This window comes from Pseudomonas sp. SR18, assembly GCF_023701505.1.
GTDB lineage: Bacteria > Pseudomonadota > Gammaproteobacteria > Pseudomonadales > Pseudomonadaceae > Aquipseudomonas > Aquipseudomonas cyclaminis.
Genome location: NZ_JAMQAU010000008.1, coordinates 170147 through 227817, shown reverse-complemented (window position 1 = coordinate 227817; position 57671 = coordinate 170147). Strand labels below are relative to the sequence as shown.

The window sequence follows — 57671 nt, the reverse complement described above, 5'->3', positions numbered from 1 at the left end:
CGTACCCTGAGCGAATGCTTGCTGTTGCAACTGCGCCAGTTGCCCGCCAAGACGCCATGGCTCGCTGAGGCCCAGCGCCTGGTTACCGACTACATCGACCTGCTGGGCAGCCGCGACTACAGCCAACTGATGCGTCGCATGAAGCTCAAGGAAGACGACCTCCGCCAGGTCATCGAGCTGGTGCAGAGCCTGAACCCGCGTCCGGGCTCGCAGATCGAGTCGAGCGAAGCCGAGTACGTGGTGCCCGATGTAATCGTGCGCAAAGACAACGAGCGCTGGCTGGTTGAGCTGAACCAGGAGTCTGTGCCGCGCTTGCGGGTCAACCCGCAATATGCCGGCTTTGTACGCCGGGCCGACACGAGTGCCGACAACACCTTCATGCGCAACCAGCTGCAGGAAGCCCGCTGGTTCATCAAGAGCCTGCAGAGCCGCAACGAAACCTTGATGAAAGTGGCCACCCAGATCGTCGAGCATCAGCGCGGCTTCCTGGAATACGGCGACGAAGCGATGAAGCCTCTGGTCCTGCACGACATCGCCGAGGCGGTAGGCATGCACGAATCGACAATTTCACGCGTGACCACGCAAAAATTCATGCATACCCCACGGGGTATTTATGAGTTGAAATATTTTTTCTCCAGCCATGTAAGCACCTCCGAAGGCGGCGAATGCTCGTCAACGGCGATCCGCGCGATCATCAAAAAACTGGTTGCTGCGGAAAATCAGAAAAAGCCGTTGAGTGACAGCAAGATCGCTGGTTTACTGGAGGCACAAGGCATTCAGGTCGCCCGTCGAACCGTCGCCAAGTACCGCGAATCCCTTGGGATCGCGCCTTCCAGCGAGCGCAAGCGTTTGATGTGACGGGCGGGCCACAGCGTTCCAGTGACGGGTATTCCTACCCGTCGCTTTATGCACTGGCAACGAAGGAGAAGCTGTATGCAAGTCAACATCAGTGGACACCATGTAGAAGTCACCCCTCCCCTGCGCGAGTATGTCGAGCTGAAGCTGAAACGCCTGGAGGGGCATTTTGACAAAATCACCAACGTGCAAGTCATCATGAAGGTCGACAAGCTTCAGCAGAAAGTTGAGGCGACCCTGCAGATTCCCGGTGGCGAAGTAGTCGCCAATGCCGAGCATGAGGACATGTATGCATCAATTGATGCCTTGACTGACAAGCTTGACCGCCAACTTAAAAAGCATAAGGAAAAGCAGCAGAGCCTTCTTAATGGCACTGGCCGCTAACACCCCCAACCCATGATCCGACTTGAAACCATCCTGACCCCCGGCCGTTCCCTCGTGAACGTGCCGGGCGGCAGCAAGAAGAAAGCCCTCGAACAAATTGCCAACCTGATCAGCAGCCAAGTGCCTGAGCTGGAGATGCAAGATGTCTTCGAGGCTCTGATTGCCCGTGAAAAACTCGGCTCGACCGGTTTTGGCAACGGCATCGCCATTCCTCACTGTCGCCTCAAAGGCTGCGAAACACCTGTCAGCGCCCTGCTGCACCTGGACGCCCCTATCGATTTCGACGCCATCGACGGTGCCCCGGTCGACCTGCTGTTTGTTCTGCTGGTCCCGCAGGCCGCCACCGATGCGCACCTGGAACTGCTTCGGCAGATCGCCAGCATGCTTGACCGCAAGGAAGTACGCGACAAACTGCGCAGTGCCAGCAGCAACGAGGCGCTGTACCAAGTTGTCCTGGATGAGCAAAACGGGCAGTAACCATGCGTTTGATCATCGTCAGCGGCCGCTCCGGCTCGGGTAAAAGCACCGCCCTCAACGTTCTTGAGGACAATGGCTTCTATTGCATCGACAACCTGCCTGCCGGCCTGCTGCCAGAGCTGGCGGAACGTGCTCTGATCCACACCGAACTGGCGCAACCCCTGGTTGCCGTTTCGATCGACGCCCGCAACCTGCCGAGCCACCTCTCGCGATTCCCGGAATTGCTGGAAGAAGTGCGCGCCAAGCACATCCATTGTGATGTGCTGTACCTCGATGCCGACGAAGAGACGTTATTAAAGCGCTTCTCCGAAACCCGCCGGCGCCACCCGCTCAGCAGCCCCCACCGCTCCCTGGCCGAAGCCATCGAGGACGAAACCAAGTTGTTGGGGCCGATCATTGACCTCGCCGACCTCAAGATCAACACCACCAGCCTTAACCTGTATCAACTGCGCGATGCCATCAAGCTGCGCCTGTTGAATCAGCCGGAGCCTGGCACGGCGTTTCTTGTCGAGTCCTTTGGGTTCAAACGCGGCATGCCAGTGGATGCGGACCTCGTGTTTGACGTGCGCTGCCTGCCCAACCCTTATTGGAAACCGGAATTGCGTGACCAGTCAGGGCTGGATCTACCCGTAGCCGAATACCTGGCCGCGCAGCCGGATGTGGAGGAGATGTTTCAGGACATCTCCAGTTACCTGCTCAAATGGCTGCCGCGCTTTGCTGCCAGCAACCGGGCCTATGTCACCATTGCCATTGGCTGCACCGGTGGTCACCACCGCTCCGTATACCTGACCGAGCGCCTGGGCCAGGTACTGCAACAAACCCTCAAGAACGTCCAGGTTCGCCACCGCGACCTCAGCTGAAAGGAACACCTTCGCGATGCCCGCTCTGGAAATTGAAATCATCAACAAGCTGGGCCTGCACGCCCGCGCCTCAGCCAAATTTGTCGGCGTTGCCGGGCAGTTTCCCTGCCAGATCAGGGCAGGGCGTACACCGGAAAGCATGGTCGATGGCAAAAGCATTATGGCAATGATGATGCTGGCGGCCGGTAAGGGCACCAAGATTCACTTGAAAACGGAAGGCGAACAGGAACAGGAAGCGATGGATGCCCTGGTGGCACTGATCAATAACTTCTTTGATGAGGGTGAGTAAACTCACCCTACAGGAGCGGGGTTAACGTTAACCTAGCGCCGTATCCATCACCATCATCAAACAAAACCCGATACACAATCCCAGACTGGCGAGTTTTTCATGGCCATTGCGCCGTGACTCAGGGATGACCTCATGGGTCACCACCAACAACATCGCCCCAGCGGCCAATGCCAAACCCAACGGCAACAGCACTTCAGCCAGGCTCACCAACCAGGCGCAGAGCCCGGCAAACACCGGCTCCACCAAGCCTGACGCAGCGCCAATCAGAAACGCCTTGGCCCGCGACATGCCTGCCCCGGCCAACACCAACGCAATCACAAGACCTTCGGGCACATCCTGCAAGGCAATGCCCATGGCCAAGCTATCGGCATCCGGCATGCCACCGCCCGCCGAGACGCCAACCGCCATGCCTTCGGGGATGTTGTGGGCAATGATGGCGAACACGAACAGCCAGATTCGCGGCGGGATCACCGGTTTATCCGGCGTGCCCACCAACATTTCCGGACTCGCGCCGGAGACCTTGCGGTCAACCAGATACAGTCCGAATGCCCCTGCCATGATGCCGAAACTAATCAACCCGCCCGCCCCCCAGGGCGTAAGCCCCAGGCTTTCGGCAGCGGCGATGCCTGGCACCACCAGCGAAAAGGCGGTGGCGGCCAACATCACGCCCGCCCCAAAGCCCAGCAAGGTATCGCTCACGGCCACCGGCATCCGCCGAATCACCAATACAGGAACCGCGCCCAGCGCGGTGCCGAGCGCGCAGATCGCACCGCCCTGCAAGGCGCGCAAGATACGCGGTTGCAGGTCCAGCCAGGCCAGCCCGTGGGCCACCAGCAATGCAGTACCTGCCAGTAGCAGCAGCGAGCCCAGCGCATAACGAAACATCCGCACGCTGCCGATCGCCAGTGTTTCAGTGCCCATAGTCGGCCTTAGATCTTGTTATGGAGGTCAATGTCAGGCCAAAGCAGCCTGATAGCGTGCGGCAACTTCTGGCCAGTTGATAACACTGTAGAAGGCATTGATGTATTCCGGGCGGCGGTTCTGGTAGCGCAGGTAGTAAGCGTGCTCCCACACGTCGAGGCCGAGGATCGGCGTGTTGCCGTTCATCAACGGGCTGTCCTGGTTACCGCTGCTTTCCACGACCAGGGTCTTTTGCGGGGTAACGCTCAGCCAGGCCCAACCGCTGCCGAAGCGGGTCAACGCAGCTTTGGTGAAAGCCTCCTTGAAGCTTTCAAAACCACCGACTTGCTCGTCAATTGCCTTGCCCAGCGCGCCTTCAGGCTTACCGCCCCCCTGAGGTGACATCACCGCCCAGAACAGCGAGTGGTTAGCGTGGCCGCCACCTTGATTGATCACCGCTGCGCGCAGTTTTTCCGGCAGTTGCTGCACGCTGGACACCAGTTTTTCTACCGGCCAGTCGGCAAACTCGGTGCCCTCGACCGCGGCGTTAAGATTGTTGATGTAGGTCTGGTGATGCTTGGTGTAGTGAATTTCCATGGTTTGCGCATCGATATGCGGTTCCAGGGCATCGTAGGCATAAGGCAAGGCAGGCAAGGTGTAAGTCATATCAATGTACTCCGTATTGAGGCGTGGTCGGTTGCGCCGCAGTACCGCCCAGCAAGCGATGGGTGCGCGGGTATTCGCCGTGATCGCTGATGAAATTCAACAGTTCGACGTAAGTCTTGCTGCTCTGGCGCAGGGCCGCTTCCCGCAGTTGCGGGCTCAAGCGCGCGTCCTGCATGGTCTGCAGCAAGCGCTGGTGAATGGCGCAGAGGTACTCGGCGCTTTCCTCAGGCTGATTCAGGCGCAAGTGCAGATCCGCCAGGTTGTGATGTGAAATGACGCAGGCCGCCACTGCTTCGTCGGCATCTGCCCAGCGTTCGAACAACACTTGAGCCAGGGCCAGGGCTTGCAAATAGGCCTCGCGAGCGTCGACCAGTTCGCCCTGCATAAAGCAGCGATTAGCCCGTTCGATCGTGCGTTTCCAGTGCTCCATATGAGCCTCCAAAGCAGAGTCGGTGATTACACGCCGCCGGCCGTAAGCTTTTCCGGATCCAACAGGATTTCCAGTTGGCTACGGGGCAAGTCGGTGTGTTCAAGGGCGACATCAATCACTGGACGGCCCTGCTGATAGGCCTTCTTGGCGATTTCAGCAGCCTTTTGGTAACCAATGATCGGGTTGAGTGCGGTGACCAGAATCGGGTTGCGCGACAGCGCTTCCTTGAGCTTGGCCTCATTGACCTTGAAGCTGGCGATGGCTTTGTCCGCCAGGAGGCGACTGGCGCTGGCCAGCAGTTCGAGGCTGCTGAGCAGGTTCTGGGCGATGATCGGCAGCATCACGTTCAGCTCGAAGTTGCCGGATTGGCCGGCAACAGTGATCACCGTGTCATTGCCGATGACTTGGGCAGCCACCATGGCAGTCGCTTCCGGGATGACCGGGTTGACCTTGCCGGGCATGATCGAAGAACCCGGTTGCAGGCCTTCCAGCTCGATTTCACCCAGGCCGGCGAGTGGGCCGGAGTTCATCCAGCGCAGGTCATTGGCGATTTTCATCAACGATACGGCGGTGGCTTTCAGTTGGCCGGAAACAGCCACGGCCGTGTCCTGGGAGCCAATCAGCGCAAACAGGTTTTTGCCCGGGGTGAATTTCACATCCGTCAGGCTGCTGAGCTGTTGACTGAAACGCGCCGCGAATTCCGGGTGCGCGTTGATCCCCGTGCCAACCGCAGTGCCGCCTTGCGCGAGGGCCTGCAGGCTTGGCAGCAGGTCTTGCAGATGACCGATATTGGCCTTGAGTTGCTGCGCCCAACCATTGAGTACCTGACTCATACGCACTGGCATGGCGTCCATCAAATGCGTGCGGCCGGTCTTGATGAACGGGTGGACTTCTTCAGCCTTATGCTCGATCACCTGCACCAGGTGCAACAGCGCCGGCAGTGTTTGCTCGTGCAATACCAGCGCCGCACTGACGTGGATGGTTGTAGGAATGATGTCGTTGCTGCTTTGGCCGCAGTTGACGTGATCGTTCGGGTTGACCGCCTCGCCGAGCAGACGGCTGGCGAGGGTCGCAATCACTTCGTTGGCGTTCATGTTGGAACTGGTGCCGGAACCGGTCTGGAAGATATCCACCGGGAAGTGCTGCATGAAGTCGCCTTCCAGCAGACCTTGGGCAGCATCGACGATGGCCTTGCCCTGCCCTTCGCTGATTTGCTTGAGGTCGATATTAACCTTGGCGGCAGCAACCTTTGCCAGGATCAGTGCGCGAATGAACTGCGCCGGCATGCGTTGGTGGCTGATCGGAAAGTTATTCACCGCGCGCTGGGTCTGTGCGCCATACAGGGCCTCGGCAGGTACTTGCAGTTCGCCCATGCTGTCGCGTTCGATACGGGTGTTAGGGTCTGCCATCACTTATTTCCTGTGTCGCGTTGAGGTCTGAAAGCGGGCCAGGCAAGGCGCAGTCCGCTGGTAATGGTTGTTCCCTTGCCAAGGACTGCAACGCAGCCTGGCCCGCTTTCAGACACAACCCGAAGGGCCGGGCCTGCAATCGCGCAGGCCCGGCGCGGCACAGGAAATAAGTGATGGCAGACCCTAATCATCGGAGGATCCTTGCACCAGGTCAGAAACAGAAAGGGAAGGCAGCAATTGGCAGGTCGCCAATTGCCAGGCAAAGGTCTGCCAGCGCTTGAGGCGACAGGCACAGTGGGAGAGTTTTTCCAGATCGCGCAGCGGGCGCCAAGCCTGGTCCAGGCAGGTGGATCGCCAGTGCCACGGCAAGGCGATATCACTGGCGGTGTCGATCAACAGGCGGAATGACGTTTCGGCAATCGTCCACGGATGGGTTGCGGTGCAACACGCCAGATATCGACCCTCATTGAGGGAATGTTCGATCAGGCGAGGTTCATTGGGATCGAGGCCGCAGCGAATCTGACGACTCATCCAGCGCCAGCTTTCCAGATACGGATCCTCATGCAGGACAGAACTCATGATCCACACTCATTCGGTAATGATATTTATTATTAAATGATATTGAGAATCAAAGCAACGCTGACACAGTAATCCGTTTTCGGGAAGGCATAAAAAAAGCGCGCTATCGACGAGATAGCACGCTTTTTTGTAACGCGTAGATTAGCTGCCGGCGACAGTCATCCGCTCGATCAATACCGAGCCTGTGCGGATATTACTGCGCAGTTCCAAGTCATTACCCACCGCAACAATCTGCTTGAACATATCGCGCATATTGCCAGCAATGGTCACTTCCTGGACGGCGAACTGGATCTCGCCGTTTTCCACCCAGAAGCCCGCCGCGCCACGGGAATAATCCCCGGTGACCATATTCAGGCCGTGGCCCATCAACTCGGTCACCAGCAGGCCACGTCCCATCCGCCGCAACAGCGCCGCCTGGTCTTCGTCGCCATGGGTCACGAACAGGTTATGCACGCCGCCCGAATTGGCGGTGCTTGGCAGGCCGAGCTTGCGGCCTGAGTAGGTGCCCAACACGTAGGAAACCAGCTCACCGTTTTCGACGAACGGCTTGGCATACGTGGCCAGGCCATCGCCATCGAACGCCGAGCTGCCCATGGCGCGCATCAAGTGTGGGCGCTCATCGATGGTCAGCCACTCGGGAAACAGCTTCTGGCCGATTGCACCTTCCAGGAACGACGACTTGCGGTACAGATTGCCGCCGGAGATCGCCCCCAGAAAACTGCCAAACAAACCGCCCGCCAACTCCGCCGAAAACAGCACCGGTACTTCGCAGGTAGGCACCGGGCGCGCACCCAGGCGGCTCGCGGCACGCTGTGCAGCGCGCTGGCCAATGCTGACCGGGTCGGCCAGCAATTCACCCTGGCGGCTCACGTCATACCAGTAATCACGCTGCATCTGGCCATTGGCCTCGGCAATCATCACGCAGCTGAGGCTGTGGCGAGTGGACGCATATCCGCCGATAAACCCGTGGCTGTTGCCGTATACGCGACAACCCTGGTGCGTGTTCAATGTGGTGCCATCGGCGTTCTTGATGCGGGCATCAGCGTCGAACGCGGCGGCTTCACAGGTCAGAGCCAGCTCAATAGCCTGCTCAGGCGTGATATCCCAGGCGTGGAACAGATCGAAGTCCTTCAAGTCCTTGGCCATCAGCGCTTTGTCTGCCAGACCTGAGCTCTCATCTTCAGAGGTGTGCTTGGCAATCGCCAACGCGGCTGCAACCGTCTCGCGGATTGCTTCCGGGCCACTGGCAGAGGTACTGGCCGAGCCTTTGCGCTGCCCCGAGTACAAGGTGATACCAAAGCCTTGGTCGCGGTTGAATTCGACGGTTTCCACTTCCCGCTGACGCACCGACGTCGACAACCCTTGCTCCAGCGACACCGCGACTTCACAGGCGCTGGCCCCCTGGCGCTTGGCCTCGGCAAGGATCTGCTCGACTTGTTCCTGAAGTGCCGGTAACGCTTGCGGACCGACGCTTTGGGCTGCACTCATGGTTTTCTCCACTCAAATTCTGCTTTCGGTTAAGGCCATCGAGCGACCGGGCCGGACAAGCGGCCCCCGACTGGTTATCATGGCGGCGTTTCTTTGCGGACTTCCACCATGGTTGATTCTTACGACGACTCCCTCGATGGGGAGAAAAGCAAAACCCAGGTCAAACGTGAGCTGCATGCTCTGGTTGACCTTGGCGAGCGCCTTACAACGCTCAAGAAAGACTTGATTGCAAAACTGCCACTGACCGACGAAATGCGCCGGGCGCTTGCAGACGCACCCAAGCACACCGCGAATATCGCGCGTAAACGGCACATCATGTTTATCGGCAAGCTCATGCGCGATCAGGACACTGACGCCATTCTGGCCTTGCTCGATCAAACCGATGCCTCCACTCGCCAGTACAACGAACGTTTCCATAACCTGGAACGTTGGCGTGACCGCCTGATCTCGGGCGATGACGCCGTGCTGGAGAAATTCGTGTTGGACTACCCGGATGCGGACCGCCAGCAACTGCGCTCCCTGATCCGTCAAGCCCAGCACGAGCAGGCGCATAACAAGGCGCCAGCCACCAGCCGTAAAATCTTCAAATACATCCGTGAGCTGGACGAGACTCAACGCGGACTGCGTTGATGCCCTTCCCCGGGTGGCGATCTTCGCCACCCGAAGCTCCATCCCTTACGACCCCGTGCCACCTACGGTGATCGCATCAATTTTCAGCGTTGGCTGGCCCACACCGACCGGCACCGACTGACCATCTTTCCCGCACATACCCACGCCGCTGTCCAGCGCCAGGTCGTTGCCGACCATCGATACCTTGCTCATGGCTTCCGGCCCGTTACCAATCAATGTCGCCCCTTTGACCGGCGCGGTAATCTTGCCGTCTTCGATCAGATACGCCTCGCTGGTGGAGAACACGAACTTGCCGCTGGTGATATCCACCTGGCCGCCGCCGAGGTTGGCGCAGTAGATACCGCGTTTTACCGAGGCGATGATTTCCGCCGGGTCGCTTTCGCCACCGAGCATGTAGGTGTTGGTCATGCGCGGCATCGGCAGGTGCGCGTAGGACTCACGGCGACCGTTACCGGTGCGCGCCACGCCCATCAGGCGGGCATTGAGCTTGTCCTGCATGTAGCCCTTGAGCACACCGTTTTCAATCAAGGTGGTGCATTCAGTAGGTGTGCCTTCGTCATCGACGCTCAACGAGCCACGACGACCGGCCAAGGTGCCGTCATCGACAATGGTGCAGAGCTTGGACGCAACCATCTCGCCCATGCGCCCGCTGTAGGCAGAACTGCCCTTGCGGTTGAAGTCACCTTCGAGGCCGTGGCCCACGGCTTCGTGGAGCAACACCCCGGACCAGCCCGAACCCAGTACCACCGGAAGCGTACCCGCCGGGGCCGGAATGGCTTCCAGGTTCACCAGCGCCTGGCGCAGTGCTTCGCGGGCATAGCCCATCGCACGGTCTTCGGTGAGGAAATAACGGTAGTCCGTTCGCCCGCCGCCGCCATGGCCGCCGCGTTCGCGGCGACCGTTCTGCTCGACGATCACGCTGACGTTGAAGCGCACCAACGGCCGCACATCCGCCGCCAGGCCGCCGTCAGTGGACGCGACAAGGATTCGCTCCCACACACCGGCCATGCTCACGGTGACCTGTTGGATACGTGGGTCCAGGGCACGGGTGGCTGCGTCGATACGCTTGAGCAGGTCAACCTTTTCGGCACGGCTGATCACTTCCAGAGGGTTGTCCGGCGCGTATAACTGGGCCACGTCCTGGGTGCTGAACGCCTGCACCGTGCCATTCTGGCCGGCGCGGGAGATCGAACGCGCCGCACGGGCGGCGAGGCCAAGCGCCTCCAGCGTGATCGCATTGCTGTAGGCAAAACCGGTCTTTTCACCGGATTGCGCCCGCACGCCGACACCCTGGTCGAGGTTGAAACTGCCTTCTTTGACGATGCCGTCTTCCAGGGCCCAGGATTCGGAAATCTGTCCCTGGAAATACAAGTCGGCGGCGTCGATGCCAGGCCCGGCGAGATCGCCCAGCACGGTTTGCAAGCTTTCGATGGTCACGCCACCGGGTGCCAGGAGGTGTTCACTGACTGAGGACAACAACTCGCTCATAGGTTTGGCCTTAAATTCATCGTTCTGAGGCAGGTCGCTGTGCGCCCTGCGAGAAAAAGCGCCGATGGTTGACCACCGGCATGCGCGCCCGTATCGACGCCTGTTCACTGCTATTGCGCTCAGCCAGCAACACCGCTTCGCCTTGATCCTGTTGTGTCAGCACACGCCCCCACGGGTCGACAATCGCGGCATGACCATGGGTTTCCCTTGGCCCCGGATGCACACCGCCTTGGGCGGCCGCCAGCACATAGCACTGGGTTTCAATGGCTCGCGCACGTATCAGCACATCCCAGTGCGCAGCACCGGTCACTGCGGTAAAGGCCGAGGGTGCGGTAATCAATTCAGCTCCCGCCGCACGCAGCTCGCTGTACAGCTCGGGAAAGCGCAGGTCGTAGCACACCGTCAGGCCCAAACGGCCGACCGGTGTGTCCGCCACCACCACATTGCTCCCGAAAGCATAGTCGTCGGACTCCCGATAGCGACCCCGGGCATCCGCCACATCCACATCAAATAAATGCAGCTTGTCGTAACGAGCGACGATTTCGCCGCGATCGTCGATCAGCAGTGAGCAGGCATTGGATTTGGCGTGGGGTTGACCGTCAGGCGGCAACGGCAATGTGCCAGCCACTATCCATAAGGTGAGGTCGCGGGCGGCCTGTTTCAACCATGGCAGGATCGGACCTTCGCCCAGAGCCTCGGCGCGACCGATGTCCGCGACGTCGCGGCGACCCATGGCGGCAAAGTTTTCCGGCAGCACCGCCAGCTTGGCCCCGCCCTCGGCGGCTTGTTCCAACAAGCGCCGAGCCTGGGCCAGATTGGCCAGCACGTCGCTCTGGCTGACCATTTGAATTACCGCGAAGGACATGGGCCGACACTCCGTATGGACATTCACCAAAAAAAAGAGAGCCCCATGCTACTCCGCAGGCTCTCAGTTTGGTTTTTCAAATGGCTTGTCGAAGGTGATTTTTGGATCCTTCCACGGCCCTTCCACCTTGTATTGGACGCTGGCAAAACGCGAGACACGGTCACCGATCAGCTTGTCGATCAGGAACAACGCCCCGCCAATAGCGGGCGCGCCGACGATCAGCGCTGCGATCGGCAGGTTGTTGGTCACCGGCAATGTCACCAACAGCTTGGCATCGACGCGATCAGCCACCAGGTCCAAAGTACCGTTGAGTTCCAGGTTGCTCGACGGCCCGGTCAGCGTGATCGGCTCACGAGTGACGAACACACCATCGCTCGCTGCCAGCAGGCCTTTGACCCGGTCGTAACTCAACCCCTTGCCGAGCAGATCGGAGAAATCCAACCGCAGGCGGCGCCCGATGGAGTTGAAGTTGAGCAGGCCGAACACGCGCAGCGCCCGGGCACCCCCTTCCACTTCAACAAACTGGCCTTTGCGAAACGCTGCATCCAGGCTACCGGAAAAGCGCTTCGGCCCGACCCAAGCCGGCGAACCCGGCCAACGTCCGTCCACATCCAGATGGAAGTCTTCGCTGGTGACCGTGGGCGCATATCCCCAGCCCTTGAGCACATCGGCGATGTTCTTGCCGTCCAGACGGCCTTTGTACCAACTGCTGCTGGTCCCCGCAGCGCCTTCCCATCCGCCGGCGCCCTTGAGCTGCATGCCCTTCAGGCCCAGGTCCAGATCGCTGAAAGCCAGGCCTTTGGTGGTTGGACGGATTTTCAGCGACCATGCACCCACCAGATCGGGCCCTTGGAACAGTTGCGCAATGGCGATATCCAGCGCCGGAATGTCTTTTGGATCAATGCTGGCCAACGGGTCCGGCGCGTTTTCATCAGCCTGCACCGTCGGGTCCACCGCGGGTAATTTTACGTATTGCAGGTTGACTGCAATCGGCGCGCCCTTGGCATCCGGCAAGCTGACGCTGCCCTTGGCCTGCTGGCTGTCGAACTGCATGCCCCAGGCGGCGGGTTTTCGGTCCAACTGCAGACTGACCTGATCGAACTGAGTGCCCAAACCGGTGAGTTTGCCTATCTTGAAGTCGGCACCGCTGAGCAGTTGCTTTGCACTGCCGCCCGGGTCGTTGCCGGCATACCGGTTGACCAGTTTTTTCCATGGGTCGATGTCCAGCTCCGAGAGCACCCCACGAATACGCAAGCCCTTGGCGGCGGGCAGCACGGCGTCGCCATCGCCGAGAAACAACTCGCCACGGCCATCATTGAATTTGTCCGGCGGCGCGGCAAAGGTGAAATTGGCAAGCTCGCCGTAATCAAACCAGTAGCGGCGCTCGGCGCCCTGCAAGGTCATGCGGAACACGCTGTCACGCCCCTGGCTGGCTGGCATGCCGAACGGCGCCGGCAGGTCCACTGCAACGCCCTTGAGGTTGGAGCTGACCATTAGTTGGCTGTCGGCACCGTCCAGGTTGAGTTGCAACTGGTACGGGATATCGCCGGACACCGGCAACGGCTGGCTGATTTTCAACCAATCCGTCAACCGCTTGACCGTCACCTGCCCCCTGGCGGCGACACGGGTGCTGATATTGCCCGGTTTGCCGTCGGCAAAAATCTGCGCAGTGATCGGCCGATCAAACGCCTGGGCCGTGATTTTCTCGCCACTCAGGCCCTTGGCACTGTCGAAGCGGAAGTTGCCCTTGAGCTGGGTCAGGTCAAGGGTCGGCTCAGCCAATTGCAGGCGCGCATTGTCGGTCTGGAAATCCACCACGATCTTGGGCTCGATGCCTCTGGCCAGCGGAACGTCCAAGTCCAATTTGCCTTGCAGGTCACCTTCGCCTTTCCAGCCCGCGAAGGTGGAAGCAGTGCCAATCGGCGCTTCCTGGAGAATCTTCAGCCCATCACCCAAGCCGCCGGCAAAACCACCCGTGAGCAGCAGATGGCTTTCCTTGCCGGACGGTGCGTGGGGAATATTGACGTAGATGTCATTGACCTTGGTATCCAGCAGCTGACCCTTGCTGGCCAGGATGCGCACGCCGGTCTCTTCGACAAACACCTCACCCTTGACCTTGCTCACATGGGGCCAGCCTGGCTGGAACGCCAATTCGGCGTCATGCACCTTGAAGAACAGGCTGATGTTGCGCGCAGCCGGCAACGCGTCGTGGTTCAGCGAACCCTGGTACTGGAAGAAACCTTGATCCACCGCGCCCTTGAGAATCGCCGTGCGCAACCACTCATCCAGGGCTGGGCTCAACACCGCTGGCAGGTACTTGGCAGTGAAACGCCCATCGCCGTCGACCATGCCGACCCGCAGGTCCATATAGTCTTCCTGGCTGTGGTCGAAATGCAGGCGGATCAGGAAGTCCGCAGCGATCTTGCCCTCTTCTCCCAGCACCTTGATGTACGGGGCGATCAGGGTGAATCCTTCTTTGTCCAGCTTCCAGGTCAGGCGCGCATTGGCCTGAAGGTACTGCCAGGGCTTGGCGAAGATTGGATCGAGATGCAGGGAAAAATCCTTGCTGTCCATGCGCAACTCGCCACCGCCAAGGTCCCCGCTGATGCTGCCGGACACGTTTCGCGCCGCCGGTGCGCCGAAATAGGCGTCGAAGCCGACCCGCTCAAGGTTGGCGGCAAAACTGACTTTTTGATCGGTGGTGTCTTCAGGGCGAAAATCCACCAGCACATTACGTAGCAGGCCGGTGGCCTTCAGATGTTCGAGGGTCTTGGCGAAACCTTCGGGCAGCGGCGCCAGGGCGTTGAGCAACGGCGTGATCGGGGTCAGGTCGAGGCGGTCCGCCTGCAGCTTCCAGACTTCCTGCGCCTTGTCGGTGGCCAGGGTCTGCTGCAATTGCAGGCGCGACTCCCAACGGGTTTCGCCCAGGCTCATCGCCAGCGAATCAAACAGCACCTTAAGGCCGGTATCACTGCGTTGCAGGTAAGCCGTGAGGGCAAGGTTTTCGATGTGCACCGGCTTGCGCTCGGCGTAGCGGCCCTTCAGCTGTGGCGAGTTGAGACGTACCACTGCACTTTGCACAGTGCCTTTGCTCCAGTTCAGCCAGAACTCACCGCCGGCCTTGAACTGCGAAAGTGTCCACTGCTGGGTCAGCCTGGCCGGGATCCACTTGGCCCAGTCGCTCTGCGGCAGGCTGAGGTAGGCCTGAATCTCAGCGTCCTTCCATTGACTGGCACGAATGCGGCTGCGCAGGCTGAGCGCCAGGGGCTGGCCGTCCGGCAAGGTCAGGCGTGCGTCCAGGCGTTGACGGGTGATGCCGGTGTGCAGGCTCAGGCCCACGTAGGTCAATGTGACCGGTGCCTGATCGAACGGTTGCAGGGTGACCTGGCTGTCGAGCAACGACACGCGCTTGACCATCTGCATGCGCTTGAGTAACTGCTGCGGATCCAGCGGCTGATCGTCCTGCACCGGCAGACCCTGAAGCGCCCAATGGCCGTCCTTGTCTTCCTTGGCGCTCAGTTGCAGGCCACTGACCTGCAGGTGCGAAAGACGCACCTCACGCGCCATCAGGCTGTCCCAGATAGCCGGCACCACCTCGACCTGATCCAGGCGCAAGGCACTGCTGCCCTCGCCGACCATCACATCATGGGCCAGCAGCACCGGTGCGAAACCGCTCCAGCGCCCTTCAAGGCTGCCGATGTGCAGTGGCATGCCCACCGCCGCCTGGGCCTTGGCTTCGACTTCGGCGCGGTATTCAGCCACCAGCGGGGTCAATTCACGACCCAGGCTCACATACACCGCAGCCAATACCAGCAGCAAGGCACAGAGGCCCAGGCCCCAACGGGTCAAAGCGGCAAAAAAGCGTATCAGACGCTCCATGTCAGGCGACCCTCAAGGCAGTAGGCGGACGGCAGATCAAGGTCTGCCCGTCTCGAAGAAAGAAAGCGAATGGGGATCAGAGCAGCACCACGTCGTATTGTTCCTGGGAATACATGGTTTCAACCTGGAAACGGATCGTGCGGCCGATAAACCCCTCCAGCTCGGCAACGTTACCGGACTCTTCGTCCAGCAGGCGATCAACCACTTTCTGGTTGGCGAGGACTCTATAACCTTCAGCCTGATAAGCCCGTGCCTCCCGTAAGATTTCCCGGAAAATCTCGTAGCAAACCGTTTCGGGGGTCTTTAACTTACCGCGACCCTGGCAACTGCTGCACGGCTCGCACAGCACCTGCTCCAGGCTTTCGCGGGTGCGCTTGCGGGTCATCTGCACCAGGCCCAGCTCGGTTATACCGATGATGTTGGTCTTGGCGTGATCGCGCTCCAGTTGTTTTTCCAGGGTGCGCAGCACCTGGCGCTGGTGATCTTCGTCTTCCATATCGATGAAGTCGATGATGATGATGCCGCCCAGGTTGCGCAGGCGCAGTTGGCGCGCAATCGCGGTGGCCGCTTCGAGGTTGGTCTTGAAGATTGTCTCTTCGAGGTTGCGATGACCAACGAAAGCGCCCGTGTTGACGTCGATGGTGGTCATGGCTTCCGCCGGGTCTACCACCAGATAGCCGCCGGACTTGAGCGGCACCTTGCGTTCCAGGGCTTTCTGGATTTCGTCTTCGACGCCATACAGGTCGAAGATCGGCCGCTCGCCGGGGTAGTGCTCCAGGCGGTCGGCAATTTCCGGCATCAACTCGGCCACAAATTGCGTGGTGCGCTGGAAGGTTTCCCGCGAGTCGATGCGGATTTTCTCGATCTTGGGGCTGACCAGATCGCGCAATGTGCGCAGGGCCAGGCCCAGGTCCTCATAGATGACACTTGGCGCGCCGATGGTCTTGATCTGCGCGCCGATCTGGTCCCACAGGCGCCGCAGGTAACGGATGTCCATCAGGATTTCATCAGCACCCGCGCCTTCAGCGGCAGTACGCAGGATGAAACCGCCGGCCTCCTTGATGCCTTCGGCGGCCACGCAGTCGCTGACCACCTTTTTCAGGCGTTCGCGCTCCGCTTCATCTTCGATTTTCAGGGAAATGCCGACGTGGGCGGTACGCGGCATATACACCAGGTAACGCGACGGAATCGACAACTGGGTGGTCAGGCGTGCGCCTTTGGAACCGATGGGGTCCTTGGTGACTTGCACCACCAGGCTCTGCCCTTCATGCACCAGGGCGCTGATGCTTTCTACCGTCGGCCCTTCACGCAGGGAAATTTCCGAAGCATGGATAAACGCAGCGCGGTCCAGGCCGATGTCGACGAATGCCGCCTGCATCCCCGGCAATACCCGCACGACTTTGCCTTTATAGATATTGCCCACGATCCCGCGCTTTTGGGTGCGCTCGACGTGCACTTCTTGCAGAACACCGTTCTCTACCACCGCCACGCGCGATTCCATCGGCGTGATATTGATCAGAATCTCTTCACTCATGGCTGGGTCTCGTTCAGGCGTTTTCACAATAGTGACCGGTCGCTTAAGGCTGGGCGCTGGTGCAAGGCGTTTAGCGCACGGTAAGGTTTTGCCAACAGGGTATGCCGAATCGGGCAAGCAGTTGCGCGGTTTCGCACACCGGCAGCCCTACAACGGCGGAATAGCTGCCATTGAGACCGGCGACAAACACCGAGCCAAGCCCTTGAATAGCATAGCCGCCCGCCTTGTCCCGGGGTTCGCCGCTGTGCCAGTAGGTTGTCGCTTCTTCGACAGAAATCGCGCGAAAACGTACACGACTGCTTACACATTGGGTTTCACAGCGCTGGCCGTCGGTAAGGGCAATAGCGGTGAGCACTTCATGCTCACGTTTCGCCAAGGCCATCAACATCGCCAGGGCATCGGCCTGGTCAACCGGCTTGCCGAGGATCTGACCGTCCACGATCACAGCCGTGTCAGCGCCCAACACACAAGCGCCCGGCGAATGCTCAAGCGCAGAAAATCCCGCCGCCGCCTTGCCGCGCGCAAGACGTTCGACATAGGCAACAGCCGATTCATTGGTAAGAGGAGTTTCATCGATAGCGGCGCTGACCACGGTGAAGGGCACACCGATCTGGGTCAGCAGTTCACGCCGTCTTGGGGAGCCCGAGGCCAGATAAAGCGAATTCATTGCAGTCTCTCCCTGTGGGGTTCGATAACCAGGCAGAGCCTCGCAATCCATTCAATTGATTTTATAGCGCCGACTCAACCCACGCAGACCGAAGCTGATCCAGGGCCACAAGAGCGCACTGACCAGGGCTGGCAATACCAGCGCCAGGGTTGGCTGACGGTTACCGGTCAAGGCACTGAGCCATAGTTGCACCAACTGCGCCAGGCCGAAGATTACCAGGATCACCAGGCACTGCTGCCACATCGGGAACATGCGCAAACGCTGCTGCAACGACAGCACCAGGAAGGTGATCAGGGTCAGGATCAACGCGTTCTGGCCCAGCAAGGTGCCATACAGCACATCTTCCGCCAACCCCAGGAACATGGCCGTGACCATACCCACTTTGTGCGGCAGGTTCAGCGACCAGAAGGCCAGCAGCAAGGCCAGCCAGAGCGGTCGCAGGATTTCCATGAATTGGGGCAGCGGGGAAACGCTGAGCAGCAGCCCGACAGCGAATGTCAGCCAGACGATCCAGCCATTGCTCGAATGAGTACCGGCCATTATTCCTCCCTCTGCCGCGTGGTGGCTGGGGCTGCGGCCGCAGGCCTCACAGCAGGCGTCGTGGTGGCGGGTGGTTTCGCCGCTGTCGGTTTCACCGGCGTTGCACTATGGGCCGCTGGTTTGGCCGGCGTGACCACCGGAGCAACTGTCGGAGCAACAGGAGTCGCTACTGCGGGCTTGGGTACGGTCGCAGGAATCACCGGCGCAGTGCCGTTCTTCTTGTCCTCCGCTTCCTGAGCCTGGGCGGCGTCGTTGGCACGCTCTTCCGGCGTGCGGTTGTCGCTGAACACCAGCAGTAGATAGCGGCTGCGGTTCAGGGCGGCAGTGGGCACGGCGCGCACAATGGCGAAAGGCTGGCCGGAATCGTGGATCACTTCCTTGACCGTCGCCACCGGGTAACCCGCCGGGAACCGCTGACCCAGGCCGGAGCTGACCAGCAGGTCACCTTCCTTGATGTCGGCCGTGTCGGCGACGTGACGCAATTCCAGGCGCTCAGGGTTGCCGGTGCCGCTGGCAATCGCACGCAAGCCGTTACGGTTGACCTGCACCGGAATGCTGTGGGTCGTGTCCGTCAGCAGCAGCACCCGCGAGGTGTAGGGCATCAGCTCGACTACCTGCCCCATCAGGCCACGGGCATCCAGTACCGGCTGACCGAGGACCACACCGTCGCGCTCACCCTTGTTGATGATGATGCGGTGGGTAAAGGGATTCGGGTCCATGCCGATCAACTCGGCCACTTCGACCTTTTCGTTGACCAGTGCCGAAGAGTTGAGCAGCTCGCGCAGCCGAACGTTCTGCTCGGTGAGGGCCGCGAGCTTTTGCATGCGCCCCTGCAACAGCAGGTTTTCGGTCTTGAGTTTTTCGTTTTCGGCGACGAGTTCGGTGCGGCTGCCGAATTGGCTGGCCACCCCCTGGTAAAGCCGTTGCGGCAGATCGGTGACCCAGTATGTCTGCATCAACACCAGCGACATCTGGCTACGCACCGGCTTGAGCAGTGAGAAGCGGGCATCGACCACCATCAGCGCGACCGAAAGCACGACCAGCACCAATAAGCGCACGCCCAATGAGGGGCCTTTGGCGAAAAGCGGTTTAATAAGCCGCTCCTCCCAGGCAAATGTTCTCTTTATTCATACGGCATCTAACCGGCCTGGATGCAGATTGAAGAAGATAAACGCCAACAGGCAGCACTGCAAAGTGCTGCCTGCGGGCGAAACATGGAGTAACCAACGATCTTATTCGCTGGAAAGCAGGTCCATGGTGTGTTTATCCATCATTTCCAGTGCACGACCACCGCCACGCGCAACGCAGGTCAGCGGGTCTTCGGCGACGATCACCGGCAGGCCGGTTTCCTGGGCCAGCAACTTGTCGAGGTCGCGCAGCAAGGCGCCACCACCGGTCAGTACCAGGCCACGCTCGGCGATATCGGAAGCCAGCTCCGGCGGCGATTGCTCCAGAGCGCTCTTCACAGCCTGAACGATGGTGGCCAGGGACTCTTGCAGAGCTTCCAGCACTTCATTGGAGTTCAGGGTGAAGGCACGTGGAACGCCTTCGGCCAGGTTGCGACCGCGAACATCGACTTCGCGCACTTCGCCGCCTGGGTAAGCGGTACCGATTTCCTGCTTGATGCGTTCGGCGGTGGATTCGCCGATCAGGCTGCCGTAGTTACGACGCACATACGTGATGATCGCTTCGTCGAAGCGGTCGCCGCCCACGCGCACGGATTCTGCGTACACCACACCGTTCAGGGAAATCAGGGCGATCTCGGTAGTACCACCACCGATATCCACCACCATCGAACCGCGGGCTTCTTCAACCGGCAGGCCGGCACCGATCGCAGCAGCCATTGGCTCTTCGATCAGGAACACTTCACGGGCACCGGCGCCAAGGGCCGATTCACGGATGGCACGACGCTCAACCTGGGTGGACTTGCATGGAACGCAGATCAGCACACGAGGGCTGGGCTGCAGGAAACTGTTTTCGTGAACCTTGTTGATGAAGTACTGCAGCATCTTCTCGCAGACACTGAAGTCGGCGATCACGCCGTCCTTCATCGGACGAATGGCGGCAATATTGCCTGGTGTACGGCCGAGCATGCGCTTGGCCTCGGTGCCGACGGCAACGACACTTTTCTGATTACCATGGGTCCGAATGGCCACAACCGATGGCTCATTCAGAACGATACCGCGCTCGCGCACGTAAATAAGGGTGTTGGCAGTGCCCAGGTCAATGGAAAGATCGCTGGAAAACATGCCACGCAGTTTCTTGAACATGGGGAAAGGACCCTAGGCAACGCGTGGGTAAAAAAGTGCGGCAAACTCTAACAACGACAGGGATTTTGGGCAAGGCGCCAATGTGCTAAATTGGCCGACTTTCTATGCACCAACCCCCACAATCGCGGCCATATGACCGTAGAAATGCGGTAGTGTTCCGACAATCTAACACACGGACAGCCTCCGTTCTGTTTTCCACTGGAGATTCCCATGGCGCTTGAACGCTCCGACGTGGAAAAAATCGCGCATCTGGCCTCGCTTGGCCTCAATGACGCCGATCTTCCACAGACCACCGCAGCCCTGAACAGCATTCTCGGGCTGGTTGACCAAATGCAGGCCGTGAACACCGACGGCATCGAGCCCCTGGCTCACCCGCTGGAAGCCAGCCAGCGCCTGCGCGCAGACGTCGTGACCGAGCGCAATAATCGCGAGGCCTACCAGTCCATCGCACCAGCGGTCGAAAACGGCCTGTACCTGGTTCCGAAAGTCATCGACTAAAGGGAAAGAGCCTTTCATGCATCACATGACTCTGGCCGAGATCGCCCGCGGTCTCGCCGACAAAACGTTTTCCTCCGAAGAGCTGACCAAGACCCTGCTGGCGCGTATTACTGCGCTGGATCCCAAGGTCAACAGCTTCATCAGCCTCACCGAAGAACTGGCCCTGAGCCAGGCCAAGGCCGCCGACGTACGTCGCGCCAACGGTGAAAACGGCGCACTGCTGGGCGCTCCAATCGCCCACAAAGACCTGTTCTGCACCCAGGGCATACGCACCAGTTGCGGCTCGAAGATGCTCGACAACTTTAAAGCGCCCTACGACGCCACCGTGGTGTCCAAGCTGGCTGCCGCCGGGGCCGTGACCCTGGGCAAGACCAACATGGACGAATTCGCCATGGGTTCGGCCAACGAGTCGAGCTACTACGGCGCGGTAAAAAACCCGTGGAACCTGGAACACGTGCCAGGCGGTTCGTCCGGCGGTTCGGCTGCTGCCGTCGCCGCGCGCTTCCTGCCGGCCGCCACGGCCACCGACACCGGCGGCTCCATTCGCCAACCGGCTGCCTTCACCAACCTCACCGGGTTGAAGCCGACCTACGGTCGCGTTTCCCGCTGGGGCATGATCGCGTACGCATCCAGCCTCGATCAGGGCGGCCCGCTGGCCCGCACCGCTGAAGACTGCGCAATATTGTTACAAGGCATGGCTGGCTTTGATCCACAGGACTCAACCAGCATCGATGAGCCCGTGCCGGACTACAGCGCCAGCCTGAACACCTCGCTCAAAGGCCTGCGCATCGGCGTTCCGAAGGAATACTTCAGCGCCGGTCTTGACCCGCGCATCGCCGAATTGGTGCACAACAGCATCAAGACGCTGGAAGGCCTGGGCGCCGTGATCAAGGAAATCAGCCTGCCGAACAACCAGCACGCGATTCCTGCCTACTACGTGATCGCGCCGGCAGAAGCGTCCTCCAACCTGTCGCGTTTCGACGGCGTGCGTTTCGGCTACCGCTGCGAAAATCCGAAAGACCTCACCGACCTCTACAAACGCTCCCGTGGCGAAGGCTTCGGTGCCGAAGTACAACGCCGGATCATGGTCGGTGCCTACGCCTTGTCGGCGGGTTACTACGACGCGTACTACCTCAAGGCGCAAAAGATCCGTCGCCTGATCAAGAACGACTTCATGGCGGCCTTTGAAGAAGTCGACGTGATCCTCGGTCCAACCACGCCGAACCCGGCCTGGAAGATCGGCGCCAAGACCGGCGACCCGATTGCCGAGTACCTGGAAGACCTCTACACCATCACCGCCAACCTCGCGGGCTTGCCGGGCTTGTCTATGCCGGCCGGTTTCGTCGATGGCCTGCCGGTGGGCGTGCAATTGCTCGCACCGTATTTCCAGGAAGGCCGCCTGCTCAATGTGGCGCACCAGTACCAGTTGAACACCGACTGGCACACTCGCACCCCTACCGGCTTCTGAGGAGAACACTATGCAATGGGAAGTTGTGATCGGGCTGGAGATTCATACCCAGCTCGCCACCCAATCGAAGATTTTCTCCGGTAGCGCCACCACGTTCGGCTCCGAGCCCAACACCCAGGCCAGCCTGGTCGACCTGGGCATGCCCGGCGTTTTGCCGGTGCTGAACCAGGAAGCGGTGCGCATGGCGGTGATGTTCGGCCTGGCGATTGACGCCGAGATCGGCCAGCACAACGTGTTTGCGCGCAAGAACTACTTCTACCCGGACCTGCCCAAGGGCTACCAGATCAGCCAGATGGAATTGCCGATCGTTGGCAAGGGCTACCTGGACATCCCGCTGGAAGACGGCACCATCAAACGTGTCGGCGTCACCCGCGCCCACCTGGAAGAAGACGCCGGCAAAAGCCTGCATGAAGAGTTCAACGGTGCCACCGGCATCGACCTGAACCGCGCCGGCACGCCGCTGCTGGAGATCGTGTCCGAGCCGGACATGCGCAGTGCCAAGGAAGCCGTGGCCTACGTCAAGACCATCCACGCACTGGTGCGCTACCTGGGCATCTGCGACGGCAACATGGCCGAAGGCTCGCTGCGTTGCGACTGCAACGTGTCGGTGCGGCCAAAAGGCCAGGCCGAGTACGGTACCCGCTGCGAGATCAAGAACGTCAACTCGTTCCGTTTCATCGAGAAGGCGATCAACACCGAAGTACGTCGCCAGATCGAACTGATCGAAGACGGCGGCAAGGTGATCCAGCAGACCCGCCTCTACGACCCGAACAAAGACGAAACCCGCGCCATGCGCAGCAAGGAGGAAGCCAACGACTACCGTTACTTCCCCGACCCGGACCTGTTGCCGGTGGTCATCGAGGACTCGTTCCTGGATGACATCCGCGCCACCCTGCCGGAATTGCCGCCGCAAAAACGCGAGCGCTTCCAAGAGCAGTTCGGCCTGTCGGTCTACGACGCCAGCGTATTGGCGTCCAGCCGCGAGCAAGCCGACTACTTCGAAAAAGTCGTGAGCATTGCCGGCGACGCCAAGCTGGCGGCCAACTGGGTCATGGTTGAACTGGGCAGCCTGCTGAACAAGCAGGGCCTGGAAATCGACGAAGCCCCAGTGACCGCCGAACAGCTGGGCGGCATGCTGCTGCGCATCAAGGACAACACCATCTCCGGCAAGATTGCCAAGACTGTGTTTGAAGCGATGGCCGCGGGCGAAGGCAATGCTGATGAGATCATCGAGAAACGCGGTCTCAAGCAGGTCACCGACAGCGGCGCCATCTCGGCGGTACTGGATGAGATGCTGGCGGCCAACGCCGAGCAGGTCGAACAATACCGCGCGGCAGACGAAGCCAAGCGCGGCAAGATGTTCGGCTTCTTTGTCGGCCAAGCCATGAAAGCCTCCAAAGGCAAGGCCAACCCCCAACAGGTGAACGAACTGCTGAAAAGCAAGCTCGAAGGCTGACAGCGGTGAAGGGGCCAAGCCAGATTTCATGCTCGGCTCGGACCTCCTGTGGGAGGGGGCTTGCCCCCTCCCACATTTGATAATGGGGATACCTTGAATGACCCGTTTACTTGGCCTTTTAGCCCTGTTCTCCCTGTTGACCGGTTGCGCCAGCGGCCTCATCAATCCCAACGGCTACGACGAAACCGGCACCGCTTCCTATTACGGCGCCCGGCACCATGGCAAGAAAACCGCCAGCGGTGAACCTTTCAACCAGAACGCCCTGACCGCCGCCCACCGGCAACTGCCGTTCGGCACCCGAGTCAAGGTCACCAATCTCGACAACGACAACTCCGTCGTGGTCCGCATCAATGATCGCGGCCCGCATACCCGTGGGCGCCTGATCGATCTTTCCCGCGAAGCCGCCGAGCAACTCGGCATGCTGCGCAGCGGTACTGCGCGGGTTCGCGTGCAGGCCATGAGCAACTAACCAGGAGGGCTCTGACCATTTTTGGATTATCCACCCTGTCGCCCTGGAGCCTGCTCGAACTGGTCAGCGGCCTTGTGCTGCTGATCGTCGGCGCCGAAATTTTGGTGCGCGCGGCGGTGCGCCTCGCGGCCAGTCTCAAGGTAAGGCCATTGATCATCGGCCTGACCATCGTGGCCTTCGGCAGCAGCGCGCCACAGATGACCGTCAGCCTGCAGGCGACCCTGGCCGGCAATACCGATATCGCCGTGGGCAGCGTCATCGGCAGCAGCATCTTCAACATCCTGGTGACCCTCGGCCTGGCGGCGCTGATCATCCCTTTGCGGGTCTCGCGCCAGTTGGTGCGCCTGGATATCCCGGTGATGATTCTCGCCGGCCTGCTGGTGTTTACCCTGGCGGCCAATGAAGAACTGACGCCGGTCGATGGCCTGCTGCTGCTGATCGCCCTGATCGCCTATCTTGGCGTGCTGCACTACCAGACGCGCCACTCGCGCCGCCCGCGCACGCTGGACACGGTGGCCCGAGCGCCCTGGCTGAGCAGCGTATTGCTGATGCTCGGCGGCTTTCTGATCCTGGTGCTGGCCGGCCACCTGTTGCTCGGCGCGGCGGTGGACGTGGCCAGCGACCTGGGTCTGTCGGAACGCATCATTGGCCTGACGCTGATCGGCGTCGGCACCTCGCTGCCGTGCCTGGCCACTTCGCTGATTGCCGCCCTGCGCGGCGAGCGGGAAATTGCCGTGGGCAACGTGATCGGCAGCAACCTGTTCAACTTGCTGGGTGTGCTGGGGCTGACGGCACTGCTGGCGCCATCGCCGCTGTCGGTGTCGCCCAACGCCCTGGATTTCGACCTGCCGGTGATGCTCGGCGTGGTGGCGCTGTGCCTGCCGGTGTTCTATACCGGTTACCGCGTGACCCGCGCCGAAGGCCTGGTGTTACTGGGGTTGTACCTGGCGTATGGGCTGCATGTGATGGCGTTCACCACCGGCATGCCCCTGGCCACCAAACTCGAACAATTGATGCTGCATTACATCCTGCCAGCGCTGGTGGTGTTCCTGGTGCTCACCTCGCTGCGCGCCTGGCGCCGCCAACACAAGAGGGAATCGCAATGACCGATCAGAAAAAACCCGGGGTTGAGATGCGTCGCCAGGTCATGGGTGATGTATTCGTCGACCGCGCATTGGGCAATGCCACCGAGTTCAGCCAGCCGCTGCAAGATTTCGTCAATGAACATGCCTGGGGCAGTGTGTGGAACCGCGAAGGGTTGCCGCTGAAGACGCGCAGCCTGATCACCCTGGCGGCGCTGACTGCGCTCAAGTGCCCACAAGAGCTGAAGGGGCACGTACGCGGCGCACTGAACAATGGCTGCACCGTGGAAGAGATTCGCGAAGCATTGCTGCACTGTGCGGTGTACGCAGGGGTGCCGGCGGCGATCGATGCGTTTCGTGCTGCCCAGGAAGTGATCGATACCTACCAGAAAGAAGCTTAGATCCAGCCACCCGCCTGCAACACAAAAATACCGATATTCGTGGTCACCGCCGCCATCAAGGTGGTGATCACAATAATCGCCGCCGCCAGCTCGTGATTACCTTCGGCCGCCCTGGCCATCACGAAACTGGCGGCGGCCGTCGGCGCGCCGAAGTACAGGAACAGAATCCCCAATTCCGGCCCGCGAAAGCCCAGCAGCCAGGCGCCCAGCGTGGCGACCACCGGCAACCAGACCATCTTCATCAGGCTCGCGCTCAGCGCCATGTTGCCGCTTTTGCGCAACGCTGCCAGGGACAAGGTGCCGCCAATGCAGATCAAGGCCAGCGGCAAGGTGGTGTCCGCCAGGTATTGCATGGATTTTTCCAGCCAGCCAGGCAGACCAATCTGAAAATACGCAAACGGCGCCGCCACGATCACGCTGATGATCAGCGGGTTGGCCACCACACTCTTGAAGATGCTCCAGGGGTCGGACTTGATCACCGGGCTGTACACCGCCAGCACAATGGTCGATAGGGTGTTGTAGAACAGGATCACCAGCGCCGCGAGGATTGCACCGAGAGAGATGCCGTAGTCGCCGTACATGCTGGCGGCCAAGGCCAGGCCGATCACCCCGTTATTGCCGCGAAACGCGCCTTGGGTATAGATGCCCCGGTCTTCGCGCTTGCAGCGAAAAATCGCCCAGCCCCAGGCCAACGCAAAGCTCGCCAGCGTGGCGACGGCGAAATAGATCAGCAGACCCGGCTTGAGCGCCGAGTGCAGGTCGGCATGCAGGATGCCCAGAAACAGCAGCGCCGGCATGGTGACGTTGAACACCAGGGACGAAGCCGTGTGGATAAAGTTGTCGTTGATCCAATTGATGCGCTTGAGCAGCACACCCAGAAACAGCATGGCGAATACCGGCGCGGTGATGGTGAGGGTGGTGAGGAAGATAGCCAGCATGCCGGGGAGAACCTTGGTGAGCGTCGTTAGGTGGCTAATGATAAGCCATACAAACGCGCAGTGCCCGATAGACCACTATCGGGGGCAAGCCCCTCCCACATTCGACCACATTTCAAAATTAGAACTCGGTCAAGGTGGGAGGGGGCTTGCCCCCGATGCAGGCGACTCGGTCTCAGGTAATCGGCGCCGGGTTGAACAACGTGATGTCATTGTGCAGCTTGTGATGCTCCGCCCAGGTCTGCTTCTTGCCGCTGGCCACGTCCAGGTAGAAGTGGAACAACTCCCAGCCCAACTCCTCGATGCTCGCCCGCCCGGTGGCAATGCGCCCAGCGTCGATATCGATGAGGTCCGGCCAACGCTGCGCCAATTCCGTACGGGTCGACACTTTCACCACTGGCGCCATCGCCAGCCCATAAGGCGTGCCACGGCCGGTGGTAAACACGTGCAGGTTCATCCCCGCCGCCAATTGCAGCGTACCGCAGACAAAATCACTGGCCGGCGTCGCGCAGAAGATCAGGCCCTTGCTCTTGAACCGCTCGCCAGGGCCCAGCACGCCGTTGATCGCGCTGCTGCCGGACTTGACGATCGAGCCCAAGGACTTCTCGACAATGTTCGACAACCCGCCCTTCTTGTTGCCCGGCGTGGTATTGGCGCTGCGATCTGCTTCGCCCTTGGCCAGGTAACGGTCGTACCAGTCCATTTCCCTGACCAGTTCCTCGGCCACTTCCTTCGTCTGCGCCCGAGATGTCAGCAAGTAGATGGCATCGCGTACTTCAGTGACTTCGGAAAACATCACCGTCGCCCCGGCTCGCAGCAACAAGTCCGAGGCGTAACCCAGCGCGGGGTTGGCGGTGATGCCGGAAAACGCATCACTGCCGCCGCACTGCATGCCCAGGATCAGTTCGGACGCCGGCACGGTTTCGCGGCGGCGCTGGTCGAGTTTCTTCAGGCGGATTTCGGCCAGTTCCATGATCTGCTCGATCATCTCGGTAAAGCCGTGGCTGGAATCCTGCAGCTTGTACAACCACGGCTCGCTCAGGTCGACCGAGCTGTCGTTGTCGTGCATCACCTGCCCGGCCTGCAATTTCTCGCAGCCCAGGCCGATCACCAAGGCTTCGCCCCCCAGGTTTGGGTTGCGCGCCAGGTTGCGCACGGTTCGGATCGGGATATAGGCATCCGTCGCGGTAATTGCCACGCCACAGCCGTAGCTGTGGGTCAGCGCCACCACGTCATCGACATTCGGGTACTTGGGCAGCAATTCGTCCTTGATGCGCTTGACCGCATGGTCCAGCACCCCGGTCACGCACTGCACCGTGGTGGTGATGCCAAGGATATTGCGCGTGCCCACGGTCCCGTCGGCGTTGCGATAACCCTCGAACGTAAACCCTTCCAGCGGCGCCTGGGTTTGCGGCACATCGGTGGACAACGGCAAGCTGTCCAGCGGCGGCGCGGTAGGCATACGCAGTTGATTTTCCTGGACCCAACTGCCGCGTGGAATCGGCGCCAAGGCATAACCGATGGTCTGGCCGTAGCGAATAATCTGACCGCCTTCGGGGATATCTTCCAGGGTCACTTTATGGCTCTGGGGGATGAACTCCAAGGTCACCAGGCCGTCCGGGAACTCGGTCCCGGCCGGTACGCCCTGGTCATTGACCACGATCACTACGTTGTCACGCTCGTGCAAACGAATCGAGCGCGGCGAGTCGGCATGTTCAATCAACTGCATCACGGTGCCTCTCAGGAATGCGCTTCGGTTAGGTTGGTCAACTCTGGCCCCTTGCTTGGCGGCTCTTTGAGTACTACACGCTTGATCGGGCCGACGATAACCAGGTAGCTGAACACCGCCACCAGCGCGTTGGCGCCGACGAACACCAGGGCCCATTTGAAGGAACCGGTGGTGCTGATGATGTAGCCGATCACGATGGGCGTGGTGATCGAAGCCAGGTTACCAAAGGTGTTGAACAAGCCGCCGCTGAGGCCGGCGATCTGTTTCGGCGAAGTGTCGGACACCACCGCCCAACCCAGTGCGCCAACGCCTTTGCCGAAGAAAGCCAGGGCCATAAAGCCCACCACCATCCATTCAACGTCGACGTAATTACACGCGATGATGCTGCTGGAGACCAGCAGGCCAGCGATGATCGGAGCCTTGCGGGCGAAGGTCAGGGAATGGCCCTTGCGCAGCAGGTAGTCGGAAATCACACCGCCGAGCACACCGCCGATAAACCCGCAGATCGCCGGTAACGAGGCAATGAAACCGGCCTTGAGGATGGTCATGCCACGGTCCTGTACCAGGTACACCGGGAACCAGGTCAGGAAGAAGTATGTGATGCCGTTGATGCAGTACTGGCCCAGGTACACGCCGAGCATCATGCGATTGGTCAGCAACTGGCGGATGTAATCCCACTTCGGCCCGTCAGTTTTCTTACCTTTGCCTTTGTCCTGGTCCATATCGACCATCGCACCATTGGCGGCGATGTGATTGAACTCGGCTTCGTTGATCATCGGGTGCTGGCGCGGGCTGTGGATAACTTTCAGCCAGATCAGCGAGAACACGATGCCGATCACGCCCATCACGATAAACACGTGCTGCCAGCCGAAGCGGTAGACGATCCAGCCCATCAATGGCGCGAACAACACCGTGGCGAAGTACTGCGCCGAGTTGAAGATCGCCGACGCCGTACCGCGTTCAGCGGTCGGGAACCAAGCCGCGACAATACGCGCGTTACCGGGGAAGGACGGCGCTTCGGCCAGGCCCACCATAAAGCGCAGCATGAACAGCGCAACAACCGCAGTGGAGACGCCAAACTCACCGACGTAGCCTTGCAGCACGGTGAACAGCGACCAGGTGAAGATGCTCAGGGCATAGACTTTTTTCGAGCCGAAACGGTCCAGCAGCCAGCCACCGGGGATTTGCCCGGCCACGTAGGCCCAACCGAATGCAGAGAAGATATAACCGAGGGTGACCGCGTCGATGCCGAGGTCTTTTTGCAGGCTGGAGCCCGCGATGGCGATGGTGGCCCGGTCGGCGTAGTTGATCGTGGTCACCAGGAACAGCATGAGCAGGATCAAATAGCGGACGTGGGTCGGCTTGGTCGCTTGCATGTAGAAGTACTCCCACTAATTATTTTTTTTGCGGGTAATAGTTATGTGTGTTCAGTGTGGGAGCCGGCAGGCGTCCGGCTCCCACGGGTAGTGCGTGTTACGAGCCGATGTAGCTGGTTTTCACCACGGTGTAGAACTCTTGTGCATAGCGACCTTGCTCCCGCGAGCCATAGGATGAGCCTTTACGGCCACCGAATGGAACGTGGTAATCCACGCCTGCCGTCGGCAGGTTGACCATCACCATCCCCGCCTGGGAGTGGCGTTTGAAGTGGTTGGCGTATTTCAACGACGTGGTGGCAATACCCGCCGACAGGCCGAACTCGGTGTCGTTGGCCATGGCCAGCGCCGCCTCGTAGTCCGCTACGCGCACCACGTTGGCCACCGGGCCGAAGATCTCTTCACGGCTGATGCGCATGGCGGCTTCGCTGTCGGCAAACAGTGTCGGCGCCAGGTAGTAGCCTTCAGTGTCGCAGGTCACCAGGCCGCCACCGCTGACCAGCCGCGCGCCTTCGCTTTGGCCGATGTCGATGTATTTCAGGTCCTGGTCCAACTGAGCCTGGGAAACCACCGGGCCGATGTCGGTACCGCTTTTCAGCGCGTGGCCGACCTTGATCGACTTCATGCGCTCGGCCATGGCCGCGACGAACTGGTCGTGAATCCCGGCAGTCACGATCAAACGGCTGGACGCGGTGCAACGCTGGCCAGTGGAGTAGAACGCGCTCTGTACCGACAGCTCGACGGCCTGCTTGAGGTCGGCGTCGTCGAGGATGATCTGCGGGTTCTTGCCGCCCATTTCCAACTGCACTTTGGCCTGGCGCGACACGCAGCTGACAGCGATCTGACGGCCCACACCCACGGAACCGGTGAAGCTGATGCCGTCGACTTTCGGGCTGTTGACCAGCACGTCGCCAACCACACGACCACTGCCCATCACCAGGTTAAACACGCCGGCCGGGAAACCGGCGCGGGAGATGATTTCGGCCAGCGCCCAGGCGCAGCCCGGAACCAGTTCCGCCGGTTTGATCACTACGCAGTTGCCGTAGGCCAGGGCCGGGGCGATCTTCCACGCAGGGATGGCGATCGGGAAGTTCCATGGGGTGATCAGGCCGACCACGCCGAGGGCTTCGCGGGTGACTTCAACATTGACGCCCGGACGCACCGACGGCACGTAGTCGCCGGACAAACGCAGGCATTCACCGGCGAAGAACTTGAAGATGTTACCGGCGCGGGTCACTTCACCGATGGCTTCCGGCAGGGTCTTGCCCTCTTCACGGGCCAGCAGGGTGCCGAGCTCTTCGCGGCGGGCGAGGATTTCGCTGCCGACTTTATCCAGCGCGTCGTGACGCGCCTGGATGCCGGACGTGGACCAGGCCGGGAATGCAGCACGGGCGGCGTCGATGGCGGCGTTGACTTGGGCGACGTCTGCCTTGGCATATTCACCAATGACGTCAGACAACTCCGAAGGATTGAGGTTGGTGCAGTAGTCGGCGCCGGTTACCCACTCGCCATTGATGTAGTTTTCAAAACGCTTTGCTTGGGACACGAATCTTCTCCTGACGCAAAAGGCCGCTGATTACTCAGCGGCCTTGTTAATGGGTTATTGCGGACCTTGCTTGTCGATCAGCGCGGCCAGGGCTTCGTATTCTTCCGGCAGCAGGTCGGTCAGCGGCGTACGCACCGGACCTGCGTCATAGCCGGCGATTTTTGCACCGGCCTTGACGATGCTCACGGCATAACCGGATTTGCGGTTACGGATGTCCAGGTAAGGCAGGAAGAAGTCGTCGATGATCTTGGCGACGGTGGCGTGATCATCCTTGGCAATGGCGTGGTAGAAGTCCATCGCGGTTTTCGGAATGAAGTTGAACACCGCCGAGGAGTACACCGGCACGCCCAGGGCCTTGTAGGCAGCGGCGTAAACCTCTGCAGTCGGCAGGCCGCCGAGGTAACTGAAACGGTCGCCCAGACGACGGCGGATCGACACCATCAACTCGATGTCACCCAGGCCATCCTTGTACCCGATCAGGTTCGGGCAGCGCTCGGCCAGGCGTTCCAGCAGCGGAGCGGTCAGGCGGCACACGTTACGGTTGTAGACCACCACGCCGATTTTTACCGATTTGCACACGGCTTCAACGTGGGCGGCAACGCCGTCCTGGCTGGCTTCGGTGAGGTAGTGCGGCAGCAGCAGCAGGCCTTTGGCGCCCAGGCGTTCGGCCTCTTGGGCGTATTCGATGGCCTGGCGCGTGGAACCGCCTACGCCGGCGAGGATCGGCACGCTGGTGGCGCAGGTATCAACAGCGGTCTTTACCACTTGGGAATATTCGCTGGCCGCCAGGGAGAAAAACTCACCCGTGCCACCTGCGGCGAACAACGCGGTGGCGCCATAAGGGGCCAGCCATTCAAGGCGCTTGATGTAGCCCGCTTGGTGGAAGTCACCCTGGGCGTTGAAATCGGTCACCGGGAAAGACAGCAGACCGTGGGAGAGGATGGACTTCAGCTCTTGTGGATTCATTATTCGAACACCCTGGGTAAAGACTTTCTGTCGAAAGATTGTTGTTGGTTTTGGTGATGTCGTACGTCATCGTACAACTATAAAAAGATTCGTCAACTGCAATTCATCGGCCTTCACCTGAAACCGTGTTGAGACAGCAGTTCTTGACGTAGGAAATTTATCCTCTATGCTCGCAATAGCTGTATATACATACAGTTATTAAGGAAGATTCCTACGACATAGCAAGGAGCTAACATGTCAGGTCTTGATCTCGCAGTACCCGAAAGAACCCAACCGGCCCTGCGTTTCGAAGGCGGCGAACACACCGCCATCGGCGACGACACGCTGTTGCGCTTTACCACCGACGCCCCACCCATTCCCGCCCGGCAAGTCGAACTGCATCTGCCCAACGGGCTGGCACTGAGCTACGGCCAAGTCATTGCCCTGGGCGGTGACTTCTATGGCATTCCCGGCAAGCCGATCAGTGATGGCGCCTCCCCTGCCGAGCGCGTGCAACGCTTTACCGCCGCCTTTAACTCGCTGGCGGTGCTGCCTGCCTCGCGGCAAGAAGCCGGCAAGATCCTTGCAGTGATGCAAAAGGAAATCAGCGCGGTCAACCAAGCCATCAAAGATGGCAAACAACCCCATGAAGCCTACGACGCGTTGGGTGACACGTTGTCCGAAGAATGGAACCGCATCACCGGGGGCGGCAGTGCGGTCTCGGCACTGGTACCGCTGGGGCGTTACCTGAAACTGGCGGCGGACAACGCCGACCACTTCGGCGAATGGGCACTTTCGGCCTACCTGGCAGGGCACACGGCAGCGTTGCAACAGGCGGTGATCGCTCATCACACCGGTACCGATCAGGCATTGGAACTGGCCTACGCAATGAACAGTTTTGCTGATCACTTCTTGACCGATCTGTTTTCCGCCGGTCATCTGCGGGTGCCGCGCAAGCAACTGGCAGCGGTGGTCACGCCGGGCGAGCTGGGTTCATTGATCAGTCGCTTCATGCACGATGAAGACAGCAAATTCGGACTCAAGGTGCGCAATGCCATGGGTGACGAGTGGCATGCCTATGGCGATAAACGCTACTTCGACGCCATCGATGCGGCCAATCGCGTGCAGGTCAAACGCGCCGTCCAGGCATCCGCCGATGAGATCTTCGAGACCTTCATCAGCGGTGTGGCGCCCTCCCCGGCCAACTTCAAGGCACCGTTGTACGTGCCGGACCTGAATGCAGCACAGAACCCGGCGAATAACTTCTCGCCGCTGTTCAAGCTGGAGGGAGACAAAGTACTGCGTCGCAAGGACGTGAATGACCTGAACGACAAGCACTGGACGGATGATTGGTGGGGGTGGAGTACGTATTTGTTGCTGAAGGATTACAAGCCGAATACTCCGATTTAACCGGCACCGCTTGTCGATACTGTGATTTCTGACAGTTACGCTAAATCTCAATAAAGAGGATAACGCCGCGTAGGAGCCAGGCTCTCTGGCTTCTATGCAGAGGAGTAAACAACTATGTCTTATGAAGCCCCCAGCATGGCTGGCTCCACCTCTTCGAACAATGCCGAAGTGAGGCTGGCGAGCAACCAACTACTCGAATTTTCCATTCCTGAACCCAATGACATTCCGGCCAGCGCAAGCGTATGCCTCATTGTCGGACCGGATCCTGAATTACCGGACTTCAAAAGCGATTTTCAGCCCGCAGGAACGTTCGACGAAGACCAGGAAGACTTCGTGAAAACCAGCAACCTCAAGTTTTCCCTGTCGTCCAACGACCTGAAGGGCTATTCCAACAAGACGGTAGAGATTCGCTACCTCATACGCAGCGAGTCGGGGGATTGGGACTCGGAGCCACTCACGGTAAAAATCTTGTCGTGACACCACCTATCCGCGCTGCGCCTCCGCCTCTTCATGGGCATGGCGCAGCCGCTCGCGGCTGTTGGTCAGATGCAACCGCATCGCCGCCCGCGCCGCATCCGAATCCTGACGGGCGATCGCCTCGTAGATCTCTTCGTGCTCGCGGCTCAGGCGCCCCATGTAATGTTGCTGGTCATCATGGGCCAGGCGCGCCGAATTCAGGCGGGTACGCGGAATGATGCTGGTGCCCAGGTGGGTCATGATGTCGGTGAAGTAGCGGTTACCGGTGGACAGCGCGATTTCCAGGTGGAACGCGAAGTCGGATGCGACCGCATCGCCGGCGTGCGCCGCACTTTCATTCAGGGCATCCAGCGCCGCGCGCATGGCGGCCAGTTGCTCATCGCTGCGGCGCAGGGCGGCCAGGCCAGCGGACTCCACTTCCAGACTGATGCGCAACTCCAGGATCGCCAGTACATCGCGCAATGTCACCACTGTCGCCGGGTCAATGCGGAAACCGCTTGGGCTTGGCGTGTCCAGCACAAACGTGCCGATGCCATGGCGGGTTTCCACTTGCCCTGCGGCCTGCAAACGGGAGATGGCTTCACGCACTACCGTGCGACTGACGCCATGGGCTTCCATGATCGCAGACTCGGTGGGCAGCTTGTCGCCCCGTTTGAGTTCGCCGTCACGGATCTGCTCGGACAGCACCGTGACCAATTCCTGGGCAAGGCTGCGGCGCTTGCGGGGAAGACGAGGGGCGGTGCTGGCGTTTTCCATGTGGGGTCATCTATCTCGGTTGAGTAAAGAGGCATCATAGCCCATGGTGGTTGTACGATCACTGTTCAGTCGCGACTTTCACTTATATCCTGCGCGCAAAAAAATGCCTCGATACAGATCGAGGCATTTTTCCAGCACACCCGAAGGCGAATGCCGCTTACTTCACCACTTTCAGGCTAGGCCGGCCGCTTGGACGCGGTGGCTCGGCATCCGGTGGTGGCAAATCATCACCGTCTTCGTTTTCGATCGATTCGTCGTCCTCGAAAGGCGACTCCAGATCAAACACCATGCCTTGGCCATTCTCACGGGCGTAGATCCCGAGAATGGCGCCAATTGGCACGTAGAGCGTATGCGGCACACCGCCAAAACGCCCTTCGAAACTGACCGCTTCATTGTCCATGTGCAGGTGGCGCACGGCACTCGGCGATACGTTCAGCACAATCTGTCCGTCACTGGCAAAACCCTGCGGTACCTGAACCGCAGCAAATTCGGAATTGACCAGCATGTGCGGGGTGCAATCGTTATCCACAATCCACTCGTAGAGCGCGCGGACCAGGTAAGGTCGACTGGAGTTCATCAACGGCTCCTTAAGCCTTAGCGCATATCGCGTTCGACACCAGACAGACTCGCCTGGAAAGCCTCACGCGCAAACTGGCGCTCCATGTAATCAAGCAGCGGCTTGGCGGGCCGCGGCAGTTCAATACCGAGAATCGGCAAACGCCAGAGTATCGGTAATAGGCAGCAATCCACCAAACTTTGTTCCTCACTCAGGAAAAAAGGTTTGTCGGCGAACAGCGGCGAAACACCGGTCAGGCTCTCGCGCAATTCCTTGCGCGCCACGACACGGGCCGCCTCTTTACTGCGCGAATCCAGAATCACATCCACCAGCCCACACCAGTCGCGCTGGATCCGATGGATCAGCAGGCGGCTGTTGGCACGCGCCACCGGATACACCGGCAGCAAAGGCGGATGAGGGTAACGCTCATCCAGGTATTCCATCACCACGGTCGACTCCCACAACGCCAGGTCACGATCGACCAGGGTGGGCAAGCTGCCGTAAGGGTTCACTTCGATCAGCTTTGGCGGATGACGGCCCGCCTCCACAGTGATGATCTCGGCGCTGACACCCTTCTCTGCGAGCACGATACGTACTCGGTGGGAATAGTGGTCGGCGGGGTCGGAGTAACAGGCCAACCGATTGGTCACGCCCATGGCGGTCCTCCTCGCTTGTTGAAATTATCGAAAGCTCAAAAACGAGCGCGCCCAGAAAGCATCTCTGTAACGGCGGTTCAACCCGTCGCTACGTGTTCAGAGATGCCGCTGGGCGCGCAAGATTAACAGCAATTGCTTACGGTTGGATCAATGCACATCCTTCCAGTATTCGCGTTTGAGCAGATAGGCGAATACAAAGAAGAAAGCCAGGTAGAGCAAGACGTAAGTACCGATACGCTGGTGCTGCAGTTTGACCGGGTTGGCCGAGTAGGCCAGGAAGGTCACGAGGTTCTTGACCTTCTCGTCGAACTGCTCGTCAGTCAGCGAACCGGGGGTTTCGATCTTCAGTTGATCGCACGCTTCATGAGTCAGAGGCGTGCCAGTCAGCGGATCGTATTGCTTCTTGCCGTCTTCAACGACCTGGATCTGCTTGCATCCTACCACTTGCTTGCCTTGAAGGCCGACCAGAACGTTAGGCATGCCGACGTTCGGGAATACGCGGTTGTTCACGCGGTAAGGGCGCGTCGGATCCTCGTAGAACGACTTGAGGTAGCCATATAGCCAATCGGTGCCGCGCACACGGGCCACCAGGGTCAGGTCAGGCGGTGCCGCACCGAACCAGGCCTTGGCATCCGCCGGTTGCATGCCGATGTTCATGTGGTCGCCAATCTTGGCACCGGTGAACACCAACTTATCCAGCATCAGTTCGTGGGAAATGCCCAAATCATCGGCAACCCGCTCGTAACGCTGGAACTTGGCGCTATGGCAGCCCATGCAGTAGTTGGCGAAGGTGCGCGCACCGTCCTGCATGGCGGCCTTGTCCGACACGTCGATATCGACTTTTTCCAGCTCCGCGCCGTGCTCGGCAGCGAAAGACAGTAGCGGCAGCGCCGCAAGCATCAATGCAACAAATAATTTTTTCATCAGCCAGTCACCCTTTCCGGAACCGGTTTGGTCTTCTCAAGCCGGGTGTAGAACGGCATCAGAATGAAGTAGGCGAAGTACAGGAAGGTGCAGACCTGCGACAGCAACGTACGCTCAGGGGTTGGCGCCAGTACGCCCAGCACGCCCAGGATCACGAACGAAATGCAGAACACCCACAGCCAGATCTTGCTCAGCCAGCCTTTGTAGCGCATGGATTTGACCGGGCTGCGGTCGAGCCAAGGCAACACGAACAGCACGGCGATGGCCGCGCCCATGGCGATTACGCCCATCAGCTTGTCGGGGATTGCCCGCAAGATTGCGTAGAACGGCGTGAAGTACCACACCGGGGCAATGTGCTCGGGGGTCTTGAAGGCGTTGGCCTGTTCGAAGTTAGGCTTCTCCAGGAAATAACCGCCCATCTCCGGGAAAAAGAACACGATCGAGCAGAACACGAACAAGAACACGACTACGCCGACGATGTCTTTTACGGTGTAGTAAGGGTGGAATGGAATGCCGTCCAGCGGGATGCCGTTCTCGTCCTTGTGCTTCTTGATGTCCACGCCGTCCGGGTTGTTGGAACCCACTTCGTGCAGCGCCAGGATGTGCAGCACCACCAGGCCCAGGATCACAATCGGCAGGGCCACCACGTGCAAGGCGAAGAAGCGGTTCAGGGTGATGCCAGAGATCAGGTAGTCACCGCGAATCCACTGGGTCAGGTCGTTGCCGATCACCGGGATCGCACCAAACAGCGAGATGATCACCTGGGCGCCCCAGTACGACATCTGGCCCCATGGCAGCAGGTAGCCCATGAAGGCTTCAGCCATCAGCGCCAGGTAGATCAACATGCCGAACACCCACACCAACTCGCGGGGCTTCTGGTATGAGCCGTAGAGCAGGCCACGGAACATGTGCAGGTAGACGACGATAAAGAACGCCGACGCACCGGTGGAGTGCAACAGGCGCAGGATGGAACCGTATTCGACGTCACGCATGATGTATTCGACGGAGGCGAACGCCTCTTCCGCCGAAGGCGTGTAGCTCATCGTCAGCCAGACGCCGGTGACAATCTGGTTGACCAGCACCAACAGCGCCAGGGAGCCAAAGAAGTAGAAGAAATTGAAGTTTTTTGGCGCGTAATATTTGCTGAGATGGTCTTCCCACATTTTAGTGGCGGGGAAGCGCGCATCCACCCAATCCATGAACTTGCTCATCACGCGTTCTCCTTATCGAGGCCAATGACTATGAGGTCGTCAGTTTCGTAGGTATGCGGCGGCACGGGCAGATTCAGTGGCGCAGGCTGGGACTTGTAGACGCGGCCGGCAAGGTCGTAATGGGAGCCGTGGCACGGGCAGAAATAACCGCCGACCCAGTCCTTGCCCAAGTCGACAGGCGCTACTTCCGGGCGGAAGGTGGGTGAGCAACCCAGGTGGGTACACAGACCAACCAGCAGCAGGATCTCTGGCTTGATCGAACGTGCTTCGTTCTTGGCGTAGGCGGGTTGGTCGGATTTCTCGGATTGGGGGTCAGACAACTGGCCTTCAATCTTCTTGAGATTCCCCAGGATTTCCTCGGTACGGCGAACAATGAAAACCGGCTGGCCGCGCCACTCAGCAATCATCTGCTGGCCTGGCTCGATCTTGCTGACATTCACCTTCACCGGTGCACCTGCGGCTTTCGCCTTGGCACTGGGAAACCATGACCCCACGAACGGGACCGCAGCCCCCACCGCTCCTGCAGCACCCACCACGGATGTGGCTGCTACCAAGAAGCGACGCCGGCCTGCATTCACGCCGTCATTGCTCATTCAGTCCTCTCCCATCAGCTTTTTGGCCTGTTAAATCAGGCGTCTACTAAGTGTTGAATCTTTACTTATAAAAATTTTGTCGGATGGTAATGAAAAGCCCCACGTATGACAAGGGAATTGCCCAGGACTCAGCCTCCAGGCCTTGTAGTATAGGGGGTCTACGGATGTGGCAAGTTGTCACGGCAAAAAATGTGGATAAATCGCAGGCAATAAAAAACGCCCAGCTCCGTGAGGAGGCTGGGCGTTTTTGTGGAACGTAAAGCGAATTAACGCTTCGAGTACTGCGGACGCTTACGCGCTTTACGCAGACCGACTTTCTTACGTTCAACTTCACGGGCATCGCGAGTAACGAAGCCAGCTTTGCGCAGAGCGCCACGCAGGGTTTCGTCGTACTGCATCAGAGCGCGAGTGATACCGTGGCGGATTGCGCCAGCTTGACCACTTACACCGCCACCGATAACGGTGACGTAGATGTCGAACTTCTCAACAGTCTCGGTCAGTTCCAGCGGCTGACGAACTACCATGCGGGCAGTTTCGCGACCGAAGAAATTTTCCAGAGTGCGGTTGTTGATCGAGATGTTGCCAGTGCCCGGACGCAGGAAAACGCGTGCGGTTGCGGTTTTGCGACGGCCAGTGCCGTAATTTTGAGTCGCCGACATAATGAACTATTCCGTTAAAACTTCAGTTCTTGGGGCTGCTGAGCAGCATGAGGGTGTACAGCGCCCGCATAGACTTTCAGCTTGCGAAACATATCGCGACCCAGAGGGCCCTTAGGCAGCATACCTTTGACCGCGATTTCGATCGGGGCTTCAGGCTTCTTGGAGATCAGGCCTTCGAAGTTCGAAGACTTGATACCGCCTGGGAAACCGGAGTGACGGTAGTACATTTTGTCTTGCGCTTTGTTGCCGGTAACACGTACCTGCTCAGCGTTGATGATAACGATGTAGTCACCGGTATCAACGTGAGGGGTGTACTCAGGCTTGTGCTTGCCACGCAGACGGCTGGCGACTTCAGTGGCCAGACGACCCAGGGTCTGACCAGCGGCGTCGACGACAAACCAGTCGCGCTGAACTGTTTCCGGTTTTGCAGTAAAAGTTGTCATTCTTTAATAGCCTCAGGGGCCGCCCTGTAAATTAGACGGCGGATCTTACTGAATAGTGCGTACTTTGACAAGTCAAAGGCAGCCGGATACAGACGCTATCGGGGGCTCGGGTCGGCGCGTCCGTTCAACGGCAAGATTCTTCGGCAGGCGGCGCATCACTTCCACTGCAGAAAGAGGTGGGCAATTATGCAGATTGCGAAAAAAAATTCAACCTGCTTTTATGATTGTTTTCCCCGAAGGAGTACCCGATGGATTATCGACAGCTGGGCCGTACGGATCTGAACGTGAGCGCGATAGCCTTGGGCACCATGACCTGGGGTGAGCAGAACAGCGAGGCAGAGGCCTTCGCGCAGATCGAACGGGCCAAGGCCGCGGGGATCAACTTCCTCGACACGGCGGAAATGTACCCGGTGCCGCCCAAGGCCGACACCTACGCCACCACCGAACGTTACATCGGTAATTACTTCAAAAGCCGTGGTGACCGCGCCGACTGGATCCTCGCCAGCAAGATCGCCGGCCCCGGCAACACCATCGACTACATCCGCGACGGCCACCTGCGCCACAACCGCAAGCACATTGTCGATGCCCTGGACGCGAGCCTCAAGCGCCTGCAGACCGACTGGATCGACCTCTATCAACTGCACTGGCCAGAGCGCAGCACCAACTTTTTCGGCCAATTGAGCTACAAGCACAAGGACGAAGACGACCTCACTCCACTGGAAGAAACCCTCGAAGCGCTGGACGAACAGGTGAAGGCCGGCAAGATCCGCCACATCGGCCTGTCCAACGAAACCCCGTGGGGCACCATGAAATTCCTCGCCCTGGCCGAAGCCCGTGGCTGGACCCGCGCAGTGTCGATCCAGAACCCCTACAACCTGCTCAATCGCAGCTTTGAAGTGGGCCTGGCGGAAGTCGCCATTCGTGAACAGTGCGGCCTGCTCGCCTACTCGCCCCTGGCGTTCGGCATGCTCAGCGGCAAATACGAAGGCGGCGCCCGCCCGGCCAAGGCACGCCTGACCGAGTACAGCCGTTTCAGCCGCTACTTCAACCCGCAGTCGGAAGCGGCATGCAGCCGTTATGTGGCATTGGCGCGGGAACATGGTTTGGACCCGGCGCAGATGGCGCTGGCGTTTGTGACGCAGCAGCCGTTTGTGACCAGCAATATCATTGGCGCAACGTCGCTGGAGCAACTGGACAGCAACATCGCCAGTGCTGATCTGAAGCTGTCGAAGGAAGTGCTGGAAGGGATCGAGGCGATTCAGAAGGACCATCCGAATCCAGCGCCTTGATTGATCTTTGGATCGCTATCGCAGGCAAGCCCGCTCCCACATTTTGACTTGTGAATACATTCAAATGTGGGAGGGGGCTTGCCCCCGACAAGGCCTTCAGCAACACCACACAATCAAAGCGCCCGCGCAATAATCTCCTTCATGATCTCGTTGGTCCCCGCATAAATCCGCTGCACTCGCGCATCCGCCCAGGCCCGCGCGATCGGGTATTCCCACATGAAGCCGTAACCGCCGTGCAACTGCACACACTCGTCAAGCACCTTGCATTGCAGGTCGGTGGCCCAGTACTTGGCCATCGCCGCCGTAGGCACATCCAGCTTGCCCTCCAGGTGCAGCGCCATGCACTTGTCGACGAACACGCGGCCGATCTGAATCTCTGTCGCCATCTCTGCCAACTTGAACCGGGTGTTCTGGAAATCGGCAATCGCCTTGCCGAACGCCTTGCGCTCGCGGGTGTAGGCCAGCGTCCACTGCAACGCCGCTTCGGCTGAGGTGATCGCGCCGATGGCCACGGTCAATCGCTCTTGGGGCAGTTCCTGCATCAAGTAGGCAAAGCCCATGCCCGCCTGACCCAACAGGTTTTCCTTGGGCACCCGCACGTCCTGGAAGAACAGCTCCGAGGTGTCCTGGGCCTTCATGCCCACCTTTTCCAGGCGCTTGCCCTTGGCGAAGCCCGGCGTATCGGCCTGCACCAGAAACAGGCTGGTGCCCTTCGCGCCAGCCTTGGGATCGGTCTTGGCCACGACGATCACCAGTTCGGCCAGATAGCCGTTGGTGATGAAGGTCTTGGAGCCGTTGATTACATACTCATCGCCGTCCAGCACGGCCGTGGTCTTGACCCCTTGCAGGTCGGACCCGGCGCCCGGCTCGGTCATCGCAATGGCGGTGACCATCTCGCCGGAGATCAATTTGGGCAAGTATTTGTGCTTCAGCGCCTCGCTGCCGTAATGCAGGATGTAGGGCGCGACGATGTCCGAATGCAGGGAGAAACCAATCCCGGTCAGGCCCAGCCGACTGATCTCCTCGATCACTACCGCGCTGTAGAGAAAGTCCGCCCCCAAGCCGCCATATTCTTCCGGCAGATGGGAACACAACATGCCCGCCTCCCCCGCCTTGCTCCACAGACTGCGGTCGACATACCCCTGTTTTTCCCATTGCCCATGGAACGGCGCGGCGTCTTTTTCAAGGAAAGTGCGCACGCTGTCGCGAAAGAGTTCGTGTTCGGGGCTGAACAAAGTTCTGGGAATCATGGGTCACCTGCGGGGATTGTCGGACAAAGACCAGCCAACAGAGCCTATGCCGCGAAGACGTCACAGGACACTGGACACATGCGACAAAAAATAAGACGATCCAGCCGTCTGGTGACCACTTTCCCCTATAAGAATAAATGAAATTATGTCTAACCAAATCTCCACGCCCCTGCGGCGCGTCAGCATTTTGGCCATTGATCGGGTATTCGCTTCAACCCTCATGCAAGCCAAGGATTTCTTCCACCTCGCAAGCCTGCGTTACGGCAAACAGCAAGGCCTGGGCCTGACGCCGGCGTTCGAAACGCGCCTGGTCAGCCCCGACGGGCAATCGGTGCGCAGCTTCAGCGATGTGATCATGCCGGTAGACGGCGGCCTCGAAGACGCCGACATCATCGTGCTGCCGGCCTTCTGGGATGACTTCGACGCCCTCTGCACCCGCTACCCCCAAGTACTGCCGTGGCTGCGCGAACAACACGCACGCGGCGCCGTGCTCTGCGGCGAAGCCACCGGGGTGTTCTGGCTGGCCGAAGCCGGGCTGCTCGATGGCAAGGAGGCGACTACCTACTGGCGGTTCTTCAATGCCTTCAGCGAACGCTTTCCCAAAGTGCAGCTCAATCAGGACAAGCACCTCACCGACGCCGACAACCTGTATTGCGCCGGCGGCACTACCTCAGCGTGCGACCTTTACATCTACCTGATCGAACGCTTCTGCGGCGCCAACATCGCCCAGGCGGTGGCCCGCGACATTCTCTATGAAGTGCAGCGCAACTATTCGCCGGGACGCATTGGTTTTGGCGGGCAGAAGCTGCACCAGGACGTGATCATCCTGCAGATCCAGCACTGGCTCGAAGAGCACTTTGCCGACAAGTTCCGCTTCGAAGACGTCGCCCGCGAACATGGCATGAGCATCCGCAACTTCATGCGGCGCTTCCAGACGGCGACGGGTGACAAACCGCTGCATTACCTGCAGCGCCTGCGTATCGAGACGGCCAAGGGCCTGCTCTCGGGCAGCCGCAAGAGCATCAAGACCATCAGTTATGAGGTGGGTTACGACGATGCGAGTTTCTTTGCGCGGTTGTTCAGGCAGCACACGGAGTTGTCGCCGAACCAGTATCGCCAGCAGTTCCAGCAGGCCGCGTAAGCAAATGTGGGAGGGGGCTTGCCCCCGATGGCAGTGTGTCAGCCAGTACATCTATCACTGACACACCGCTATCGGGGGCAAGCCCCCTCCCACATTGGATCTCCAGTGCTCTGGAAATCGCTTAGGGTTTGTGTCCGCGCGACAGGAACTCGTGGGACTGCATTTCCAGCAAGCGGCTCAACGTGCGCTGGAACTCAAAGTTCAAACGGCCACCGGTATACAGGTCCTTGAGCTCGACTTCCGCCGAGATGATCAGCTTGACGTTACGGTCGTAGAATTCGTCGACCATATTGATAAAACGTCGCGCGATGTCGTCGGTGGTGACGCTCATCTGCTCCACGCCGCTCAGGATCACCGCGTGAAAGATCTTGCCCAGTTCGATGTAGTCGTTCTGGCTGCGCGGGCCGTCGCACAGTTGGCGGAATTCAAACCACGCCACGTCATCGCAGGTACGCAGCGCGATGATTTCGCGGTTCTCGATCATCAACTTGTCGTTTTCCACCGCCTGGGTGCATTCCGGCGTCAGCGCGCGGAAGCTCTTGCGCAGGCTTTCGTGGGCGGCTTCGTTCAGCGGAAAGTGAAACAGCTCCGCTTGCTCCAGGTGACGCAGGCGGTAGTCGACGCCGCTGTCGACGTTGACGATTTCAGTGTTCTGCTTGATCAAGGCGATGGCCGGCAGGAAGCGCGCACGCTGCAAGCCGTCCTTGTACAGGCCGTCCGGCACGATGTTCGAGGTGGCGACCAGGGTCACGCCGTTCTTGAACAGCTCTTCCATCAGGGTGCCGAGGATCATGGCGTCGGTGATGTCGGAGACGAAGAATTCATCGAAGCAGATGACCCGCGCTTCATCGGAGAAACGCTTGGCGATGATGGTCAGCGGGTTTTTCTCACCCGGCAGGGTCTTCATCTCTTCGTGCACACGCTTCATGAAGCGGTGGAAGTGCGTGCGGACCTTTTCCTTGAACGGCAGCGCTTCGAAGAAGGTGTCGACCAGGTAGGTCTTGCCACGGCCCACGCCGCCCCAGAAGTACAAGCCTTTGACCGGCGTGCGGTCTTTCTTGCCAAACAGCTTGCCGAGCATCCCTGGCTTGCTTTGCGAGGCCGCGACCAGGTCGTCGTACAGGCGCTGCAAATGACGCACCGCCGTTTCCTGGGCCGCGTCATGGAAGAATTCAGGGCGTTTCAGATCAGCTTGATATCGTTCTAGGGGCGTCATAATTTCGTTAGCAAGGCAACAAAAACGGGCCGTCACTGTAACGACGGCCCCGGATAATGGCAATCAACCCTTGGTCGGGTTAATCCTCGATGGGGGTCAACGCAATGCGTAATGCCTGCACGGCCGCATCGCGGGTCGCGCTGTCGGCGAACTGAGCGCTGTCGGCCACGGCCGCACCGTCCAGCCAGACGCTGAAGCCCAGGGCCTCGGGGCGCACGTCCAGCATCACACCACTTTGCAATTGCTTGGTTACCGCGCCAGCGGCTTTGCCGTCGGCAAAGTTGCGCGACAGCAGCAGTTGCTCCCCATCGGCAGCCAACAGGCGGAAGCGGAAGCTGCCGTCGTCTTCGCGAAAGCTCACAAAGCGCGCAGCTTTTGCGGCTTTCTTCTTGGTGCTGACCGGCGCCGCAGCCTGCTCGACGAACGAACGCAAGCCCACCGCTTCACGCAACTCGGCGAGGAACGGCGCCGCTACGGCACGGGCCTTCTTGGCGCCGACCAGCAGCAGGTCTTCCATGTCCGACGGGCGCGACATCAGTTGATGGTAGCGCTCGCGGGCTTCGCCCAGTTGGCCGTCCAACAGTTGGAACAGACGGCTCTTGGCCTCGCCCCAGCCCAGGCCTTGCAGCAGTTCGCCGCGGAATTCTTCTTCCTGGGCCTTGGTCGCGAATGCCTGGTACAAGGTGAACAGGTGCGAGTTGTCCGGGTCCTTGGCTTCGCCCGGCGCGCGCGAGTCGGTGACGATCCGCGAGATGGCGTCTTTCATGTCCTTGGCGCTGGTGAACAACGGGATGGTGTTGTCGTAGCTCTTGGACATCTTGCGGCCGTCCAGGCCAGGCAAGGTGGCGACGCTTTCTTCGATCAACGCCTCGGGCATGGTGAAGAATTCTTTGCCATTGCCGAACAGGTGGTTGAAACGCTGGCCGATGTCGCGGGCCATTTCCACGTGCTGGATCTGGTCACGGCCGACCGGCACTTTGTGGGCGTTGAACATCAGGATGTCCGCCGCCATCAGCACCGGGTAGCTGTACAGGCCCATGGTGATGCCCGCATCCGGGTCCTCGCCGGTTTCCACGTTCTTGTCCACCGAGGCTTTGTAGGCGTGGGCGCGGTTGAGCAGGCCCTTGGCGGCTACGCAGGTCAGCAGCCAGGTCAGCTCGGGGATTTCCGGGATGTCGGACTGGCGATAGAAGGTCACCCGGTTTACATCCAGGCCGCCGGCCAGCCAGGTCGCGGCGATTTCCATACGCGAGCGCTGGATGCGCTGCGGGTCATCGCATTTGATCAGGGCGTGGTAGTCGGCCAGGAAGTAGAAGGAATCGGCATTGGCGTCCTGGCTGGCAAGGATCGCCGGGCGGATCGCACCGGCGTAGTTGCCCAGGTGCGGCGTGCCGGTGGTGGTGATGCCGGTGAGGATACGGGTACGCGTCGTCATGGGTAATCGCTTATCAGACTGCTATCAATTCGAGAGGCGCGGCAGCACCAGATCCTTGAGATCGGTGAGCTTGCCATGAAAAAAGTGTCCGCATTCTGCCACTTTCAGAAGCGTATGGGGGCGATTCAGGGCGGCGGACCAGTCGTAGACGGTCTGTGGGTCGACCACTTCGTCGGTTTCCGGCTGGATCACGGTCAACGGGCAGCCTTGGGGCAGCACATCGGTCTCGCGCAGGCGCATCACGGCAGCGGCGACCATGAACAGATGGGCGAGTTTTTCGCCCTTGGCTTCCAGGCGACCACCGAGGCTGGCGGCCACATAACCACCGAAGGAAAAACCGAGCAACGTCATCGGCAGGTCGGGGTGTTTTTCCCGCAGCCAGGTGGCGGCCGCTTCGGCATCGTCGACTTCGCCGGTGCTCATGTCGTGGGTACCGGCACTCGCGCCGACACCACGGTAATTGAAACGCAACGTAATCAAACCAGCATCGCGGGCGGTGCGTTGCAGGGTCGAAACGACTTTATTGAGCATGGTCCCGCCCTGCACCGGGTTAGGGTGGCAGATCAGCGCCAGGCCACGTGGCTCGGGGTGATCCAGGTACAGGGCTTCCAATTGGCCTACCGGGCCATCGATCAAAACGGGGGTTTCACGCATGAGCAAGGAATGAACTCCGTGACCTCTCAAAGGGTCGACTCGTCTAGCTAAAAGTCTGTGCATGGCATCATTGCGAGCTTAATCGCGGTATACAGCGCAGGTTTGAGCCGTTAACGTAAAGCAAAGCCGTTTATAGAGGAAGGACTCGTGGAACACTCGCTCTTAGTTTGGTTGTTGCCGACTCTTGCCCTGGTTGCCGGTGTCGCCATTGGTTTCCTGGTTGCTCGCTTGCTGCCGAATGCCGCGCCTAACCGCACGCAGCGTCAGTTGGATGACATTCAGGAACGTTTTGACAGTTATCAGAACGAGGTTGTTACCCACTTCAACAGCACCGCCAACCTGGTCAAGAAGCTCACTCAGAGCTATCAGGAAGTACAGGATCACCTCGCCGATGGCGCTAACCGCCTGGCCCTCGACGACATCACCCGTCAGCGTCTGCTGGCCGCGTTGCATTCCGATGCACCGCAAACTCCACGGGAACGCCTGACCCCTCCCCGGGAAAACCAGGAGCCACCACGGGACTACGCGCCAAAAACGCCGAACGCCCCAGGCATGTTGGATGAGCATTACGGCTTGAAGAAGTAAGTCTATTCAAGCAATACAAAAAGCCCGGCTGATCAATGATCAGCCGGGCTTTTTTGTGGGAACTCACTCTCCAGATCACATTGACCGAGTCAGGTCTCAAGCCAGGGGTTGTTCCTGAAGCAGCCCACCCTCGATCCGCACATGCCGCCCGTGGAAACGCTTGAGGCTGCTGCGATGCCCCACGCTGACGATGCTCAGCCCCCGCAACTGATCGATCAACGCCTGGTACAACGTCGCCTCATCCTCTTCATCCATGGCCGACGTGGCTTCGTCCATGTACAGCCACTGCGGCGCGAACAGCAACGCGCGGGCGAAGGCCAGGCGCTGCTGTTCGCCCGGTGAGAGCATGCGCTGCCAATGGTTGGCTTCGTCCAGGCGCGAGATGAGGTGCGGCAGGCGGCAGGTCTCCAGGACCTGTGCATAACGTTCTGCCGGATAGGCGCCATCCGCCTGTGGATAACTCAACACCGCCTTCAACGTGCCAATCGGCAGATACGGCTTTTGCGGCAGGAACAGATAACGCTCGGCCGGCAATCGAATATTGCCGTGGCCGTTGGGCCACAGGTTGCCCATCGCCCGCAGCAGGGTTGACTTACCGCTGCCGGAGCGACCACTGAGCATCAAGCGCTCGCCCTCGGCCACCGTCAGGTTGGCGCCTTGCAGTAAATGGCGACCGTCCGCCAGATCCAGGTTCAGATTGCTCACCTGCAAATCCCCGCCCTGCTGCTGCAACGCGATGCCCATGGCGCGGGTTTCGTTTTCTTCCATGGCCTGGCCGAAGCTCAGCAGGCGATCACAAGTGGCACGCCAACTGGCGAGCACGGTGTAGGCGTCGACAAACCAGCTCAGGCTGCCCTGCACACTGCCAAACGCCTGGGCCACCTGCATCAGCACGCCCAGTTCGATCTTGCCGGCAAAGTAACGCGGTGCCGCGACCACAAAGGGAAAGATAATCGCGATCTGGGAATAACCGCTGGTGAAAAAACTCAGGCGCTTCTTGACCTGCATGATGCTCCAGAAGTTGCTCCACACCCGCCCGAACCGCGCACTCAATTGCTGGTGTTCATTGGGTTCGCCATTGAACAGCGCGATGCTTTCGGCATTCTCCCGCACCCGCACAAGGCTGAAACGCAAGTCGGCTTCGAAGCGTTGCTGGCGGTTGCTCAGCCCGATCAACTTTCGACCGATCAAGTGCGTCAACCAACTGCCGACCACCGCATACACCAGCGCGGCCCAGAACATGTAGCCCGGAATCGTGATGCCCCACACCTCGATGCTGCCGGACACACCCCACAGAATCACCGAGAACGACACCAGGGTCACCAGGTTACTGATAAAACCCAACCCCAGAGTCAGCGTACCGTTGGTAAACGCGTTGAGGTCTTCGGAGATCCGCTGGTCAGGGTTATCGGTATAGCCGCCGTATTCCAGGTGGTAGTAGTTCTTGTGGCCCAGCCACCGGGCGAAATAGGTTTCCGTCAACCAGCGACGCCAGCGGATGGTGAGCATTTGCTGCAGATAAGAGGTGAACACACCGGTCACAATCGCCACCACGGCGATCACGCTGAAGTACATCAGCAGGTGGGTGAAGGCGTCGTAGTCTTTGTGTTCGAGGGCGTTGTAGAAGTCGCGGTTCCAGCTGTTGAACCACACAGAGACGGCCACGCTGAACAGCGACAGGCCCAACACGACCAACAACAGCAGCCAGGCCTGGCCCTTCTCTTCACTGCGCCAGTAAGGGGTGATCAGCCGCCACACCCTGGGTAGGAATTGCCCGCGCACAGCATCGTTGACCGCAGAGTACTCAGCGTTCTGATTCATGGTTCAGGCTCGGTAGGAAAGAGGAGACAGGTGTTTGAACCGATCATAGTTGATCGGTTCAGGGCTCCGTGCGGCCTGAAGCGGGTTGTTCAGCCTAGGTTCAGCGTCGTACCGGACGCTTCTGCAATTTGCGCTGCAGGGTGCGGCGGTGCATGCCCAACGCACGGGCAGTGGCGGAGATATTGCCTTCGTGTTCGGTCAGCACACGCTGGATGTGCTCCCACTGCAAACGGTCCACCGACATCGGGTTTTCCGGAACCAGGGTGTCGAGGTCGGCGTGTTCGGAGAGCAGCGCCGCCAGCACATCATCCGCGTCCGCCGGCTTGCACAGGTAGTTGCAGGCGCCGCGCTTGATGGCCTCAACGGCGGTGGCGATGCTGGAGTAACCGGTGAGGATCACCACGCGCATTTCCGGGTCGAGTTCCAGCAGCTTGGGCAGCAGCACCAGGCCGGAGTCGCCGTCCATTTTCAGGTCGAGCGCGGCGTAGTCCGGCAGGTCGGCCTGGGCGATGGTGAGGCCTTCTTCGGCGGAGCCTGCGGTGCTCACGCGGAATCCACGACGGCTCATGGCGCGCGCCATCACGCGGGTAAAGGTGGCGTCGTCATCTACCAGCAACAGGTGCGGCAGTTCTTCGCCTTCGACTTGGATCTCGTCACTCATCGATATCTCCTCGTGCGACACGGGGCAGGCGCAGCTCGGTGAGCGTGCCACCTTCCTCATGACTATAGAGTTTCACTGAGCCGCCCGCGCGGGTCACGCTGGCCTTGCTCAAAAACAGGCCGAGGCCGAAGCCTTTGCCCTTGGTGGTAAAAAAGGGTTTGCCGATTTGCTCGGCAATGGCCAGCGGCACGCCGGCGCCGTGGTCACGAATGCTGATGGTCACGTTTTCCGCGTCCCAGTCCAACTGCACGCCCAGGCCTTCCGGGCAGGCGTCGGCGGCGTTGTTGAGCAGGTTGAGCAGCGCCTGGGTCAGGTCCGGCGGCGGCGCCATGCGCGGCACGGTGCCCTGCCCCAGCAGGTGGAATCGGTAGCTGGCTTCAGGCCGCATCAGGTGCCAGCGGTTGAGCGCTTCGTCGAGCCACCGGGTCACGTCCTGCATGTCGACCGCCAGGCGGCGATTGGCTTCGGCGGCGCGCACCAACTGCTGCAAGGTCTGCTTGCACTGCTTGACCTGCTCGCGCAGCACGCCGAGGTCTTCTTGCAGCGCCGGATCGTGATGATCCTGGACCATTTCGTTGAGCAGCACGCTCATGGTCGCCAGCGGTGTGCCCAGCTCATGGGCGGCCCCCGCGGCCTGGGTGGCGACGGCCAGCAATTGCTGGTCGCGCAGGCCCTCTTCACGGCGTATGGCGCGCAGTTCTTCCTGGCGGCGCAGCTCTTCGGCCATGCGTGCGGCGAAAAAAGTAATGACGGCGGCCGACAGCGCAAAACTCAGCCACATCCCGTAGATCTGCAGGTTTTCCCGGGCGATGGGGAACGTTTGCAACGGGTAGAACCGCGCCAGCAGCAGGGTGTAGAGGGTCAGGGCGATACCCGAGAGCACTACCGAATAGCGCCACGGCAAGGTCACCGCCGCGATAGTCAACGGCACCAGGTAATAAGACACAAAGGGGTTGGTGGAACCGCCGGAGAAGTACAGCAACACACTGTGGATAAACAGGTCGCAGGCCAGTTGCAGCGCATATTCGAGTTCGGTCACCGGCCACGTGGTACGCAAGCGAATAGCCGTGAACACGCACAGCACGGTGGAGAAGCCCAGGGTCACGCCCAGTTGCAGCCACGGCAGCGGCAGCAGGTCGAACCAATAGGCAAGCCCGACCGAACCGGCCTGTGCGGCCAGTACCAGAGTACGGATGAACGTCAGGCGCCAGAGGTTCTGGCGGGTGGCGGAAGTCAGTTTTACGGCGGCGAGCATGAGCTCTCCCGATGAGCGCTGCAGGCGGATCGGCAGGAGTATAAACGAAGCCGACCTGCTGGCACGGCGCGTGTGGCTCTTTGCCGCAGGCCGGCAAACGACCGTTCGTCGGCGCCACGAACATTTGTAGGTGATGTGTAAACCCGAAGAACCCGATGCGTGCGTCTACAGTCATACCGATACGAACACCCCTAAGGAGCTTCCATGTCTCGTTTCACTCACAGTGCAGTCGTTTTCACCCTCAGCGCCGCGACCTTGGCCAGCCTTCCAGCCATGGCCGCCGACGCACTGAACTACAATCAGATTTCCTTGCGCGCCGAGGTCAGCCAGGAGGTGGCCCGCGACAAGATGATCGTCACCCTCTACACCGAATCCCAGAATGCCGACCCGGCCAAGCTCGCCGCCGAAATCACCACCACGATGAACAAGGCCCTGGGCCAGGCCCGTGAAGTGAAGGCCGTGACCCTGCGCCAGGGCAGTCGCAACAGCTACCCGATCTACGACAACAAGAACCAGAAAATCACCGGCTGGCGTGAACGCGCCGAACTGCGCCTGGAAAGCGCGGACTTCCCGGCCCTGTCCAAACTCACCGGCGAGTTGCTGAACACGCTGAAGATGGAAAATATGGACTTCGCCATCGCCGACACCACGCGCAAGACCAGCGAAGATGCCCTGCTCAAGGACGCGGTTGCCGCCTTTAAAGCCCGTGCACAACTGGCCACCGATGCGCTGGGCGGCAAGGGCTACAAGATCGTCAATCTGAATTTCAACACCAATGGTTATCCACAGCCCTACGCCCGTGGCGGGATGATGATGAAGGCCGCCATGATGGATTCCGCGCCGACGCCTGAAGTGGAAGCCGGCACCAGCCAGGTCAGCATGAGCGCCGACGGGGTGATCGAAGTCTTGCAATAACCTCCTTACCCCAAAAAAAGCGCAGTCCTTGCAGGATTGCGCTTTTTTTTCGGCAATTCGCTACCCAATCACGTTATATCCAGCAGCATATCCGTTGGAATCAACCACTCGGTTTTCGATACACAAATAGTGCCGCAGCCAACAGGGAGTGCTGACTCGGCATCTATTTAGATAACGAGAACTGAAACCATGCCCCTATCAGCCAGTAACGCCAACGTTGTCGCACAGCTCCATCTCCCCCGTTTATCGACCGAGCCGCCATCACGGGCCGCCCCCCCTATTGTCCAGGCGCCAATAGCCGAACCCAGCCTGACGGCCTCACCTCACGAAGCAGCCCTCCTTGAGGCTTACATCGGCGCAGTGCAAAGCAAAGTTTTGGGCAAAACACCAGAGCTTATAAAAGTCCCACCCTTGAGCGTTATGGGCCAGTGGCTGGGGGTGTATCGCGCGCAAGTGGAGCACCCAGTCGTTCAAGGCTGGATGCAGGAACAGAAGATCGACCAGAGCGCCTTGCTCACCGTCAACCCCCGCAAAGGCACCCTGACCACCACCGTAGAAGGCCAACTGAAAACGTTCTCCCTCACCGATAACTCAGGCTGGGGAAACGTCAGCGGCCCGTTGCTGGAGGCCGCCAAAGTGATTGCGCCGGGCACTGTTGAACGGTTGCAGATGCGATTTGGCGACGATTACATACAAGTCACCGCGGGGGTGGTCGCCAACTTCCAGGGCACGCCCCTGCCGTCGTCATTGCGCCAGGCCAGGGCGCAAATCAGACAGTTGGAAGAGCAAAAAGGCTTTAACCCCATCGCGCCGGATGATCGCGTGCGCCCGGCGCAGAGCCGCTCGGCACACGCCCTCGAAACGCTCAAACTCAACGCCCAGACGTATTACACCCAAGCGCCTCAAGCATTGGCCTACAAGCACCTGGCGACAGAGGTTGCCGGCGCCCTGCCAAACGTGCGCGCCCATGCAAAAATCTGGGCGGAGTCCGTCATCTTCAAATTAACCGGCGAACATGTGGATGCCGATACCCTGTACTTGAACCGTTTCAATGGCGCGCAAAGCGCTTCGACCGTCACAGGCTGGGAGCACCTGAACGAGGAGCCGACCTCCTCACTCCGCCTGCCGGACGCATTGTTGAAGAACTTTTCTGAAAACGATTGGACCCCAGGCAACCTCGACTCTGAGGCAGGCATCTACACCGACGGCCCCGGGAAGAGCCAAGCAGGGGGTTATGGCGCGCACAACCAATACCGTGTGGCGCCCTCCGACCTCATGCATGCCAGTTGGCAAACTGACTTCCAAACATTGATGACACAAAAAATCGACGAATTCTGGAACACCCGCAGTTCGGACTACCAGACATCAATCAAAGGCGAGTTCGCCTATCAGGCCCGAAAACAACTGAAGACGGCTCAAGCCCGGCCACCTGCCGAGCAGGCACTGCAAGCTCCCGAGCATCGCTTCAGCCGTGAAGACTACCGCTTGGTCATGGGCGCGATGTCCAACGTTCCACTCGACGAAAATGCACCACTCACTATCGAACAGCTCAGGGCCGAAGCCCCGGTAAAGGGTGTCGTGCAGGCGCACGCGTTCAATATCAAGGGTTTCTTGTCTAACGACATCGTGCGATTCAGTGCTGACGATGGCGGCAGGCAAGTCCTCTACATCCCAGGCGCCGAGCCGGCGTTTCTGCGATTTGACTCCCTTGAGAAGCTGGATCAATGGGTGATCGATCAAGCCAAGGCCCCCAAAAAGCGCGCGGCCCTGCTCGCTCATTTCCCATTGATCAGCCGCCAGGACCATGAGGCAGGCACCATTGAGCGCTTGGCAAAAGTGTTCATGCCCATCTTGGGGCTGGCCAATGTCGGCACCAAAACAGAAGGTCTGGACACAACGCTCGAAAAACTCGCCACTGGAAAGCTGAAAGACCCGACGTTCGATGGTGATGGATCGCATATCGAAGGCGATGTCTTCGCCAGCATGACCTCCGCGAGTAAAGCGCGAATGACCAGCGATGCCGACGTCATGATCAAGTCCAACAGCGAGGTGACGCGGGACATATGGCTTAACGACATTACCGTCGCAGCTGGCTTGCTGGCCAAGCTGGCCCCCATCGCTGCGCCCGTTGCGGCCGCCGCAGTCGTGGCGGGAGTGACCGAACTGGCGCTGGGTGCAGAAAAACAAGCCTCCGGCGATACGCTGGCTGAACGCAACGACGGTGCGTCCAAGGCGTTTGATGGGTTGTTGAACACCTTGTTCTCGGTCGGTGCCAGTGGCCCAGTCGAGGATCCGTTCGTTCCGCCAGAAGAAAAACCGTACACGCCCATCCCAGGCACGCGCCCTCGGGTTGAAGCGCCGCAAACCGTATCTATTCCCAACCGCTTGCAGCCAAGCCAGGCGGGCAGCATCCGCCAATACGCGGTGCCGGACGGCGAACGGCTGATTGAAAATGCTGTGCGTAACGCCAAGGGAATCTACCAGGCGAAAGATGCAGCAACCGGTGCTGATCGTTGGTTTGTCCCCTACACAGACACCTCCGGGATTCGCCAGATATATGAGATAAAAAGCGACTTCAAACTGAGCAATGATTATGTGCAGATCATTGATCCAGATACCGGCAAGCCGGTAATGACGGTGCACGCCACTGGAGATGGCGAGTGGGCCCGAGCCTCAGCCGATGGCGGGGCGCGCTGGCCCTGGAATCGCCCTCCATCTCCGACACCCAGCAACCATTCAGCGGGTTCATCCAGCTTTTCAGAGCGTTTTGTCGAAAGCGATGGATCGAAAATCGAGGGTGCAGAAAAGTTCGACGACTACCTGAACCTCAAGGAAAACACCGACTATCAATTCACTGACAGCGTTTATGAGGATGGCTCAAACATCAAGCGCAAGCTCATTGCTTCGTGGCAAGTCGATGATGGTGCGTTTAGCGTCACTGAGGGCGAACGCGCCCAGCCCACAACATTCTCAGACAGCCAGTACTCTTCCAGCTTTGCACCCGACCTGAATCGTGAACGCTACAGCGTGATCACAAAACAACCGAATGGCGAACTGCGTACTGACCTCGATTACCGAAGGGACACGTTTGAGGACACCGTAGGACAACGGATCGCAACACTGGAAAAAACGATTCCGAACCCGGAACTTCGAGCCCGCGTCTCCGAGGTAGCCCACCAGGGAAGTTCGTTTCCCGCTCTTGTCGAATTGATGCCTCCAGCCCTTAAAGAGGGATTCTCCGTGGCCGCAAGGGAGAAAGACTTCATCATCACTTATGACCCGGACGGCGGCGCTCATAGCGTCAAGGCTATTACCCGATGGCAACTCAGACAGGTCACCGATGATGGGCTGATCAACGCTAATGACCTGAATATTGTCAGCACCAGAACCTTCACGATACGTGAGAACAATGATCTGACCGGTGACGTGTTCACGATCGACCCCAAGGCACCCACCAAGATAGAGGTCTCGACACCTTCACTGATGTGAGCCCCTGAACCCGTAGATAAAGCGATTTAACCTATCTAGCGCGCCATAAACGGCGGTAACCTCGGGTTATCGCCGTTTGCATTCAGGCAGTCTTCTGCCTCGCCACTTCAGGGGTCTCCATGGAAAGAATCGCCTTCAAACCGCTCCTCCTTGCCGCCGGCCTGCTGGCCTTTATGCCGATGGCCCACGCGGCCAGCACCCTGGTTTACTGCTCCGAAGCCAGCCCCGCCGGCTTCGATCCCAGCCAGTACACCAGCGGCACTGATTTTGATGCGTCCGCCGAAACCGTGTTCAACCGCCTGACCCAGTTCAAGCGCGGCGGCACCGAAGTCGAGCCCGGCCTGGCGACGAGTTGGGAAGTTTCCAAAGAGGGCCTGACGTATACCTTCCACCTGCGCGAAGGCGTCAAGTTCCACACCACCGACTTCTTCACGCCAACCCGCGACTTCAATGCCGACGACGTGCTGTTCACCTTCAACCGCCTGCTGGATGCCGAGAGCCCGTTTCGCAAGGCCTACCCTTCCGAGTCGCCGTACTTCACAGACATGGGCCTGAACACCACGATCAAAAGCGTCGATAAACTCGACGAACACACCGTGCGGTTCAACCTGAACAACGTCGATGCGTCCTTCGTGCAAAACCTGGCCATGAGCTTCGCCTCGGTGCAGTCCGCCGAGTATGCCGCGCAGTTACTCAAGCAAGGCAGCGCCTCGGACATCAACCAGAAACCGGTGGGCACCGGGCCGTTTGTGTTCAAGCGCTACCAGAAAGACTCGCAGATTCGCTACGTGGCCAATAAACAGTATTGGAAACCCGAGGACGTGAAGCTCGACAACCTCGTGTTCGCCATCACCCCGGATGCCGCGTCGCGCCTGCAAAAGCTCAAGGCTGGCGAATGCCAGGTCAGCGGCTACCCGCGCCCCGCTGACATCGACGTGATGAAGCAAGACCCGAACCTGCGCGTGTTGCAACAAGCCGGTTTCAACCTGGGCTTTCTGGCCTACAACGTGACCCACCCGCCACTGGACCAGCTCAAGGTGCGCCAGGCCCTGGACATGGCCATCGACAAGCCGGCGATCATCAAAGCCGTGTATCAAAGCGCCGGACAATTGGCGCAGAACGCACTGCCACCGGCGCAGTGGTCTTATGACCCGACGATCAAGGATGCACCCTACGATCCCACCAAGGCGCGGGCGCTACTAAAAGAAGCAGGGGTTGCACCCGGTACCACCATCAACCTGTGGGCCATGACCGTACAACGTGCGTCCAACCCGAATGCGCGCATGTCGGCACAGATGATCCAGCAGGATTGGGAAAAAGTCGGCATCAAGGCCAATATCGTCAGTTATGAGTGGGGCGAGTACATCAAGCGCGCCAAAAACGGCGAGCACGACGCCATGATTTACGGCTGGACCGGCGACAACGGCGACCCGGATAACTGGCTCGGCGTGCTCTACAGTTGTGCTGCGGTCAAGGGCAGCAACTATGCGAAATGGTGTAACCCGGCCTACGACAAGCTGGTGCAACAGGCCAAGGTCAGCAGCGACCGCGAGCAGCGCATCAAGTGGTATCAACAGGCGCAAAAAATACTTAAGGAACAAGTACCTATAACGCCTATTGCGAACTCGACGGTTTTCCAACCCCTGCGCAAGGAAGTCAAAGACTTCAAGATCAGCCCGTTCGGCTTGACGCCCTTCTACGGCGTGAGTCTAGATAAGTAACAGCTGCGCCCCAACCGAGTGCGCCAGACGCCTCGGCTGGGCTTTTTTGGTGCGCCATCCGCACCGAAAAAACCCTCTAAATAGATACAAATATGTCGAAAGTTTCATAATTGCGACATTCCTGTACGTTCGTACCACTCTTTCCGGCCTGCAGTGGTTCAGCATCTTGCAATGGGTATGGCGCCTGCATAAGTATCCGCAGGCCGACTCACGAGGTCGCCCTCACCACCAAAAATGACAACAAATCATGAGGCCAACATGCTTAAACACGCAGTCCTTCCGTTATTAGTGAGCGCTGGCCTTATGGCCGCGGCCCCTTTCGCCCAAGCGGCGACTAACCTGGTGTTCTGCTCCGAAGGGAGCCCGGCCGGTTTCGATCCAGGCCAGTACACCACCGGAACAGACTTCGATGCTTCGGCCGAAACCATGTTCAACCGTCTGA

The 57671-nt window shown here is 59.7% G+C and carries 55 protein-coding genes (2 of these 55 running past the window's edge); 21 read left to right on the top strand and 34 right to left on the bottom strand.

All coding sequences use genetic code 11. The features are described from left to right. From NDJ82_RS14555 to NDJ82_RS14535, 5 genes are all read left to right on the top strand, one after another. Positions 1-858, top strand: partial view of an RNA polymerase factor sigma-54 gene (locus tag NDJ82_RS14555; RefSeq protein WP_099587122.1) — the 3' portion only. It extends 636 nt beyond the left edge of the window; 858 of the gene's 1494 nt are visible here — the last part of the coding sequence; its start codon lies off the left edge, out of view; its stop codon occupies positions 856-858. A 75-nt stretch (positions 859-933) separates the two neighbouring features. Next, positions 934-1239 carry a ribosome hibernation-promoting factor, HPF/YfiA family gene (gene hpf / locus NDJ82_RS14550; protein WP_099587121.1) on the top strand — a complete coding sequence of 102 codons (306 nt, stop codon included), beginning with the start codon at positions 934-936 and terminating at the stop codon, positions 1237-1239. 12 nt (positions 1240-1251) lie between these two features. Continuing rightward, positions 1252-1716, top strand: a complete 465-nt coding sequence (ptsN, locus tag NDJ82_RS14545; protein WP_027604813.1) for a PTS IIA-like nitrogen regulatory protein PtsN — start codon at positions 1252-1254, stop codon at positions 1714-1716. 2 nt (positions 1717-1718) lie between these two features. Continuing rightward, on the top strand, positions 1719-2576 hold the full coding sequence (gene rapZ / locus NDJ82_RS14540; RefSeq protein ID WP_099587119.1) for an RNase adapter RapZ: 858 nt from the start codon (positions 1719-1721) through the stop codon (positions 2574-2576). A gap of 16 nt (positions 2577-2592) precedes the next feature. Beyond that, the gene (locus tag NDJ82_RS14535; protein WP_003216108.1) at positions 2593-2865 is read left to right on the top strand and encodes an HPr family phosphocarrier protein; all 273 of its coding nucleotides are present in this window, start codon (positions 2593-2595) and stop codon (positions 2863-2865) included. A gap of 27 nt (positions 2866-2892) precedes the next feature. Here the strand turns inward: NDJ82_RS14535 and NDJ82_RS14530 are convergent, their stop codons facing one another. The 6 genes from NDJ82_RS14530 to pmbA form a co-directional block, all read right to left on the bottom strand. Continuing rightward, the gene (locus NDJ82_RS14530; RefSeq protein WP_250925750.1) at positions 2893-3786 is read right to left on the bottom strand and encodes a ZIP family metal transporter; all 894 of its coding nucleotides are present in this window, start codon (positions 3784-3786) and stop codon (positions 2893-2895) included. A gap of 33 nt (positions 3787-3819) precedes the next feature. Continuing rightward, entirely contained in the window at positions 3820-4431 is a 612-nt protein-coding gene (locus NDJ82_RS14525) for a superoxide dismutase (RefSeq protein ID WP_112193483.1), read from the bottom strand. A gap of 1 nt (position 4432) precedes the next feature. Continuing rightward, a complete protein-coding gene (locus tag NDJ82_RS14520) occupies positions 4433-4861 on the bottom strand; it encodes a DUF2753 family protein (RefSeq protein ID WP_099587116.1) in 429 nt (142 codons plus the stop codon). 26 nt (positions 4862-4887) lie between these two features. Next, a complete protein-coding gene (locus NDJ82_RS14515) occupies positions 4888-6270 on the bottom strand; it encodes a class II fumarate hydratase (protein ID WP_250925749.1) in 1383 nt (460 codons plus the stop codon). A 183-nt stretch (positions 6271-6453) separates the two neighbouring features. Further along, positions 6454-6849 (bottom strand): FagA protein, encoded by a 396-nt coding sequence (locus NDJ82_RS14510; RefSeq protein ID WP_250925748.1) that lies wholly within the window; start codon positions 6847-6849, stop codon positions 6454-6456. A 141-nt stretch (positions 6850-6990) separates the two neighbouring features. Beyond that, positions 6991-8337: a metalloprotease PmbA gene (gene pmbA, locus NDJ82_RS14505; protein WP_099587113.1), complete on the bottom strand. Its 1347-nt coding sequence runs from the start codon at positions 8335-8337 to the stop codon at positions 6991-6993. 108 nt (positions 8338-8445) lie between these two features. On the opposite strand from pmbA, the gene yjgA reads away from it, so the two are divergent. After that, complete coding sequence (yjgA, locus tag NDJ82_RS14500; RefSeq protein ID WP_017138246.1) at positions 8446-8967, top strand: ribosome biogenesis factor YjgA; 522 nt, start codon at positions 8446-8448, stop codon at positions 8965-8967. Positions 8968-9012: 45 nt separating this feature from the next. Here yjgA and tldD read toward each other — a convergent pair whose 3' ends face one another. The 8 genes from tldD to mreB form a co-directional block, all read right to left on the bottom strand. Further along, positions 9013-10455: a metalloprotease TldD gene (gene tldD / locus NDJ82_RS14495; protein ID WP_099587112.1), complete on the bottom strand. Its 1443-nt coding sequence runs from the start codon at positions 10453-10455 to the stop codon at positions 9013-9015. A gap of 16 nt (positions 10456-10471) precedes the next feature. Further along, positions 10472-11320 (bottom strand): carbon-nitrogen hydrolase family protein, encoded by an 849-nt coding sequence (locus tag NDJ82_RS14490; protein WP_250925747.1) that lies wholly within the window; start codon positions 11318-11320, stop codon positions 10472-10474. Between the two features lie 63 nt (positions 11321-11383). Beyond that, positions 11384-15199 carry a YhdP family protein gene (locus NDJ82_RS14485; RefSeq protein ID WP_250925746.1) on the bottom strand — a complete coding sequence of 1272 codons (3816 nt, stop codon included), beginning with the start codon at positions 15197-15199 and terminating at the stop codon, positions 11384-11386. A gap of 76 nt (positions 15200-15275) precedes the next feature. Then, a complete protein-coding gene (rng, locus tag NDJ82_RS14480) occupies positions 15276-16733 on the bottom strand; it encodes a ribonuclease G (protein ID WP_099587109.1) in 1458 nt (485 codons plus the stop codon). Positions 16734-16803: 70 nt separating this feature from the next. Continuing rightward, the gene (locus NDJ82_RS14475) at positions 16804-17400 is read right to left on the bottom strand and encodes a Maf family protein (protein WP_158878404.1); all 597 of its coding nucleotides are present in this window, start codon (positions 17398-17400) and stop codon (positions 16804-16806) included. A 51-nt stretch (positions 17401-17451) separates the two neighbouring features. Then, a complete protein-coding gene (gene mreD, locus NDJ82_RS14470) occupies positions 17452-17940 on the bottom strand; it encodes a rod shape-determining protein MreD (RefSeq protein WP_099587107.1) in 489 nt (162 codons plus the stop codon). Next, entirely contained in the window at positions 17940-19034 is a 1095-nt protein-coding gene (mreC, locus tag NDJ82_RS14465) for a rod shape-determining protein MreC (protein WP_352230440.1), read from the bottom strand. Before mreC ends, mreD begins: the two co-directional genes overlap by 1 nt. Before the next feature lie 138 nt (positions 19035-19172). Continuing rightward, complete coding sequence (mreB, locus tag NDJ82_RS14460; RefSeq protein WP_002555108.1) at positions 19173-20210, bottom strand: rod shape-determining protein MreB; 1038 nt, start codon at positions 20208-20210, stop codon at positions 19173-19175. 210 nt (positions 20211-20420) lie between these two features. On the opposite strand from mreB, the gene gatC reads away from it, so the two are divergent. The 6 genes from gatC (at position 20421) to NDJ82_RS14430 (ending at position 25584) form a co-directional block, all read left to right on the top strand. Beyond that, positions 20421-20708 carry an Asp-tRNA(Asn)/Glu-tRNA(Gln) amidotransferase subunit GatC gene (gatC, locus tag NDJ82_RS14455; RefSeq protein ID WP_003188556.1) on the top strand — a complete coding sequence of 96 codons (288 nt, stop codon included), beginning with the start codon at positions 20421-20423 and terminating at the stop codon, positions 20706-20708. Between the two features lie 16 nt (positions 20709-20724). Next, entirely contained in the window at positions 20725-22176 is a 1452-nt protein-coding gene (gatA, locus tag NDJ82_RS14450) for an Asp-tRNA(Asn)/Glu-tRNA(Gln) amidotransferase subunit GatA (RefSeq protein WP_191948257.1), read from the top strand. 10 nt (positions 22177-22186) lie between these two features. Continuing rightward, a complete protein-coding gene (gatB, locus tag NDJ82_RS14445; RefSeq protein ID WP_099587104.1) occupies positions 22187-23632 on the top strand; it encodes an Asp-tRNA(Asn)/Glu-tRNA(Gln) amidotransferase subunit GatB in 1446 nt (481 codons plus the stop codon). A gap of 97 nt (positions 23633-23729) precedes the next feature. Then, positions 23730-24101, top strand: a complete 372-nt coding sequence (locus NDJ82_RS14440; protein ID WP_099587103.1) for a septal ring lytic transglycosylase RlpA family protein — start codon at positions 23730-23732, stop codon at positions 24099-24101. A gap of 59 nt (positions 24102-24160) precedes the next feature. Beyond that, positions 24161-25207: a calcium/sodium antiporter gene (locus tag NDJ82_RS14435; RefSeq protein WP_250925760.1), complete on the top strand. Its 1047-nt coding sequence runs from the start codon at positions 24161-24163 to the stop codon at positions 25205-25207. Then, positions 25204-25584 carry a carboxymuconolactone decarboxylase family protein gene (locus NDJ82_RS14430; protein WP_099587101.1) on the top strand — a complete coding sequence of 127 codons (381 nt, stop codon included), beginning with the start codon at positions 25204-25206 and terminating at the stop codon, positions 25582-25584. Before NDJ82_RS14435 ends, NDJ82_RS14430 begins: the two co-directional genes overlap by 4 nt. Here NDJ82_RS14430 and NDJ82_RS14425 read toward each other — a convergent pair. The 5 genes from NDJ82_RS14425 to kdgD form a co-directional block, all read right to left on the bottom strand. Next, the gene (locus NDJ82_RS14425; RefSeq protein WP_099587100.1) at positions 25581-26522 is read right to left on the bottom strand and encodes an AEC family transporter; all 942 of its coding nucleotides are present in this window, start codon (positions 26520-26522) and stop codon (positions 25581-25583) included. The two genes, NDJ82_RS14430 and NDJ82_RS14425, sit on opposite strands and share 4 nt — an antisense overlap. A 172-nt stretch (positions 26523-26694) precedes the next feature. After that, positions 26695-28248 carry a galactarate dehydratase gene (gene garD, locus NDJ82_RS14420; RefSeq protein ID WP_250925759.1) on the bottom strand — a complete coding sequence of 518 codons (1554 nt, stop codon included), beginning with the start codon at positions 28246-28248 and terminating at the stop codon, positions 26695-26697. 11 nt (positions 28249-28259) lie between these two features. After that, the gene (locus tag NDJ82_RS14415; protein WP_099587098.1) at positions 28260-29624 is read right to left on the bottom strand and encodes an MFS transporter; all 1365 of its coding nucleotides are present in this window, start codon (positions 29622-29624) and stop codon (positions 28260-28262) included. 97 nt (positions 29625-29721) lie between these two features. Further along, entirely contained in the window at positions 29722-31167 is a 1446-nt protein-coding gene (locus NDJ82_RS14410) for an aldehyde dehydrogenase family protein (protein ID WP_112193465.1), read from the bottom strand. A gap of 54 nt (positions 31168-31221) precedes the next feature. Next, entirely contained in the window at positions 31222-32133 is a 912-nt protein-coding gene (kdgD, locus tag NDJ82_RS14405; RefSeq protein ID WP_032886251.1) for a 5-dehydro-4-deoxyglucarate dehydratase, read from the bottom strand. A 234-nt stretch (positions 32134-32367) separates the two neighbouring features. On the opposite strand from kdgD, the gene NDJ82_RS14400 reads away from it, so the two are divergent. Continuing rightward, entirely contained in the window at positions 32368-33522 is a 1155-nt protein-coding gene (locus tag NDJ82_RS14400; RefSeq protein ID WP_250925744.1) for a phospholipase, read from the top strand. A gap of 114 nt (positions 33523-33636) precedes the next feature. Then, a complete protein-coding gene (locus NDJ82_RS14395) occupies positions 33637-33999 on the top strand; it encodes a hypothetical protein (protein WP_250925743.1) in 363 nt (120 codons plus the stop codon). 6 nt (positions 34000-34005) lie between these two features. Here the strand turns inward: NDJ82_RS14395 and NDJ82_RS14390 are convergent, their stop codons facing one another. The 8 genes from NDJ82_RS14390 to rplM all read right to left on the bottom strand — a co-directional run bounded on the left by NDJ82_RS14390 (position 34006) and on the right by rplM (position 39797). Next, positions 34006-34755 (bottom strand): FadR/GntR family transcriptional regulator, encoded by a 750-nt coding sequence (locus NDJ82_RS14390; protein WP_099587094.1) that lies wholly within the window; start codon positions 34753-34755, stop codon positions 34006-34008. Between the two features lie 157 nt (positions 34756-34912). Next, positions 34913-35332 (bottom strand): ClpXP protease specificity-enhancing factor, encoded by a 420-nt coding sequence (locus NDJ82_RS14385; RefSeq protein WP_099587093.1) that lies wholly within the window; start codon positions 35330-35332, stop codon positions 34913-34915. Positions 35333-35349: 17 nt separating this feature from the next. Next, positions 35350-35967 (bottom strand): glutathione S-transferase N-terminal domain-containing protein, encoded by a 618-nt coding sequence (locus tag NDJ82_RS14380; protein WP_099587092.1) that lies wholly within the window; start codon positions 35965-35967, stop codon positions 35350-35352. 147 nt (positions 35968-36114) lie between these two features. Further along, a complete protein-coding gene (locus tag NDJ82_RS14375) occupies positions 36115-36891 on the bottom strand; it encodes a cytochrome c1 (protein ID WP_191959526.1) in 777 nt (258 codons plus the stop codon). Beyond that, positions 36891-38102 carry a cytochrome b gene (locus NDJ82_RS14370; protein WP_003188526.1) on the bottom strand — a complete coding sequence of 404 codons (1212 nt, stop codon included), beginning with the start codon at positions 38100-38102 and terminating at the stop codon, positions 36891-36893. Before NDJ82_RS14370 ends, NDJ82_RS14375 begins: the two co-directional genes overlap by 1 nt. Beyond that, positions 38102-38695: a ubiquinol-cytochrome c reductase iron-sulfur subunit gene (petA, locus tag NDJ82_RS14365; RefSeq protein WP_099587089.1), complete on the bottom strand. Its 594-nt coding sequence runs from the start codon at positions 38693-38695 to the stop codon at positions 38102-38104. Before petA ends, NDJ82_RS14370 begins: the two co-directional genes overlap by 1 nt. A 266-nt stretch (positions 38696-38961) precedes the next feature. Next, the gene (rpsI, locus tag NDJ82_RS14360) at positions 38962-39354 is read right to left on the bottom strand and encodes a 30S ribosomal protein S9 (protein ID WP_003216038.1); all 393 of its coding nucleotides are present in this window, start codon (positions 39352-39354) and stop codon (positions 38962-38964) included. Positions 39355-39368: 14 nt separating this feature from the next. Then, entirely contained in the window at positions 39369-39797 is a 429-nt protein-coding gene (gene rplM, locus NDJ82_RS14355; RefSeq protein ID WP_003171742.1) for a 50S ribosomal protein L13, read from the bottom strand. A 248-nt stretch (positions 39798-40045) separates the two neighbouring features. Between rplM and NDJ82_RS14350 the strand changes: the two genes are divergently transcribed. Further along, positions 40046-41086 (top strand): NADP(H)-dependent aldo-keto reductase, encoded by a 1041-nt coding sequence (locus tag NDJ82_RS14350; protein WP_064450694.1) that lies wholly within the window; start codon positions 40046-40048, stop codon positions 41084-41086. Positions 41087-41199: 113 nt separating this feature from the next. Here the strand turns inward: NDJ82_RS14350 and NDJ82_RS14345 are convergent, their stop codons facing one another. Further along, positions 41200-42336, bottom strand: a complete 1137-nt coding sequence (locus NDJ82_RS14345; RefSeq protein ID WP_112193457.1) for an acyl-CoA dehydrogenase family protein — start codon at positions 42334-42336, stop codon at positions 41200-41202. A 220-nt stretch (positions 42337-42556) separates the two neighbouring features. Here NDJ82_RS14345 and NDJ82_RS14340 point away from each other — a divergent pair, with 220 nt between their 5' ends. Further along, positions 42557-43477: a GlxA family transcriptional regulator gene (locus NDJ82_RS14340; RefSeq protein WP_177411598.1), complete on the top strand. Its 921-nt coding sequence runs from the start codon at positions 42557-42559 to the stop codon at positions 43475-43477. A gap of 121 nt (positions 43478-43598) precedes the next feature. Here NDJ82_RS14340 and zapE read toward each other — a convergent pair whose 3' ends face one another. From zapE to NDJ82_RS14325, 3 genes are all read right to left on the bottom strand, one after another. Then, positions 43599-44693, bottom strand: coding sequence for a cell division protein ZapE (gene zapE, locus NDJ82_RS14335; protein WP_099587085.1), 1095 nt, complete (start codon positions 44691-44693; stop codon positions 43599-43601). 79 nt (positions 44694-44772) lie between these two features. Next, entirely contained in the window at positions 44773-46128 is a 1356-nt protein-coding gene (locus tag NDJ82_RS14330; RefSeq protein ID WP_099587084.1) for a tryptophan--tRNA ligase, read from the bottom strand. Between the two features lie 24 nt (positions 46129-46152). Beyond that, positions 46153-46782: an alpha/beta hydrolase gene (locus NDJ82_RS14325; RefSeq protein WP_112193453.1), complete on the bottom strand. Its 630-nt coding sequence runs from the start codon at positions 46780-46782 to the stop codon at positions 46153-46155. Positions 46783-46929: 147 nt separating this feature from the next. Between NDJ82_RS14325 and NDJ82_RS14320 the strand changes: the two genes are divergently transcribed. Then, entirely contained in the window at positions 46930-47367 is a 438-nt protein-coding gene (locus NDJ82_RS14320) for a Z-ring associated ZapG family protein (RefSeq protein ID WP_032886236.1), read from the top strand. A gap of 96 nt (positions 47368-47463) precedes the next feature. Here NDJ82_RS14320 and NDJ82_RS14315 read toward each other — a convergent pair whose 3' ends face one another. The 3 genes from NDJ82_RS14315 to NDJ82_RS14305 form a co-directional block, all read right to left on the bottom strand. Beyond that, entirely contained in the window at positions 47464-49188 is a 1725-nt protein-coding gene (locus NDJ82_RS14315) for an ABC transporter ATP-binding protein/permease (protein WP_250925742.1), read from the bottom strand. A gap of 100 nt (positions 49189-49288) precedes the next feature. Further along, complete coding sequence (locus NDJ82_RS14310) at positions 49289-49849, bottom strand: response regulator transcription factor (protein ID WP_003171731.1); 561 nt, start codon at positions 49847-49849, stop codon at positions 49289-49291. After that, positions 49842-51104, bottom strand: a complete 1263-nt coding sequence (locus tag NDJ82_RS14305) for an ATP-binding protein (protein ID WP_099587081.1) — start codon at positions 51102-51104, stop codon at positions 49842-49844. The genes NDJ82_RS14310 and NDJ82_RS14305 overlap by 8 nt, the downstream gene beginning before the upstream one ends. Positions 51105-51308: 204 nt before the next feature. Here NDJ82_RS14305 and NDJ82_RS14300 point away from each other — a divergent pair, with 204 nt between their 5' ends. From NDJ82_RS14300 to NDJ82_RS14285, 4 genes are all read left to right on the top strand, one after another. After that, complete coding sequence (locus NDJ82_RS14300; protein WP_099587080.1) at positions 51309-52019, top strand: SIMPL domain-containing protein; 711 nt, start codon at positions 51309-51311, stop codon at positions 52017-52019. Between the two features lie 189 nt (positions 52020-52208). Next, on the top strand, positions 52209-55508 hold the full coding sequence (locus tag NDJ82_RS14295; RefSeq protein WP_250925741.1) for a dermonecrotic toxin domain-containing protein: 3300 nt from the start codon (positions 52209-52211) through the stop codon (positions 55506-55508). Positions 55509-55627: 119 nt separating this feature from the next. After that, entirely contained in the window at positions 55628-57229 is a 1602-nt protein-coding gene (locus tag NDJ82_RS14290) for an ABC transporter substrate-binding protein (protein WP_191959532.1), read from the top strand. 258 nt (positions 57230-57487) lie between these two features. Then, positions 57488-57671, top strand: partial view of an ABC transporter substrate-binding protein gene (locus tag NDJ82_RS14285; protein ID WP_099587077.1) — the 5' end (the start) only. It continues 1445 nt past the right edge of the window; 184 of the gene's 1629 nt are visible here — the first part of the coding sequence; it begins with the start codon at positions 57488-57490; the stop codon falls past the right edge of the window.

Bases quoted from the DNA above. Each gene is read 5' to 3' on its own strand.
- hpf (WP_099587121.1), top strand. From the start codon at position 934: ATGCAAGTCAACATCAGTGGACACCATGTAGAAGTCACCCCTCCCCTG.
- ptsN (WP_027604813.1), top strand. From the start codon at position 1,252: ATGATCCGACTTGAAACCATCCTGACCCCCGGCCGTTCCCTCGTGAAC.
- rapZ (WP_099587119.1), top strand. From the start codon at position 1,719: ATGCGTTTGATCATCGTCAGCGGCCGCTCCGGCTCGGGTAAAAGCACC.
- NDJ82_RS14535 (WP_003216108.1), top strand. From the start codon at position 2,593: ATGCCCGCTCTGGAAATTGAAATCATCAACAAGCTGGGCCTGCACGCC.
- NDJ82_RS14530 (WP_250925750.1), bottom strand. From the start codon at position 3,786: ATGGGCACTGAAACACTGGCGATCGGCAGCGTGCGGATGTTTCGTTAT.
- NDJ82_RS14525 (WP_112193483.1), bottom strand. From the start codon at position 4,431: ATGACTTACACCTTGCCTGCCTTGCCTTATGCCTACGATGCCCTGGAA.
- NDJ82_RS14520 (WP_099587116.1), bottom strand. From the start codon at position 4,861: ATGGAGCACTGGAAACGCACGATCGAACGGGCTAATCGCTGCTTTATG.
- NDJ82_RS14515 (WP_250925749.1), bottom strand. From the start codon at position 6,270: ATGGCAGACCCTAACACCCGTATCGAACGCGACAGCATGGGCGAACTG.
- NDJ82_RS14510 (WP_250925748.1), bottom strand. From the start codon at position 6,849: ATGAGTTCTGTCCTGCATGAGGATCCGTATCTGGAAAGCTGGCGCTGG.
- pmbA (WP_099587113.1), bottom strand. From the start codon at position 8,337: ATGAGTGCAGCCCAAAGCGTCGGTCCGCAAGCGTTACCGGCACTTCAG.
- yjgA (WP_017138246.1), top strand. From the start codon at position 8,446: ATGGTTGATTCTTACGACGACTCCCTCGATGGGGAGAAAAGCAAAACC.
- tldD (WP_099587112.1), bottom strand. From the start codon at position 10,455: ATGAGCGAGTTGTTGTCCTCAGTCAGTGAACACCTCCTGGCACCCGGT.
- NDJ82_RS14490 (WP_250925747.1), bottom strand. From the start codon at position 11,320: ATGTCCTTCGCGGTAATTCAAATGGTCAGCCAGAGCGACGTGCTGGCC.
- NDJ82_RS14485 (WP_250925746.1), bottom strand. From the start codon at position 15,199: ATGGAGCGTCTGATACGCTTTTTTGCCGCTTTGACCCGTTGGGGCCTG.
- rng (WP_099587109.1), bottom strand. From the start codon at position 16,733: ATGAGTGAAGAGATTCTGATCAATATCACGCCGATGGAATCGCGCGTG.
- NDJ82_RS14475 (WP_158878404.1), bottom strand. From the start codon at position 17,400: ATGAATTCGCTTTATCTGGCCTCGGGCTCCCCAAGACGGCGTGAACTG.
- mreD (WP_099587107.1), bottom strand. From the start codon at position 17,940: ATGGCCGGTACTCATTCGAGCAATGGCTGGATCGTCTGGCTGACATTC.
- mreB (WP_002555108.1), bottom strand. From the start codon at position 20,210: ATGTTCAAGAAACTGCGTGGCATGTTTTCCAGCGATCTTTCCATTGAC.
- gatC (WP_003188556.1), top strand. From the start codon at position 20,421: ATGGCGCTTGAACGCTCCGACGTGGAAAAAATCGCGCATCTGGCCTCG.
- gatA (WP_191948257.1), top strand. From the start codon at position 20,725: ATGCATCACATGACTCTGGCCGAGATCGCCCGCGGTCTCGCCGACAAA.
- gatB (WP_099587104.1), top strand. From the start codon at position 22,187: ATGCAATGGGAAGTTGTGATCGGGCTGGAGATTCATACCCAGCTCGCC.
- NDJ82_RS14440 (WP_099587103.1), top strand. From the start codon at position 23,730: ATGACCCGTTTACTTGGCCTTTTAGCCCTGTTCTCCCTGTTGACCGGT.
- NDJ82_RS14430 (WP_099587101.1), top strand. From the start codon at position 25,204: ATGACCGATCAGAAAAAACCCGGGGTTGAGATGCGTCGCCAGGTCATG.
- NDJ82_RS14425 (WP_099587100.1), bottom strand. From the start codon at position 26,522: ATGCTGGCTATCTTCCTCACCACCCTCACCATCACCGCGCCGGTATTC.
- garD (WP_250925759.1), bottom strand. From the start codon at position 28,248: ATGCAGTTGATTGAACATGCCGACTCGCCGCGCTCGATTCGTTTGCAC.
- NDJ82_RS14415 (WP_099587098.1), bottom strand. From the start codon at position 29,624: ATGCAAGCGACCAAGCCGACCCACGTCCGCTATTTGATCCTGCTCATG.
- kdgD (WP_032886251.1), bottom strand. From the start codon at position 32,133: ATGAATCCACAAGAGCTGAAGTCCATCCTCTCCCACGGTCTGCTGTCT.
- NDJ82_RS14400 (WP_250925744.1), top strand. From the start codon at position 32,368: ATGTCAGGTCTTGATCTCGCAGTACCCGAAAGAACCCAACCGGCCCTG.
- NDJ82_RS14395 (WP_250925743.1), top strand. From the start codon at position 33,637: ATGTCTTATGAAGCCCCCAGCATGGCTGGCTCCACCTCTTCGAACAAT.
- NDJ82_RS14390 (WP_099587094.1), bottom strand. From the start codon at position 34,755: ATGGAAAACGCCAGCACCGCCCCTCGTCTTCCCCGCAAGCGCCGCAGC.
- NDJ82_RS14385 (WP_099587093.1), bottom strand. From the start codon at position 35,332: ATGAACTCCAGTCGACCTTACCTGGTCCGCGCGCTCTACGAGTGGATT.
- NDJ82_RS14380 (WP_099587092.1), bottom strand. From the start codon at position 35,967: ATGGGCGTGACCAATCGGTTGGCCTGTTACTCCGACCCCGCCGACCAC.
- NDJ82_RS14375 (WP_191959526.1), bottom strand. From the start codon at position 36,891: ATGAAAAAATTATTTGTTGCATTGATGCTTGCGGCGCTGCCGCTACTG.
- NDJ82_RS14370 (WP_003188526.1), bottom strand. From the start codon at position 38,102: ATGAGCAAGTTCATGGATTGGGTGGATGCGCGCTTCCCCGCCACTAAA.
- petA (WP_099587089.1), bottom strand. From the start codon at position 38,695: ATGAGCAATGACGGCGTGAATGCAGGCCGGCGTCGCTTCTTGGTAGCA.
- rpsI (WP_003216038.1), bottom strand. From the start codon at position 39,354: ATGTCGGCGACTCAAAATTACGGCACTGGCCGTCGCAAAACCGCAACC.
- rplM (WP_003171742.1), bottom strand. From the start codon at position 39,797: ATGACAACTTTTACTGCAAAACCGGAAACAGTTCAGCGCGACTGGTTT.
- NDJ82_RS14350 (WP_064450694.1), top strand. From the start codon at position 40,046: ATGGATTATCGACAGCTGGGCCGTACGGATCTGAACGTGAGCGCGATA.
- NDJ82_RS14345 (WP_112193457.1), bottom strand. From the start codon at position 42,336: ATGATTCCCAGAACTTTGTTCAGCCCCGAACACGAACTCTTTCGCGAC.
- NDJ82_RS14340 (WP_177411598.1), top strand. From the start codon at position 42,557: ATGCAAGCCAAGGATTTCTTCCACCTCGCAAGCCTGCGTTACGGCAAA.
- zapE (WP_099587085.1), bottom strand. From the start codon at position 44,693: ATGACGCCCCTAGAACGATATCAAGCTGATCTGAAACGCCCTGAATTC.
- NDJ82_RS14330 (WP_099587084.1), bottom strand. From the start codon at position 46,128: ATGACGACGCGTACCCGTATCCTCACCGGCATCACCACCACCGGCACG.
- NDJ82_RS14325 (WP_112193453.1), bottom strand. From the start codon at position 46,782: ATGCGTGAAACCCCCGTTTTGATCGATGGCCCGGTAGGCCAATTGGAA.
- NDJ82_RS14315 (WP_250925742.1), bottom strand. From the start codon at position 49,188: ATGAATCAGAACGCTGAGTACTCTGCGGTCAACGATGCTGTGCGCGGG.
- NDJ82_RS14310 (WP_003171731.1), bottom strand. From the start codon at position 49,849: ATGAGTGACGAGATCCAAGTCGAAGGCGAAGAACTGCCGCACCTGTTG.
- NDJ82_RS14305 (WP_099587081.1), bottom strand. From the start codon at position 51,104: ATGCTCGCCGCCGTAAAACTGACTTCCGCCACCCGCCAGAACCTCTGG.
- NDJ82_RS14300 (WP_099587080.1), top strand. From the start codon at position 51,309: ATGTCTCGTTTCACTCACAGTGCAGTCGTTTTCACCCTCAGCGCCGCG.
- NDJ82_RS14295 (WP_250925741.1), top strand. From the start codon at position 52,209: ATGCCCCTATCAGCCAGTAACGCCAACGTTGTCGCACAGCTCCATCTC.
- NDJ82_RS14290 (WP_191959532.1), top strand. From the start codon at position 55,628: ATGGAAAGAATCGCCTTCAAACCGCTCCTCCTTGCCGCCGGCCTGCTG.